The sequence below is a fragment of the Holdemanella sp. DFI.5.55 genome (genome assembly GCF_020593575.1).
Lineage (GTDB): Bacteria > Bacillota_I > Bacilli_A > Erysipelotrichales > Erysipelotrichaceae > Holdemanella > Holdemanella hominis.
Genome location: NZ_JAJDMK010000012.1, coordinates 1 through 45,905, shown reverse-complemented (window position 1 = coordinate 45,905; position 45,905 = coordinate 1). Strand labels below are relative to the sequence as shown.

Here is a 45,905-nt window from a genome sequence, read left to right as displayed (position 1 = left end):
GGGCGAAGTGTTGAAATTAGCTGGTGGAGATGGTTCAGGCCGCGTTCAAAGATAAATAGAAAGAAGAGTAAGAATATGTTTGAAATGAAAGATTTCTCATTAGAGGGAAAAGTTGCTTTAATTACTGGGGCAAGTTATGGTATTGGCTTTGCGATTGCGACAGCTTACGCAAAAGCAGGAGCTACAATTGTATTTAATGATATTAAACAAGAATTAGTAGATAAAGGTTTAGCTGCTTATCAAGAAGCAGGTATCAGAGCTCATGGATACGTTTGTGATGTTACAGATGAAGATGCAGTCAATGCGTTTGTGGCAAAAGTAGAAGGAGAAGTAGGAACAATTGATATTTTGGTTAACAACGCAGGAATTATTAAACGTATTCCTATGTTGGAAATGAGCGCAAAAGATTTCCGCCAAGTCATTGACATTGATTTAAATGGACCATTTATCGTAAGTAAGGCTGTTATTCCTGGGATGATCAAAAAAGGTCACGGAAAGATCATCAACATTTGTTCAATGATGTCTGAACTTGGTCGTGAAACAGTGAGTGCTTATGCAGCTGCTAAAGGTGGATTAAAGATGTTAACTCGTAACATTTGTAGTGAATATGGAGAATACAATATCCAATGTAACGGTATTGGTCCAGGATATATCGCAACACCTCAAACAGCTCCATTACGTGAAAAACAACCAGATGGTTCAAGACATCCATTTGATCAATTTATCGTAAGTAAAACTCCGGCTGCTCGTTGGGGAGAACCACAAGATTTAATGGGTCCAGCTGTATTCTTGGCAAGTGATGCAAGTAACTTTGTCAATGGTCACGTATTGTATGTAGATGGTGGTATCTTAGCTTATATTGGAAAACAACCAGAATAGAAAAGGAAGGGTCGAATATATGAAAATCGCATTAATTAACGAAAACTCTCAAGCTGCAAAAAATGCACAAATCTATGAAGTATTAAATGAAGAAGCTCAAAAGGCAGGACACACTGTATTCAACTACGGTATGTATTCTGCAGAAGATGATGTTCAATTAACATATGTAAAAAATGGTTTATTAGCATCTATCTTATTAACTACGAAAGCTGTTGACTTTGTTGTAACAGGATGTGGAACAGGACAAGGAGCCATGCTTGCTTGTAACTCATTCCCTAACGTATTGTGTGGACACATCACAGATGCTGTTGATGCTTACTTATTTGGACAAGTAAATGATGGAAACTGTATCGCTATGCCTTTTGCACAAGGATTTGGATGGGGTGCAGAAATTAATCTTCACTATACTTTTGAAAAATTGTTCTCAGAAACATTTGGTGGTGGATACCCTAAAGAACGTCGTGAACCAGAACAACGTAATAAAAAGATCTTAGATCAAGTTAAAACTGTGACTCACCGTCCATTAATTGAAATCTTAAAAGAAATTGATCAAGACTTCTTGAAAGAAACGATAGCAGGTGATCACTTCACAGAATATTTCTATCCAAACTGCCAAGATGATGAAATCGCAAACTATTTAAAATCACTATAATAATTAAAAGTAAATTCTCTCCTTTAAGCAAATGAGTTTGACGGGAACTCATTCGTGTCATTGATTCATAATATAGGCCTCCTAAATATAAACTGGAGGCCTTTTTTGTATAAGAAAAGCTGTGGATTAAGCGATGTTAAAATCACTTTCTGTCTCACGGTTTTTTCTTTCTTTTACTATGAATGGTAAATGGAATAGGCTAAGTCCAATCACTCCAAGCATGATGACTCTAAATAAATAGATATAGTATCCATGGCTTAGGTTAAGGAACGGAAGTCCTTCTAATGGTGGTCTTACAATAAACATAAAGTTTGTATCATATACTGCCAAAATAGAATTCATATATAAATTGAAAACTAATAACGCAAACAATACGACTAAATTGTCTTTAAATGCCTGCATACCTAGGTTTGCATGTTTGAAACGAATCAAATATAAAGAAAACCATGTTAATGCTGCATGATACATGAAGCATTGATATACATTGGCTACATTAAATTCAACGCCATACGTTGGAATCAAGATTGCCGCGATTCCTCCGCAAGTACCGACAACCGCAAAGAAGTTGATCATTTTTTGTTTTAGTGGACCATCCTTTCCAAAAGTAATGTAGGCCACAATAAACAATAAGATACTGCAGATATGGAATGGAAGGGATTGCGGATTTAAGTGCATTCCTCCATGTGTACTTGGAATCATATCTGACATCATTTTTGTGGTTTCGCTAAGTAAACATATAAACATAAAGAAGTAACAAGCATTTTGTAGCGTGAAATCTTCTTTTTTCGCATAGTGATTCATAATTAGGATAAATAGAATACATATTCCTATCCATATAAAGTGTTTTGTAGTAAACATATGCCCTTTCCTCGTAGTCCACAGATTATACCATTCGAATCATAAGTAAACAATGACAAAATCCTTAAACTTATCTAAAATATTCTTAAATTACATGATATACTTTTTTTCTAGATGATAAAAAGGATGTCGACTCCTTGTAATCGTATAAATCCATATTTAAAAGGGGGTATAATAAAATGGTACAAGATATTTATCCGCATAAGTTACATAATGAATTTGATCCAGAAGTAAAGGCAACAGAAAATGACATCTTATTGTGTATTGTGAATGGAAGAATCTTAATTCATTTAAACTGCTTTGAGAATAAGGAAGTTGTTTTTCCTAAAGTAAAAGAAATACAAATCCATTCAGAATATCGTTATTTATTTTCAATTGATAGTACGAAATATTTCTTATGTGATATGCGATTAGAAGACAATCAGATTCCATCAGGATATGGTTATGTTGAAGAGAGAAGTTTGCGTATTGAAGGGATTGGTCCAAAAGACAATTTGTTTGCGGCCATTACTGGAAAGCATTTGGCAGATTGGTATCGAGATACTAAATTCTGCGGAAGATGTGGACATAAGATGGTGCATTCAACAAAGGAAAGAGCTATGGTTTGTCCAGAATGTCATAACACAGTGTATCCAAGAATTATGCCAGCTGTCATTGTGGGTGTAATCAATGGGGATAAGTTATTGTTGACAAAATATCGTACGGGATTTAAATATAATGCGTTGATTGCGGGCTTTACTGAAATTGGTGAAACCGTAGAAGAAACAGTAAAACGTGAAGTTATGGAAGAGGCTGGAATCAAAGTCAATAATATTCGTTACTATAAGTCACAGCCTTGGGGAAGTGCCAATGATATTTTGTTAGGGTTCTTTTGTGATGTAAAGGGCAATGATGAAATATCTATGGATACCAATGAATTGAAATATGCGGATTGGGTTCAAAGAGATGAAATCATTCTTCAACCAGGTGAATTTAGTTTAACGAATGAAATGATGAAATTGTTTAAGGAAAATAAAGTGGAGTGAAAGTATCACACTCATTCTTCTAAAAATGAAGAGGATATGGTACAATAAAGAGTGTAAAAAATTTTATAGAAAATAGGAGTGAAAAATTATGGCAATTTCTGCAGGTGATTTTAAAACAGGATTAACTTTAATCGTTGATGGTGATCCTTGGGTAGTATTAGATTTCCAACATGTTAAACCTGGTAAAGGTGCAGCTATCTTAAAAACTAAGATGAAAAACTTAAAAACAGGGAATACACAAGAAAGAAACTTCAATGCTTCAACTAAATTTGAACAAGCTAACATTTCTAAAAAAGCAGCTCAATTCTCATATGAAGCAGATTCTACATATTACTTCATGGATTTAGAAACATACGATACTTATGAATTAACAGCTGACCAAGTTGATTTCAACAAATACTTTATTGTTGAAGGTGCTGAAGTATCTTTGATGTTCTTCGAAGGAGAATTATTATCCGTTTCTGTTCCAGAAAAAGTTGAATTAACAGTAGCTGAAACAGATCCAGCCATCAAAGGTGCACCATCTAACCAAACTAAAGATGCAACTACAGATACTGGATTAACATTAAGAGTTCCACAGTTCATCGAACCAGGTGAAAAAATCGTTGTATTCTCAACAGATGGAAAATATGCAGGAAGAGCTTAATCGCTCTTCTTTTTTTAACTATGAATAAAGTCGTCTTAATTACAGGTGGTGCTCGTGGTATTGGAAGTGCAATCGCATTGGAACTCGCAAAACATGGTTATGATATTGTCATTAACTATTTAACTTCTAAACAGCCTGCCAAAGAATTAAAAGAAAAAATTGAATCTCAATATCATGTTCATTGTCTTACCATTTGTGCTGATGTATCCGATGTAGATCAAGTAAATATAATGGTTAGTGAAATTGAAGAGAAGATGGGTGGCGTAGATATATTAATTAATAATGCGGCTGTAGATCTTTCCAATTTGTTTCATTTAAAAAATGCCGAAGAATTTAAAAGAACATTAGATGTAAATGTAGTAGGTGCTTTTAACTGTAGTAAAAGAGTCTATAAACATATGTTAGATCAAGAATATGGAAGAATTATCAATATATCAAGTACCAACGGAATTAACACATATTATCCAATGTGTATCGATTATGATGCTTCAAAAGCAGCCTTGATTTCAATGACACACAATCTTGCGGCTGAATTTGGACCATACATCAATGTGAATTGTGTTGCACCCGGATTTATTGGAACCGATAATGAACTAGATGGCTATGACGAAGAGTTCTTAAAGGAAGAAACAGAAAAAATCATGGTGAAACGTTATGGAAAACCAGAAGAAGTGGCATACCTTGTTCGTTTTCTAATTAGTGATGAAGCTAACTTCATCAACAATTCCATTATTCGTATCGATGGTGGACAGATGGGTAGTTGTTAAAAAAAGTGGTTAAATCCCTATGTTTAAAGGGAGTTGACCACTTTTATTCTTTATTGATCGAAGTATCGTTTGAAACGAAAAAAGATGCACTTGGCATCTTAGTTGTTTTTCATATTTGTTAGGGCAAGAAGAATAGAAAGTTTTCCATATTCTAATGTTAATCCACCCTGCATATATAAAGTATAGGGTTCAACGACTGGAGCATCTGCACTTAGTTCGATTGTACTTCCTTGTGTAAAGCTTCCAGCAGCCATAACTTCATCAAATGGATAGCCTGGCATTGGAGCGGCCATAACACGAACAAATGAATCAATTGGACTTGTGGATTGAATGCCTTGTGTAAAGCTAACAAGATTTTCTTTGGAACCCAGTTCTAAAGTTTGAATGATATCCGTTCTTTCATCATTATAAGCAGGCGATACGTTTTTATAGCCTAATTTTTCTAACATATAAGCTGTGAAAACGGCCGTCTTTAAAGCACTCTTTACAGCATTTGGTGCCATGAAAATACCTTTAAAGAAAGAGTTGTTCAAGTTAAAGTTTGCGCCCAAATCCTTACCGATTCCAGGAGCTGTTAAGCGTTCAGCTACCATATTGATTAATTCTTTATTACCAGCTACATATCCTCCGGTAGAGGCGATTCCTCCACCTAAGTTTTTCATCAAGGATCCCACCACTACATCAGCACCAATATGTCCTGGCTCTAATTTTTCAACAAGTTCACCATAACAGTTATCGACCATGATAATAACGTCTTTGTTTACTTCACGAATCTTTTTGATGATACGCTCAAGCTTTGAAATGGTTAATGATAAACGGTGGGCATATCCTCTAGATCTTTGGATTTCCACTAATTTTACATTGTTTTCTTTTAAACGAGAAATAATCTTATCATCATCAAAATCATCATTCACTAAATCAATTTGTTCATACTTTACACCATTGGCTTTTAAGGATTGTGTAGAATCCCCACATAAACCAATCATTTCCTGTAAAGAATCATATGGAGCACCAGAAATGGAAATCATTGTATCTCCATGTTTTAATAGGGCAGATAAAGTTAAATATAAAGCGTTTGTACCACTCATGATTTGAGGACGTACTAAAGCATCTTCACATCCGAGTACTGTCGCAAAAATACGTTCAATCTTATCACGACCCTCATCATAGTTACCGTATCCGTTAATATCCGCAAAGTCAGAATAAGAAACGTGGTTCTCAATAAATGTAGCTAAGATACGATCTGAATTGTATAAACATACATCATCAATTTTTTTATAAATATCTTTTAAAACGACATCCGATTCATCTGCCATTTTCAATAAGTCTTTATCAATTTGTTCTAAAATCATAAATAACCTCCAAAAGTCCACTTCTTCTATTATACACGATTTAAATATTTGTGGTATGCTCAAGTCAAGATATGAAGGGAAGTAAAAAATGGAAAAAGTATTATTTTTAGATTCGCCCATGAAAGAAAAGCTGTATGGTTCAAGGCGCATCCAAGAAAAGTTTGGCTTCGGTCCTATGGACAAAAAGATTGGAGAATACTGGGCTATTAGTGCACATGATAATGGCTTAAGTAAGATCAAAAATGGAAAATATAAAGGGGAAACATTAAAAGATGTATATTTAAATCACAGAGAATTATTTGCGAATGATCCTCACGATAAGTTTCCACTATTAGTTAAAATTAATGAGATTCAAGAACCATGTTCCGTGCAGGTACATCCAGATGATGCATATGCTAGAAAACATGAAAATGATTTTGGTAAGGCTGAATTTTGTCTGTGGCTAGATGTGGAAGAAGGTACAAAAATCATTCGTGGACATAATGCCAAGACAAAGGAAGAATTTCGAAAGGCCATAGAAGAAAAAGCTTGGGATACTTTATTCGTTCGAAAACCAGTGTGCGCAAATGAATTTGTTTATACACCTGCGGGAACTATTCATGGTATTGAAGGGAAACTAATGATGGCTGAAGTGCAACAATCCAGTGATGTTACATATCGTATATATGATTATGATCGAAAAGATGCGAATGGGAATATGCGAGAACTACATATTGAAAAGGCTATTAAAGTCACAAATATACCGCATATTGAACTAGATGTGCATCCAACAGTTACGATGTTAGAAGGAAATGAAGTCATTGAATATGTGAATGAAAAGTATTTTAGTGTGATTCGATACAAAATTCAAAATGAAATTCAGATCAACAATCCTTCATATTCCTTATGCTTACCATTAAGTGGAAATGGAATCTTACATATTGATGGAAAAGACTATGATATTCAAGTAGGCATTGGCTTTATCATCACAAGTCATACAAAAAGATACTCCATCCAAGGTAATATCGATTTACTGGTAAGTGTGCCAAAATAAAAGATCCGATTGGATCTTATTATTTGATGAAATTCAATAAAAATTCACTGGCACCAATAGTTATAAAACCTTCTTCATCCATCATGGCTTTATAAGGTCGATTTACTACCAATATTTTTTGAATTTGATCATTTAATTTAATGAAAGGACGAATTTCTCGGTTTCGAGTTTCAGAATTTGAGATATCTGTTGAAATTTGAATGTAATATTTACGTTCATTTTTTTGTGCAAAAAAATCAATTTCATTTGTTTTTCGAACGGATTTACCTTCTTTATTTTTTTCAACTGTATCGAAAGTTCCAACATTAATGTTATATCCATTATATATGAGTTCATTGTACACAATATTTTCTAACAATTGTCCCTCATCGGGATACGCAAAATTTAATCGTGCATTTCTTAAACCTGTATCCACAAAATAGTATTTTCTTAAAGCACCAATTTCTTTCTTTCCGCGAATGTCATAGCGATTCGCTTCTTGGAGAATGAAGGCATCCTTAAAATATTGAATATATTTTTCAATTGTTTGTGCATCAATGTTTTCATGTTTAACACTTTTAAATGTATTTGATAATTTCTTAGAATTCAACAATTCGCCTGTCAAATCACTAAGAATGGTACAGAGTTCATCTAAGTTTTCTGTTTTCTTTAGCTTATTATGTTCAATAATATCTTTGAAATAGGTTGTTTCAAATAATCCTTTTAAATATTGTTTCTTTGAATTTTCATCTGATAATACTGCAAGTGGCATGCCACCATACTGCATATATTCATATAAGGCATCTGTTTTAGAACCTTGTCTATAACTGTAAAACTCTTCAAAAGATAATGGATGCATATGGATTTGGCTAGCCTTGTCTCTAAATTCTGTCACAATGTCGGTTGACAACATTTTTGAATTGGATCCAGTAATATAAAGGTCTATGTTTTTTTCATGAGAAAGTCCTAATACAACATCAACAAAAGAGATGGTTTCTGTATCTTTCGCTTTGGCTAATTTGATTTTTCCACCTGTTAATGCAGGATTAACAATTGTAAAAACACGTTGAATCTCATCTAAAATGACGTAACAATCACTCTTATCTTTAGTGATAGAACGTACATACTTTCCTAGCTCAATGGGATTTCTTAAATGGGCATTCTTATCATCATCAAGTTCAATAAGAATTATATTTTCTTCAGGTACATTATTTTCTATAAGATAATCGGTGAATATTTCATGCAACAAATAGGATTTACCAGTTCTTCTTGGTCCAGTTATGACTTTTGGAAACCCGTTGTTCTTTAATGCGATAAGTTGATTTAAGTATTTAGTTCTTTTTATCATTTTGATCACCTTTTTTGTAGAATTCTACACTTTTTCTGATTACATTTTAAAATGATTTAAAGAATAATTCAATTTATAATCATTTTTTTGTAGAATTCTACATTTTTTATGGCTATAAGTTAATGATACACAGATAAAAAGTGGCCTGTATCCTTTGCTTTAGGATTTTTGACCACTTTATTTTATCTACAATCATTTTTTCTGTAGAATTCTACATATTTTAGGATTTATGAAAACTTAGAATTGATTTGAAGAGATCCCCATCTGTTTCAATCATAAATGTACCATTCTGTACTTCTGTAAAACTCTTTACGATCGCAAGACCTAGACCGCTGCCAGCTTCATGCCTTGATTTATCGCCACGCACAAAACGTTCGGTAATATCACTATCAAAATCAAGCGGTGCTTTCGAAGTGTTTTTCATTATGATCACAACCGAATTACCAATGTCTTTCACATCCAAGAATACACGTGTGTTTTCAAGTGCATACTTAGAAATATTGGTAAATAAGTTTTCAAAAATACGATATGTCTTATTTCCATCCAAACATACATGAATTTCTTTTTCTGGAAGATTTGTCACAAGCTGAAGATTTTTAGCTTGTAGAAGCTCTTCATTTTCTGCACATACCTGCTCCATGAATTCAATGATGTTAATATCAGAATATTCTAAATCAATATTACCACTATTGGCTTTGGATACTTCAAACAAATCTGTGATTAGAATGCTTAAACGATCGGTGTATTGATTCAATCGTTCTAAATAACTCTTTTTATCTTCCTCGCTAATACTAGGATCATTTAATAACTCTACATAATTTTTAATACCCGTTAATGGTGTTTTTAAATCATGTGATACATTTGAAATCAATTCTGTCTTGAGATTCTGTGATTGTACTTGTTCTTTTACAGCTTGTTCAAAACCATCCTTAATTTGATAGATATTATTGTTTAAAGATTGGAATAAACCAGAATCTGCAGGCTTAATATTCTCAAAATTACCACTCGATAGATCTTCAGTCATATGTAATATGTCTTGGTATTGACTTTGAACATTTTTGATTTTCTTATAGCCTACAATGCTGATGCCAATTAATGCTGTAACGACGATAAAGAAAGAGAAGAATGGAATGTTAAGCAATGAAATAAACGCAAGAATCAAGATCAGACATGTCGAGAAAATAATATACTTTTTAAGAATCTCATCTGATAAATCGGTTGAAATAATTCGTTCTACTTTGTTTGAAAAATAAAGAATAGATTTACCAACTAAAGTTCTATGAAAGAACCAGTCTTTAACCGATGCTGTAAATTGGCATTTTAACCAATATACAGATAATCCAATAAAGAATAGGGTGATGGACCATGCAAGAATGTTCGTAAAATATACGATAGGTTGACTAAACTCAATATGATATCGATTTAAGATGTTTAAGAAAGTTCCTTCAATGGAATAGGTAGTTAATATGCATGTACCACTAGCTAGTAGGGCATCGACAACTAGGAATAAAAAGAATGCAGGTTCAAATAACCAGTTGTTCACATGTCTAAAGATATAGGCTTCCTTTTCATATACATATCTATTAAGAAAGACATATAGAGCGATAATGGTGCTACAAATCAAGAAGGCTGTCATAAAGAAATAGGCATATTGATCACCATCTAGTTCTAACAAGTCAATAAGACTTGAATTGTCGTAATTTAAAACAGCCGGAATATAGAATGTTAGTACAACATCACTTGGCATATGAAGCGTATAGCCTGGAAATGGCTTTCCATCACAATAATATGTGCCACCATAGTATTCATAATACTTTTCACTGTTATAGTTAATAAGATTCACAATATTATCCGTTACATTTAAAGTATTCGAATCCAAAGTGTCATAATATCTTGTATCTTTTTTCTTTACATTCACATTAAATTGTTTTGAAGTGATTTTATTGTTTACATCACACGTATAAAAGAAGTTTGGATCATTCTCAAAAATGTTTTTTGCGCTAGATAAAGATGAGTCTAACCCTTTTTTTATATCCTTTTGAATATCTTCCGGTGTATCTTTCTCAAAAGTAATATATTTATACTTTGGATCTTGTTCCAATTTTTTAGCTAGAATAAAAGCTGTAAGATTCTGCTCTAAAGTTTCAGGAAGCTTCGTTGGAGTAGCGGTAGAAACATTTGGATAAAAACTTGTCACTATACAAGAACTAATGATGCATAAAGCACATAGTATTGTTAAAAAAATATTTTTCTTTTTCATTGTATATTCTCCATTTTATAGCCCTGCCCCCATACAACCTTAATATAAATAGGCTTTTTAGGGTTGGTCTCGATTTTTTCACGTAATTTACGAATATGAACCATAATCGTTTCCGTGTTGATAGCTTCTTCTTTCCATACCAATTCATAGATTTGTTGGCTAGAAAAGACTTGTCCAGGGTGTGAAATCAATAGTTTTAAAATATCAAACTCTTTTGGCGTTAATTTAATATCCCTTGAATTTAACGTCACTCTTTTTGTCGTATTATTTAACACAAGATCACCAATCATATACTCATCTTCGTTCTTTGTCTCATTTTTTAGATTTAAGATTTGTTCATATCTTCTTAAATGCGAACGTACTCTTGCGACTAGCTCCATACTTTGAAATGGCTTGGTGATATAATCATCGGCACCAATATTTAAACCTGTGATTTTATCGATATCTTCACTTTTTGCACTTAAAAATAGAATCGGAAAGTCATGATGTTTTCTTGCTTCCATGACCATAGAAATGCCATCCATAACAGGCATCATAATATCTACGATGGCTAAATGAATATCGTTTGTTTCAATCTTTTCTAAGCCTTCTTTTCCATTTGCGGCAAGAATCACATTGTATCCTTGATTCTTCATATAAATTCCGATAGCTTCACGAATTCCTTGTTCGTCTTCTACCACTAATATTGTATGTTCCATAAAGTTCTCCTTTTAATAATGTAAATAAAATCCAATGCATGCACATAATATCCCAATGTATAACATAATTATAACCACCTTTCGATAATTTGAAACAATTGCGTAAGACCATAAGAATAGGCAATCAAAGATAATGGCTTACCCAAAAGAATGATCCAGACAAATTTTTTGAGTGACATATGTGTCAGTCCTGCAAGCATACACAAGAGATCATCAGGTGCACAAGGTAAGAAAATAGCTAACATAAAGAAGGTATCAAATTTATTTTGATCATATGTATACTTCATATATTTGTCGTAATCTTTCTTTTTACATAATTTTAGAATGATTCTATGACCATATTTACGAACAAGTAAAAAGATACATATGGATCCGATACAAATACCTATATAGTTATATATAAATCCATTGACTGCTCCAAAAGCTGTAATACCCAAGGCACTTGATGCACCACCGGGAATAATGGGGATAATCACTTGAATGATTTGTAGAAGAATAAAAAGTAGGGGTGCCAAAATTCCTGCCTTAGATAGTGTAGCCTGTAGAAGCTGTGGATTTGTGAAGTATCCTTGGGAAAAGAAATAAACGCAAATAAGAATCATAAGGATCAATCCAAAGTGTGTTATGTTTTGTATGTTTTTATTTGTCATAAAGTATCACCATGATTAATATAACGAATAATTATTAAGGTTCTTTAGTGATAAATCTTAAAGTTTTCTAAATAATTGAATTAAAAAAGTTGGAAAAGTGGATAAAATAAAAAAATATGGGTTGGAAAAATAGTGCAAATTGTAATAAATGCTTTATATAAAAGAAAAACAAAAAACTTGTGTAAATTATACACAAGTCTTATTCATAAGCTTTGTATGTACGAATAAGCAATGGAAGTTCAGCCATCAACATACCCATCCATCCAGCTAGATATGAGTATGGTAAAGCCTCTATGCCTAGATGTAAGCTAAATACAAGTGGGGCAGCTACAATAACTCGAACTGTCATATTCACTAGACTTGAAATGAGCGTAATTTTTAAATCGCCAATCCCTCTAAAAAAGCCTTGGATTCCATTGGTAAAGGCAGGAAGAATATACATGATGGAAATTAAATGTAGATAAGTCACTCCATGCATAATAACTTCTTCATCTTGTACAAATAGACACATCAATGGTTTTGCGAAGATAAAACATACTAGAAAGATAAATATACCGTAGATGAATTCTAAAACCATTCCGCAACGAAATCCTTCCTGCATACGATTTTTCTTTCCGGCGCCCTTATTTTGTGCCATTAAAGCTGTCATGGAGTGAGCAATGTTTTGTTCCGGGGTATACGCAAAGTCATCAATTCGATTGACGGCCGTAAAGGCAGCTACAACCGATACACCCATTGTATTGACAATCATTTGAATACCAAGCTTTCCAAGTTGTACAGTCGCCTGCTGCATTGCACTTGCCCAGCCATACGCAATGGTTCTTTTTAATAATGAAATATCAAAGATAAGCCACTTTTTACCCAGTTGTAGAAGTGGCACTTTCTTTTGTATATATAGAATACAGAATAGGCAACATAAAGCTTCACAAATCACAGTAGAAATGGCACATCCTTTACTTCCTGCATGTAAAACGACCACAAAGAATAAGTCTCCAAAGATATTTAAAATGGAACTGATAATTAAGAAATATAGGGGTGATTTACTGTCGCCTAAAGCGCGTAGTGTACTCGCAAAAAAGTTGTATAAAAAGGTAAAGACTAAACCGGCAAAGATGATTTGGAGATAGGTAGTAGTCATATTGAAAATGGATAGATCTACCTGCATAAATTTAAGAATTTGTGGTGAAAAGAATATGCAGGTAAGTGTTAATACAAGTGAAAATACAAGTCCTGCAAGCATGGTTGTGCTCATTTGACGAGATAATGTGTCATTATCTTTAGCCCCATAATACATACCAATCAATATGCTTGCACCCATACAAAGTCCATTTAGAAATAGGATGAATAATGTCGTGATTGGATTACAAATTCCGACTGCGGCTAAAGCTTCTTTTCCAACAAAGTGCCCTACAATAATACTGTCAACGGCATTATATGTTAATTGGAATAGATTTCCCAATACTAAGGGAATGGTAAAGTGAACTAACATAGGCATGATTTTGCCTTGTGTCATATCTTGTGTCATAATCAAACTTCCTTTTTTTATCCATATTTTGCGCTTTTTCATCCAAAAATTCAATATTATGTTAGAATAGTCTCATGAAAATTTCAGTAGAACAATTAAAACAATTAAATAAAGAAGAATATATCTTAATTGATATTCGTGATGCCGAAGAAGCCTTTAAAAATCCAATCGAGAACAGTATTGTATTAAGTGGAGAAAGTGTTTTATCCAAAGAATTTGATTCAACTAAGAAGATTATTGTCGTTTGCGCTCAAGGCTATGTCAGTGATGTTGTTGCACAAAAATTGCAGGAAAAATATGAAGCGTATAGTGTAGATGGTGGGTATGTTTCAATCGTTATGGATAAGATGAACACAAATGTGTCGGATGATTTTTGTGCACAAGTCGAAAGAAGTATTATTAAAACGTATCGAAGAAAGATTTGGTCAAAATTTACGAAGGCTATCCGTGATTATGAGCTTGTCAAAAAAGGCGATTGCATTGCGGTGTGTATTTCGGGTGGAAAAGATTCGATGTTGATGGCAAAATGTTTTCAAGAACTGCATAAACATTCACCGGTTCATTTTGATGTGAAATATATCGTAATGGATCCAGGCTATTCAAAAGAGAATCGTGAGGTTATTGAAAGGAATGCCAAAAAGCTAAATATTCCAATTGAAATCTTTGAGAGTGATATTTTTGACAATGTTTTTAATATTGAAAAGAATCCATGTTATATATGTGCAAGAATGCGAAGAGGTCATTTATATAACTATGCCAAGAATTTAGGGTGTAACAAAATAGCTTTGGGACACCACTATGATGATGTGATTGAAACCATTTTAATGTCGATGCTTTATGGGGGACAAATTCAAACGATGATGCCAAAGTTACATTCAAATAACTTTAAGGGTATGGAAGTCATTAGACCACTATACTTGATTCATGAAGATGATATTAAGATTTGGGCAAAACACAACAATCTGTATTTCATTCAGTGTGCATGCAAATTCACTCAGGCTTGTGCCAATGAAACATGTTTAACACAATCCAAGTCAAAGCGTTTAGAAATGAAAAACTTAATCAAGGAATTGAAGAAAGTCAATCCGTTTGTAGAACAAAATATTTTTAAGAGTGTAGAAAATGTAAGCCTTAAAACCGTGATTGCCTATAAGGATGATCATGCAAGACATCACTTTTTAGATACGTATGATGAAGAGGGAAATGAATAGTTTCTCTCTTTTCATTTTTATTTACAAAAATGTAATAATTTACATTGACTATTTTTCACTACGTTCTATAATGGAATTATTGTGGAGGAAACGAATTATGTATAAAACAGAAAGCTTTAAACCAGATACTTTTAAACCCGCTCGTTTTGAGTCTGATGGAAAAATTACATTGTCAGGAAAAGAAATTCCATATCATACAATTTGTGAAGACAATGTCATCTATGGACCAGATGGAAATCCAGTCGCATCAATTTTCACGTATGCCTATTTTAGAAGCGATGTAGAAGATACAGCTGATCGTCCTGTTGTCTTTGCGTATAATGGAGGTCCTGGATCGAGTTGTATGTATGTTCATGCAGGTTTTTTAGGAACGCGTCGTATGCAGTATGATGAAGTGGATCGTGAAAGTGCTTTTGGACCTTATAAAGTCATTGATAATCCAGATTGTTTGATTGATATTGCGGATATCGTATTGATTGATCCTGTTGGAACCGGATATGGTGTATTGATTGATGAGAGTAAGAAGAAAGATTTCTTTGGCATTGAACAAGATGCAGAAGCCCTATTGACAGTTCTTGAAGCTTGGGTTCGTCGTTATAATCGTGGTTTGTCACCAAAATATTTATGTGGCGAAAGTTATGGATGTACTCGTAGTGCAGTCGCTGCAGGAATTGCTGCCACAATGGGAAGAGAAAGAGGCTATGGTATTGCCTTTGATGGTATTGTGTTTATTGGAAATACGGTTACTGTAGGTAAATACTTTGGTGAAGGCTTACCTGTTGAAACAAGTGTATTGGGATTTCCTACATATGCAGGTGTAAACTGGTATCACAATCATCCAACTGATCAAAGTGTAGAAGATTTTGTGAAAGAAGCAAAGGCTTTCGCAGATCATGATTATGTACTTGCACTTTATAAAGGAGAAGCCATTTCGGAAGAAGAAAAAGAACATATCTTAGAAAAAGTAAGTTATTATACAGGTGTTTCTAGAGAATACTTGATTCGTCATGGCTTAAAAATTGATGATGATGATTATCGTCAAGAAGTATTAAAGACAAAAGGAAAAGCTGTATCTCGTTATGATGGTCGTGTGACTCGTCCATTATTAGAGCCCGAACAAGATGAAATCAAAAAGGCACTGTGGGATGATGCGACAGCCGATCGTTACGATACATTCTTCTATGCTGCATTTACAGGAGATCTACTTCCAAAATTAAATGTAAAATTAGACCGCAACTTTATTCCAGGAACTGATTATTATATGCATTGGGATAAAGAAGAAAAGAAAGGTACAACCGCAGAAGAATTGCGTTATGCAATGACACGTCGTCCAGGAATGCGTGCATTCTTTGCGAATGGATGGTTTGATCTATGTACTGAATTTGGATATGCATGGCACACAATGGATCATGCTGGACTTCCAAAAGATCGTGTATTCTGGAAAGGATACCAAAGTGGACATATGATTTATCTTGGTGAAGATAATGTTCATGAATTATGTTCAGATATTCGTGATTTTATTCTTGGTAAGAATCCTAAATCTCAATTTTAATAAATGGCTCACTTCGGTGAGTCTGTTTATCTTGTGATGATAAATAATGGAAAAATAGTGAACTTTTAATGGAAGTAATTGGCTTTTTGAAAGTCACAACGGAATCACCGAAATGTTTCAATGAAACATTTCTCATTTTCGTTAAAACATACAAATAAACATTTGTGAATTTCGTTAAATATGTGTGTTGAATATTTTTAAAATTCGTGAGTGATTGTGATAAAAGACAAAACCGTTGGATTACTACCCAACGGTTTTTTTATAAGGCATTTTTGCACGCATATCTTTTAATCGATTTAATGCGGCAAGTAAGGTTTCATCTTTTTTCGCAAAGTGGAAACGAATATAGCGATTTTCCTTCTCTTTAAAGAAACTAGATCCAGGAACGGCTGCCACACCGACGTTTTTAATGAGATCCACACAGAAATCTAAATCTGAATCATAGCCAAATTCACTGATATCGACCATGACATAGTAAGCTCCTTGCGGTTCTGTATGCGGAATGTTCAATTCTTTTAAGCCATTGATGAATAAATCTTTCTTGTGTGTATATAGCTTTTGTAGTTCATCATAATAAGTATCACTAAATTCAAGCCCTACTACAGCTGCTTCTTGAAGTGGAGCAGCAGCACCAACGGTTAAAAAGTCATGTACTTTCTTGATTTGTTCGATGATATTTTCAGGGGCAATACAATAGCCTAAACGCCACCCTGTAATGGAATACGTTTTAGATAGGGAACTACAAGAAACGGTTCTTTCAAACATACCAGGTAAAGAAGCAAAATATGTATGTTTGTATGGTGCATATACAATGTGTTCATAAACTTCATCCGTAATCACATACGTATCATATTTTACGGCAAGACTAGCGATATATTCCAATTCTTCTTTTGAGAACACTTTTCCGCAAGGATTACTTGGATTGCACAAAATCAAAGCTTTAGGATTTTGTTTAAACGCATTTTCTAATTCTTCTTTATCAAAGTTGAATACAGGTGGATGTAAAGGAACATAAATTGGATTAGCACCACAAAGGATGGAATCCGCCCCATAGTTTTCATAGAATGGAGAGAAAACAATCACTTTATCGCTTGGATCACAAATACTCATCATGGCTGCCATCATAGCTTCGGTACTTCCACAAGTGACAACGATGTTCTTGTTTGAATCTAAATCTAGATTCATGTATTTCGATTGTTTCTTGGCCAAGGCATCTCTAAAGTTTTGGGCACCCCAAGTAATCGCATACTGGTTAAAGTCTTCATGGGCAACTTCGCTTAAACGATTTAGAATTTCTTGTGGGGAATCAAAATCAGGAAATCCCTGCGATAGATTGATCGCATCATATTCATTTGCGATTCTTGTCATTCGACGAATTACAGAATCCGTAAATGTCTTGGTTCTTTTTGATAATTCTTTCATAATCACACTTCCTTTTTCATTTTTTGCATTGTATCATTTTTTGTGGAAATGTAAAATAAAATTGAGGTGATATTCGATGGAAAAATCTAAAGTATACTATACGGATTTTCATACCCGTAAATTAGGTGAGGGTCTACCTACAAAACTGCAATTGTTGGCTAAGGAAGCAGGAATTGCCAATTTGGATCTAGATGGAAAGTTTGTCGCAATCAAAATGCATTTTGGAGAATTAGGAAACATTGCATATTTACGCCCAAATTATGCACGTGCCATTGTGGATGTGGTAAAAGAATTAGGGGGAAAACCATTCTTGACCGATTGTAATACAATGTATCCAGGATCAAGAAAAAATGCTTTGGAACATTTGGAGTGTGCCTGGCAAAATGGATTTACTCCACTTACTGTAGGATGTCCAATTTTGATAGGAGATGGACTAAAAGGAACAGATGATATTGAAGTGCCAGTCGTTGGTGGAGAATATTGTCAAACAGCTAAAATAGGTCGTGCAATTATGGATGCCGATGTCTTTATTTCTTTGACACACTTTAAAGGTCATGAATCAACAGGCTTTGGTGGAACCATTAAAAATATTGGTATGGGGTGTGGTTCGCGTGCAGGTAAAAAAGAACAACATTGTTCAGGTACTCCACATGTTGATGAAAAGCTATGTCGTGGTTGTAAACAATGCTTTAAAGAATGTGCGAATAATGGATTGGAATATGATGAAACAACACATAAGATGTATATCAATGAAACAAACTGTGTTGGATGTGGACGCTGTTTAGGGGCATGTAATTTTGATGCGATCTCCTTCAATAACTATAATGCGAATGAATTGTTGAATAAGCGTATGGCTGAATACACAAAGGCTGTTGTGGGTGGACGTCCTAACTTCCATATTTCTTTGATTGTGGATGTTTCACCAAACTGTGATTGTCATGCCGAAAATGATTTACCAATTTTACCAAATATTGGAATGTTGGCATCTTTTGATCCACTTGCCCTAGATCAAGCCTGTGTAGATTTATGTATGAAGGCAAAACCAATGCCAGGATCACAATTAGATAAACATCTACATGATCCAAACTTCTGTGATCATTATGACCACTTCACAAATTCTACACCTGAATCAGAATGGAAATCTTGTTTAGAACATGCTCAAAAGATTGGTTTGGGAAATCGAGAATACGAGTTGATTGAAATGAAATAAACAGTAGCCTAGGCTACTGTTTTATTTAGTATACGAACTAAAATTGGAACGATGATCAATTGAATGATGATTCCAGGAAGGCAAGTGATAAAGCTTGCCGTCATAAATACAGATAGTGTATAGCCTTGTGTACTTAGTACAAATGTGTTGATTAAGCCATTCACAATTCTTCCTGCAAGCATCGCAATAATTAAACTTATGTATAATTTGGGCATTTCGTTTTTGAAATTGATGTGTTTTTCACACAAGCCAGTAACTAAACCATATACAGCTAGTTCAATCATCATTTGGGGCAAAATCATGGCTGGAGGCATTCCTGTTGTCATACTTGAAAAAAATGGTGTAATAATTCCGCATGCCAAACCATAGGGAGCTCCACAAAATAAGCCACAAATCAATACAGGAATATGCATTGGTAAAAATACACTACCTCCATTTGGAATCACGTGAAAGGCCATTGGAAGTAATACGCCTAGGGCGATACATAAAGCGCAAGATACTAATTTTTTGGTTGTACTTTTCATAATCAGATTCCTCTTTTTTTATTAAAAAACAAATTTCTTTAAGCGAGAAAATGCTTCTTCCACTAAAATTGATGGTAAAGCTAAATTCATTCGAATTGTATTTGGATTCATAAATGGACGGCCATCTTGCCAACATACACCATAGTGGACCCCTTTCTTTAAAAGTTCATCCATCGTGATATCATGTGTATCTAAATACTTTGTGCAATCTAGATACAACATATATGTTCCTTCTGGCTTAATGACTTCAATGCCTTTGAAATTGTTGTGGATAAAATCAAGTGCATAATCTATATTATTCGAAATGACTTCATTTAATTCATTGACCCAATCCAATCCCTCTTTACAATAAGCACCCATAAGAGCATGAACACTTAATATGTTAGGTGAATTGTAGTGAGATAAAGAGGCTTGTTTATTTAATCGATCACGAAGATATTTGTCGTAAACAATATGGTATGAACCGACTAAACCTGCAAGATTGAATGTTTTACTAGGGGCATAGGCCGCAATCGTTCTTTTCTTGGCATCTTCACTTATGGATTGCGTAGGAATATGTGTGTTTTCTTTACGTACTAGATCGGACCAGATTTCATCGCTAAAGACTAAAACATCATGTTTTTTACAGATATCCATAAATGTCTGGATTTCTTCTTTTTTCCATACTCTTCCTGTTGGATTGTGTGGGGAACAGAAAATCGCAAAATGGATATTATGTTTGATAATCTTCCTTTCAATATCTTCATAATCCATAGTCCAGATATCTTCTTTTTTTAACGGACTATCAATAATTTTTCTTCCCAAATTATTCAATGTGTGAATAAACCCAATATAACATGGTGACTGCACTAAAATGGGTTCGCCACTAGCACTAAAAGCCTCAAGTGCACTGGATAAAATACCAAGAACACCATTTTCATATCCGATAGCCTCTTTTTCCACATCTATGCCATGTGTTTCTTTTTGCCAGAATTGAATGGCTTTATAGTAATCTTCTGGTATTTCAAAATATCCAAAGTGAGGCTCATTGATTCTTTCAATCATTTGTTTTTGAATGTTTTCAAAAACAGGATAGTTCATATCTGCAACCCACATAGGGATTGTAGAAAAGTTTGGGTCTACCTCTACATCTTTAATAGGTAGAACATCAAGGGCAAGGGCATCATGTCCTTTTCGATTTAAAAGAGTTGTAAAATCGTATTTCATAATAAAAAAATTCTCCTTAACACAATAATAGTATAATTTTTCGGAATTTGAAATATTGAACGATATCATGTATAATGCTCGCATGACAGATAGTACTTCAACTTTAAAAAAGATTGTCGACTTATTGATTGACATCATCTATAAGACACATACCTATTTCTTGAGTATGAATGACTCATTTGAAGCACAATTATCTGATAAGCAACTTCACTTCTTGATTATTGGCTTGTTGGGTATCGGAATGCTTCTTGTGATTTATCCACTATTTAAGTGGATGGCTAAAAAGAACTTAACTGTTTTAATTAGTTGGTTCTACGTATTTACTGTACTTGTAGTTATTACGTTTGCGATTGAAATAGGCCAATGGTATTCGCATACAGGCGAAATTGACTTCAACGATATTTTGGCAGGTTTGGTCGGCTATTTTGCGATGTCCTTTATATTCCTGCTTGTGGTTGCGATTATCGAATTAATAAAATCGATTTTTAAGAAGAAATAATCAAAAGTTATTTCTTCTTTTTGATTCCATTTGTGGGATGATTAAATCAGAAAGAAGGAATGCCTATGCGCACACGATTTTATAATGCACGTATACTGACAATGAAGGATTTTGATGTTTTTTCAGGGGAAGTCTGGATAGAAGATAATAAGATTATATATGTAGGAAAAGTGAAAACTTCTACTTTTTGTTTTGACCGAGAAATAGATGTACACCAGAATCTAATTATGCCAGGATTTATTAATGCGCATACTCATTCTGGAATGACTTTTTTAAGATCAATGGCCGATGATATGCCTTTGCAGCAATGGCTAAATGAAAGGGTATTTCCGATTGAGGAAAAACTAACACAAGAAGATATTTATTTCTTTTCAAAACTTGCGATATTAGAATATCTAACGAGTGGAATCACTACAAATTTTGACATGTATTTAAATCCTGAAGCAATTGTACATGCAAGTCTTGATATGAATTATCGAACGGTATTATGTGGTGCGGTTAATGATTTTTGTCTATCTGTAGAAGATGTAGAACGCTGCTTCAATGCATACAATCAAAAAAATAGTTTGATTTCTTATATACTAGGTTTTAGTCATGAATATACCAATTCAAAAGAAAAAATTCAACAAGTTGCAGCCTTATCTCATAAATATAAAGCGCCAGTTTATACACATTTAAGTGAAACAGAATATGAAGTTAATACATGCAAAGAAAAGACGGGACGCAGCCCTATTGAATACTTGTGTGATCTAGGTGTATATGACTATGGTGGAGGTGCATTTCATTGCGTACATATGAGCACGCATGATTTAGATTTATTCGCCAAAAAACATTTGAATGTCATCACAAATCCAGCATCCAATCTAAAACTAGCTAGTGGCATAGCTCCAATCCAATCGATGCTTCAACGAAATATCAATGTATGTTTAGGAACGGATGGTGCGGCAAGTAATAATTGTCTAGATATGTTTAGAGAGATGTTTTTAGTGACAGGACTAGCTAAATATAAAGAGAAGGATGCTTCTGCAGTCGATGCTTACGAAGTGTTGAAAATGGCGACAGTGAATGCTGCGAAAGCTTTACATTTAAATTGTGGTGTCTTAGAAGTTGGAAAGTTGGCAGATTTAATTATTTTAGATCTACATCAACCGAATATGCAGCCAATTAACAATGTCGCAAAAAATATTGTATACAGTGGATCTAAATTCAATGTAAAATGTACTATGGTCAATGGTAAAATTCTATATGAAGATGGACACTTTCATGTGGGATTTGAGATTGAGGCACTATATGATGAAGTACAAAAAAGGGTAGAGAGGTTAATGCGATGAATATACAGATTTTTGGGAAAAACAAATGCTTTGATACAAAGAAAGCACAACGCTATTTTAAAGAAAGAAATATTAAGTTTCAGTTTATTAATTTAGACGAAAAAGAAATGAGTAAGAAAGAATTTGAGAGTGTGCTTAGACAAGTTGGCATTGATTCCATGATTGATCCAAAGGCTAAGGATAAAGAATTATTGACAATGTTGAATTACTTGTCGAATAAAGAAGATAAAGTGTATCTCAATCAGCACATATTAAAAACGCCAATCGTGCGTAACTGCAAATTGGCGACAGTAGGCTACGAACCAAATGTTTGGAAAACATGGGATTAGTCTTTGTATAAGAAACAATCTTTTTCATGAGAATAAATCACACCGATGGCTTGAAGAAAGGAGTATATAATGGTACTTCCTACAAACTTCATGCCTCTTTTTTTTAAATCATTTGATATGGAATCTGAAAGAGTCGATGTAGTTTTTCCTGTTTCATAGATAATCTTTCCATGTGTAAAAGTACATAAATAATTATAAAAAGTTTGATACTCTTCTTGAATGGATTTAAAAATCTTCGCATTTGAAATACTTGCTTTGATCTTTAATTTGTTACGAATGATATTAGGATTGTTTCTTAATTGTTCTATTTTTTCTTCATCAAATTCAATCACTTTATCAATGTCAAAATCTTCATAAGCCTCTTTAAAAGCTTCTCTTTTATTTAGAACACACTGCCAACTAAGACCTGCCTGAAAAGATTCAAGGATCAACATTTCAAATAGATATTTTTCATCTGTATTCAGTTTTCCCCATTCATAATCATGATATTCAATATATTTTGGATTGTTTAGATTACACCACGTACACCGTTTCATAATTTCATTTTAAAGTAGATAAAATGTGAACTCAATGATAAAATTGAATCAGTTGGTTATTCTCACTTGAGAATAACGGGAAGGATTTTATGCAAGATTCATTTGGTCGAAATATAAATTATATGCGAATCTCATTAACTGACAGATGTAACTATGCTTGTTACTACTGCAAGCCAGACATTTCAAAACATCTTTGTCATTCAGATATATTGACGTATGAACAACTTTTAGATATTTGTAGATGTGCCATTACTTTAGGAATCACTCGATTTAAAATCACGGGTGGGGAACCCACACTTCGTAAAGGCTATATTGATTTTATTCGCAGGTTAAAAGAATTGGATGGAGTTGAACAAGTAACTCTCACAACCAATGGAAGTTTATTTTCTTTTACAGATTTAGATGAACTAAAAAAAATAGGGCTTGATTGTATTAACTTTTCAATTGACACACTCGATGAATCTGAATATTTGAAGATATGTAAAAAGAACAATTTGAAGAAGGTTCTTTCAAATCTAGAATATGCCTATCAGATTGGAATCCCTGTGAAAGTGAATTGTGTTGTGGACAATCTATTTTCGCTTTCTCGATTTGAATCTATGTTAGAACTCATCAAAGATAAAAAGATTGCGTTGCGATACATTGAATTGATGCCACTAAAATATAGTGATCGAAACTCCAAAATGAATGAACTGATTGAATATGTACAAAAGAATTATACATTAAATGCATATAATAATAAGCTTGGCAATGGACCAGCTCATTATTATACAATACCAGAGTTTCAGGGATATATTGGTTTTATTGAAGCGTTACATAATAAATTTTGTGGTCAATGCAATCGCGTGCGCTTAAGTAGTGTAGGACGATTGAAATTATGTTTATTCCATAGTGATGGAGTGGATTTAAAACCTTATCTAAATGATTTGGAAGAACTAGAAAAAGTGATGAAAGAGTGGATATTCAAGAAGCCTAAGGAACATCATTTTGAAGAAGAACATTCGTCGACGGTGATGAATGAAATTGGAGGTTAAAATGGAATTAACACATTTTGATGAACATGGAAATGCATGCATGGTGGATGTAAGTGAAAAGGATGTTACTTCAAGAAGTGCTTGTGCGGTTGGAAGTATATTGGTAAATGAAGAAATTCTAAATAAAATTGAGCAGAGCGACATGAAAAAAGGAGATGTATTAGGTGTAGCTCGTATTGCCGGAATTATGGGTGTAAAAAAGACGAGTGAGTTAATTCCTTTATGTCATCCTTTAATGATCAATAAGGTGAATATTGATTTTGATGTTGATAGAGCAAATTGTTTGATCTATGCCTACTGTACCGTGAAGTGTAATGGAAAAACGGGTGTAGAAATGGAAGCTTTGACAGGTGTAAATGTTTGTCTTCTGACAATTTATGACATGTGTAAAGTTGTAAGTAAAGATATGGAAATCAAAAATGTACATTTGGTTTCTAAATCAGGTGGAAAAAGTGGAGATTTTGTATGGAAGGAATAATTAAAGCTATTTGTATTAGTGAACATAAAGGAACAGAAAAACATCCGGTTCAAGATATTGATATTATTAAGAATCATGGATTAGAAAATGATGCGCATGCGGGTAAATGGCATCGCCAAGTTTCTTTATTATCGTATGAAATGCGTGAAGAATTTAAGGCTAAAGGAGCTGATGTAGAGGATGGTGCCTTTGGCGAGAACTTACTTGTATCAGGTATTGAATTCACAAGTTATCCAGTAGGAACACAATTTAAGATTGGGGATGTATTACTAGAACTGACGCAAATAGGCAAAAGCTGTCATTCGCACTGTGCAATCTATCATCAAGTTGGTCAATGTATTATGCCTCATCTAGGTGTATTTACGCGTGTAATACATGGTGGGCATATTTGCGTTGGAGATACCGTTGAAGTCATTGAAAATAAAGATTCTAGAATGCGTGTAGCCGTATTGACATTAAGTGATAAGGCAAGTACTGGACAAAGAAAAGATGAGAGTGGTCCATTAATTGAAAAGATCATGACAGAACATGGATACAATGTGACAAGTGTGACAGTGATTGCGGATGATGAAAATGAAATTGTTTCGCAACTCATCAATTTAAGTGATCGTTGCCAAAATGATTTAATTCTTACAACCGGAGGTACCGGACTTAGTATTCGTGATGTGACGCCAGAAGCCACAATGAAAGTTATGACAAGAAATGTTCCAGGTATTAGTGAAGCATTGCGCTATGAATCGATGAAATATACAAATAAGGCCATGTTGTCTCGTGGTGCAAGTGTATTAAGAAATCAGACTTTGATTATTAACTTGCCAGGAAGTCCTAAGGCAGTAAAGGAAAGTCTAGATATTATTTTAGGACCATTAAAACATGGCTTAGAAATTATGAAGGGTGAAGCGAGTGAGTGCGCAAGGAAGTAATTTAGATTTAACTCCAATCTGGATATCTTTAAAAACGGCAAGTATCACAATTGTGATCACATTTATTCTTGGTTTACTGGCGGCATGGTGGATTTATTCAAGAAAGAGCGAAGCTTTGAAAATGGTCTTTGATGGAATCTTTACTTTGCCTATGGTTTTACCACCTACAGTAGCTGGATTTTTCTTGTTGATGATCTTTGGCGTAAATCAACCTATAGGAAAATTTTTTATGAGTGCATTTGGCATTCGCATCGCATTTAGCTTTAGTGCGACTGTGATCGCAGCGGTGGTTATTTCATTTCCACTCATGTATCGAAATGCCAGGGGTGCCTTTGATCAAGTGGATACGGATTTAGTGTATGCCGCAAGAACTTTAGGAATGAGCGAATGGAACATCTTCTTGAAAGTGTTGATTCCCAATGCTTTACCAGGAATTATTAGTGGTGGTGTCCTTGCGTTTGCGCGTGGCTTAGGTGAGTTTGGTGCAACGGCGATGCTTGCAGGAAACATCATTGGAAAGACAAGAACACTTCCTGTAGCTGTATATAGTGAAGTGATGAGTGGAGATATGGAATCAGCTGCCTTTTATGTGTGGGTGATCATTGGCATTTGTTTTACAGCTGTGATTTTGTTGAATCTATATCAATTGTATGTTCGAAAGAAAAGGAGTTTCTAAATGTTGGAAGTACAAATATATAAGAAGCTTGCAGAATTTGATTTAGACGTTTCCTTTCAAGTGCACGACAATATTTCAGGGCTTATGGGAGCTTCAGGGTCTGGCAAAAGTATGACATTAAAATGTATAGCTGGAATTGAAACGCCAGATCAAGGACGGATTGTATTAAATGATCGTGTTTTATTTGATTCAGAAAAGAAAATAAATGTACCGATTCAAAAACGAAATGTGGGCTATATGTTTCAAAGCTATGCTCTATTTCCCAATATGGATGTATATGAAAATATTAGTGTGGGATTAAGGGCTAGAAAAGTAAATGATGTGGATATTGTGGTCAGGAAAGTGATGAAACAATTTCAAATTAGTGAACTTGCTTCAAGATATCCCAAACAATTATCCGGTGGACAAAGACAGAGGGTGGCATTGGCTCGTTTAATGGCTTATGAACCAGATGTTCTTTTATTGGATGAACCATTTAGTGCTTTAGATGAAGATTTAAAGGAAGATTTATTAAGGGAACTTAAAAGTGAGCTTCAAATTTCAAAACCGGTTGTTTTTGTATCACACAATGAAGAGGAAGTAAGTGAGTTGTGTGATTTTAAATATAAAATAAAACTAGGAGAGATCGTATGAAAAAAGGCTTAAGTGTTTTATTGGCTGGGGTCATGGCCATAAGTTTATATGGGTGTAGTTCAAATGAATCAAAGGAACAAGTAAAACTAACAATTGCGGCAGCCGCAAGTTTGGAAAACGCATTTGAAGATGAATTGATTCCTATGTTTGAAAAAGAGTATCCAAATGTAACGATTGAAGGTGTATATGATAGTAGTGGAAAATTACAGCTTCAAATTGAAAAAGGATTAGATGCCGATGTATTTTTTAGTGCAGCTACAACACAGATGAACGCTTTAAAAGATGAAGATTTAGTAGATGCAGATTCGATTTCAAATGTATTAGAGAATAAATTGGTATTGATCAAAGGAAAAGACAGCACTACAACAGTCACTGGATTTGATAATATTAAAGATGCTTCAATTATTGCGATTGGAGATCCAGAAGTGGTTCCTGCAGGAAGCTACGCAAAGGAAGCTTTGACAAATTTAGGTGTATGGGATTCAATTCAAGATCGTTTAAGCTTAGCGGGAAATGTAACGGAAGTATTGTCTCAAGTTGAAACACAAAATGCAGAAATTGGTTTAGTTTACGCGACAGATGCTGCAAGTAGTGATAAAGTAGAGGTAGTGGCAGAGTGCGATAATTCATTATTAGCTACACCAGTACTATATCCAGTTGGTCATATATCTAGTACAAAGCATAAAGATGAAGCCAATTCGTTGATTGAATTCTTAAAGAGCGATAAAGCTTTAAAAGTATTCAAAAAATACGGATTTAAAAAAGGAGAATAAGATGAGATTAATCAAGACACAGGATGCCGTAGGGCATGTACTTTGTCATGATATAACGCAGATCATTAAGGGTGTCACAAAAGATGCCCTTTTTCGTAAGGGTCATATTGTGACAGAAGAAGATATTCCTTTATTGTTGTCAGTTGGAAAAGAACATTTATATGTTTGGGAAAATGACGAGAGCATGATGCATGAAAATGATGCGGCTATGGTTTTACTAGATATGTGTAAAAATGAACACATGTCGTATGGTGAGATCAAAGAAGGAAAAATCGAATTAAAAAGTGAGATTCACGGGTTGTTGAAAGTAGATCGTAAGGCTTTGTTTACAGTAAATTCATTTGGACAGATGATGATCGCAACAAGACATGGAAACACAGTAGTAAATCCGGGTGATAAACTTGCGGGTATGCGTATTATTCCTTTGGTGATTAAAAAGGAAAAGATGGATAAAGTTAGATCACTCATCACATCTCCTATTCTTGAAATTAAGCCGTTTGTATTAAAGAAAGCGGCTGTGATCACAACAGGAAGTGAAGTGTATAAAGGAAGAATTCAAGATACATTTACACCAGTTATTCAAGATAAATTGGCTGAGTTTGGTTGTGAAATGGTGTATCATGCGATTTGTGATGATGACGATAAAATGGTGACAGAAAAAATCAATGAAGCATTGACACAAGGGGTAGATATTGTACTTTGTACAGGTGGAATGAGTGTGGATCCAGATGATCGAACGCCACTCGCAATCAAGAACACAGGTGCCAATATAATTAGCTATGGTTCTCCAGTTCTTCCTGGTGCTATGTTTTTACTTTCTTATAAAGGAGAAGTCCCAATTGTTGGTCTTCCCGGATGTGTTATGTATGCCAAAAGAACGGTATTTGATTTAGTACTTTGTCGTTTACTTGCCAAGGATGTAGTGACATATGAAGAATTGTGTGATTTAGGTGAAGGTGGATTGTGCTTAGGATGTGATATTTGCACATATCCAAATTGTGGATTTGGAAAATGAGATATAAACTAAAAATTCAAATTGGTAATAATGAACCAAATTTTGGCAAGGGCGTTGTAGAACTATTGGAATTATGCGATAAGTATGGTTCTCTATCAAAGGCTTATAAAGAAATGGGAATGTCAAATTCAAAGGCTTGGAAAATCATCAAAAGAGCTCAAGAAGATTTGGGTTATGAACTGGTTCATACGACGAGTGGTGGAAGTCTTGGTGGAGGCTCGCAATTGACTTTAGAAGGAAAAAAATTGGTACGTAAATATAAATTGTTTCAAGAAAAAATAGAAATGTATTCCGAACAAGTGTTTAAGGAAGTATTTAAAAATGAATAAAGAGGAAGTATTGATTATTACTTTTAAAAGTATTCAAGATGTTCTAGATTTGGAGTCTAAGACAAAAAACGGGCGTATGATACCTGTTCCAAGTTGTGTTAAGGCAGGATGTGGCATGTGTTTTATGTCGAAGGATCTAGATGAGGAAAAGTGGAAACTCTTTTTAGAAGAACAAAATGTTTTGTATGAGGATATAGTAAGGGTGAATTTTTGATGAATGAAAAAATATATTGTAAGAATGGTGGATGTAGTGCTAAATTGGGCGCAAAGAAATTGAGTCATATTCTAGAAAAAATTGATTCTTATAAAGACAGTAATGTTTTGGTTGGATTTGATTCAAGGGATGATGCGGCAGTTTATCAAATCGATGAGAATCATGCGTTTGTATCTACTTTGGATTTCTTTCCACCTATGGTAGAAGATCCATATTTGTATGGTCAGATTGCAGCAACAAATGCACTCAGTGATATTTATGCGATGAATGGTACGCCTAAAACAGCTTTAAATATTGTGTGTTTTCCAGACAATGAGGATTTGAATATTTTAGGTAAAATCATTGAAGGAGGAAATTCTAAGCTGGTTGAAGCTGAGTGTGCACTAGCTGGAGGGCATTCCATTCGTGATGATTCAATTAAATATGGTTTGAGTGTAACTGGTTTGGTAAATCCAAAAGACGTAAAGAAAAATAATGGCACACAATGTGGGGATGTCTTGATTTTGACGAAGCCTTTAGGTGTTGGTTTGACTTTAAATGCGTTGCGTATGAATGATTGTTCTAAAGAAATGCAGGAAAGAGTCTTTAAAAGTATGACTACATTAAACAAGTATGCTTGTGATGTTTTAAAAAAATATGATGTGCATGCTCTAACCGATGTAACGGGTTTTGGCTTGTTGGTGCATTTAAATGAGATGTTAGACGAAAAAAATAGTGCAGTGATTTATAAGGATTCGATTCCATATTTTGATGACTGTCAAAAGTATGTCGAAGAATTTTATTTAAGTGGGGCTGCCCAGACCAATCGCAATAGTGTAGAGGGTAAGATTAGTTTTGATTGTGATTTCTTTACAGAAGAAATCTTGTTTGACCCACAAACGAGTGGTGGCTTATTAGCTAGTGTATCTAAAGCGGATTTAGAAATGCTAGAGAAAGATTTTAAGGAAAATAATCTTGAATTGTATGTTGTGGGTGAAGTCATTGAGAAAAATGAATATAATGTATATGTAAGAGGTAGGAAGATATGAAAACTTTAGATTGTAGAGGCTTAGAGTGTCCACTTCCAGTTGTAAAGACAAAGGAAGCTTTAAAAGAAGAAAATGTAGTTTCAACAATTGTGGATAATGAGATTGCGGTTGAAAACTTAACGAAGTTTGCGAAAGTAAAGAATTATACGGTAAATTCTAAAAAAGAGGGTAAGGATTATATTGTTGAAATTTCAAAGGGTGATGAAGAAGCAGATTTTGAAGTGGAATACACATATGCGGACTGCAGCTTGGCTAAGCCTAAAATGGTTGTTGTGTGCGCAAGTAATGTGATGGGTTCAGATCCGGATTTAGGTGCGATTTTAATGAAATCATTTATTTTCTCTTTGACAAAACAAGATGTTTTGCCAGATGAAATGATTTTCTATAATGAGGGTGTAAAAATCACAACGACAAAGAGTGAAACTTTAGAAGATTTAAAATATTTAGCGGATAATGGAGTAGAAATTGTAAGTTGTGGAACTTGCTTGGATTTCTTCCATTTAAAAGAAGAACTTCAGGTTGGTTCAGTCACAAATATGTATGATATTGTAGAAAGAATGGAGAAGGCTGATAAAATTATCAAGCCATAAGGATTATGAATAAATGTGTTATTGTGCGTGGTGGAGGAGACATAGCGACAGGGACAATATATAAACTTGTAAAAAGTGGATTTCAAGTATTGGTGCTAGAAGTTGAAAAACCAAGCGCAATACGAAGAAATGTTGCCTTTTGTCAGGCTGTGTATGAAGGAAAATTTACGGTTGAAGATATGACGTGTGTTTTAGTTTCAACGATAGAAGAAGCTAAAGCAGTGATGGCTAAAAATCAAGTCGCAATGATGGTAGATCCAAATGGTGAAATGATTTCTAAAATAGAACATATTGCCTTGGTGGATGCGATTCTTGCCAAGAAGAATTTAGGTACGACAATAGATATGGCACCTATCACAATTGGTTTAGGCCCTGGTTTTTGTGCAGGCAAAGATGTGCATGTGGTTGTGGAAACGATGCGTGGACATAATCTAGGAAGACTGATCTACCAGGGACATGCTTTGCCAAATACGGGTGTTCCTGGAAATATTAAGGGATATTCTAAAGAAAGAGTGATTCATTCTCCTTGTGCAGGTGTTTGTCACAATGTCAAAAAGATTACAGATATCGTTGAAAAAGGAGAAATTATTGCGTATATCGATAAAACACCAGTGTATGCGAGCATGTCAGGCTTACTTAGAGGATTGATTCAGGATGGATACAATGTAACATCTGGATTTAAAATGGCAGATATTGATCCTAGAGTGGATGAATATCAGAATTGTTTTACAATTTCTGACAAGGCACGTTGTATTGGTGGAGGTGTTTTGGAGGCGATACTGCATGGTTTATCTTGATCAGGCTGCGACTAGCTTTCCAAAACTAGATGTAGTCAAACAAGCGGTAATGGATGCATTAGGTGTGGCAGGCAATGCGAATCGTAGTTCAAATATGGATTCTTCACGTTTGATTTTTGCGGCAAGAAGAAATATTGCACAGTTTTTTGGACTCTCTGATTTTCACCGTGTTATTTTAAATGGTGGAAATACCGAGAGTTTAAATACTTGCATTAAAGGAATCTTAAAAGAAAATGATCATGTGATCACTACGTATGCGGAGCACAATAGTGTGCTTCGTCCTTTATACGAGTTAGAAGAAAAGGGAATAATCACATTAACGATATGTGCTCCTTATTTAGAGGATATTAAATGCCATATTCAAAAAAATACTCGAATGGTTATCGTGACACACAGTTCAAATGTGACAGGTGAAATTTTTGATGTGAATTCCATTGGAAAGTATTGTAAAGAATGTGGCATTCTTTTTATGGTGGATGCGGCTCAAAGTGCAGGTCATATACCAGTATCTATGGAAAATATTGATGTTTTATGTTTTAGTGGCCATAAAGGTCTATTAGGGATTGGTGGTATTGGTGGTTTTTGCGTAAAGGACATTGAAGTAAAGCCATTGATTTCTGGTGGAACGGGCATAGATTCTTTTAATCCACAAATGCCAGAGGCGTATCCAGAACATTTAGAGGCGGGAACACAGAATCTTGCAGGAATTGCAGCTTTAAATGCAGGGGTTCAATATGTTTTATCACATCAAAAAGCGATTGTGGAAAAGGAACACTTTTTACTTCAAAAATTATATGAAGGTTTAACAGGGGATGTAGAGTTTTATTCATCTTTAGAAAATTCTACGCCTATTGTGGCTTTGAATATTCCAGGTAAAGATAGTGCTTATGTGAGCGACTTATTGAATTATAAGTATGGTATTGTGACACGTTGTGGAGCGCATTGTGCTCCATTAATGCATAAACATTTAAAAACAGAAGAACAGGGAATTGTACGCTTATCTGTATCTTTTCAAAATACAATAGAAGATGTGGATTTTGTGGTGCGTGCAATTCAGGAGATTTCAAATGATCATTAGTGTAATTGGTTCAGGTGGAAAAACAACGTATATCCGTGAGTTAAAAGATAAATATGTTTCTATGAATAAAACCGTTTTAATGTGTACAACGACGCATATGTTGATTGAAGAAGATACATTGGTAGATCCTGGTTATGATGAAATAATGCATAGAATTGAAACATATGGATATTGTCATGCGGGAAATCGGTGTGGTGACTTGAAAATTGAGGCGTTAGATGAAGAGTTGTTTAATCAATTAAAACAAGTGGTGGATGTGATACTGATTGAGGCAGATGGTTCTAAGCATTTACCTTTAAAATATCCAAACGTGAATGAACCAGTTCTTGATTCAGATACGGATGAGGTTGTGTTGATTTCAAATCTAAATGGATTAAATCAACCAGTAAAAGATGTGGTACATCGTTATGAACCTGCAAATTTAGATCCGAATGAACTTGTAACACCTAGAATTATGCAAAATTTAATATGTGCTTATTTAAAGAAACTAAATAAACCTGTAAAGATTCATGTGAACGGGGCCATGGATTTGTATACGCGTTGTGTAAGAGTTTTATTAGAAGAAAATGTCGATGTGAATATAATCCAAAAGGAATGGTTTAATATGCAGCCTAAGCTTGTGATTTTAGGCTGTGGACATGTCAGTCAATATTTAGCTAAAATGGCTAGTATATTAGAGTTGTATACGATTGTGGTTGACAATCGTAAAGAATTTGCGAATCGGGAATGTTTTCCAACCGCAAATGAAATTCATTGTATCGATTATGATCAAATGGATTCTGTATTGCCAGATGAAGAGAATGCTTGTTATGTGATAGTGACAAGAGGACATAAAGATGATCGTCTTTGTCTAGAAAAGACGATTCGTAAACCTCATTTATATTTGGGTATGATTGGAAGCAAGGGAAAAGTAAAAAAGACTTTTGATACTTTGATTGAAGAAGGATATTCTAAGGAAGAAGTATCGAATGTGCATGCTCCAATTGGCTTAGATATTAAGGCACAGACGCCTGCTGAGATATCAATCAGTATTTTAGCGGAGCTTATTGAAATAAAAAACGCAAAGTTTAGTTCGAGTGTTTCGAAAGAATTATTAGAATCCAATGTTCATGGAACTTTATGTATCATTATTGATAAAAAGGGGTCAGCACCAAGGGGGGTCGGCAGTATGATGTTAGTGTATAAAGATGGAGTCATTGATACGATTGGCGGAGGAAAAGTCGAATATCAGGCTATTTTAGATGCCAAAGAATGTAAAGAAGTTATGATCAAGGAATATGATTTATCCAATGCAGAAAGCGCAACATTAGGCATGATTTGTGGTGGATATAATAAAGTCTTGTTTATACCGGTATAGAGGAGGGATTGGATTTGAAGAGAAGAAGACGAGTAAGAAAGTCAGCGGTTTTTGTGATTTTTGTATTACTTTTGATTATTGCGTTGTTGATTTCGATAATCGCAAAAAAAGTTAGTGATAATCAGGTAAGTGAACCTAAACAAGAAAAGACAACAGAAACAAAAAAAGAGAATAAGAAGAAACAAACAAATTTACCAAAGGTGAAAAAAATAGATCAAAGTGGTGACCCATATGAGAATAAAGTAACAGTTTCGGATTTAGATTCAATCTATATTCTTGTGAATAAGTATTCAGGATTACCAGAAGATTATGAACCAAGTGATTTAGTTCAGGTACCTTCGAGTGGTGAAAATGAGAATGTGCGCATGCGAAAAGAAGCGGCAGAGGCATTTGAAAAGTTGATCGAGGCGGCATCAAACGAGGGATTTATTTTGAATGCTTGTTCAGCTTATCGTTCTTATGCATACCAAACAGATTTATTTAATAATGGAGCTGCAAGCTACGGCGAAGAATATGCGGATCGTTATTGGACAAGACCAGGGTTTAGTGAACATCAGTCTGGTTTAGCAGTTGATATTCGTATGGACAATGATTGTAGTGATTTAGATGCCGTTCGATATAATTCGCACTATAATTGGTTGTTAGAAAATATGCATACATATGGCTTTATTTTGCGTTATCCTGATGATAAGGAAGACAAAACAAAAATTGCACCTGAAAGCTGGCACTTGCGTTATGTGGGTGTAGATTTGGCAACGTATTTGTATGAGAATAACTTAACTTTAGATGAATATTATGGAGCTTAGGCAATCGTTGGATTGCCTTTTTTGATTTATCAAATGATGTGTTGTATACTAAAAATAACATATATAAAGGATTAAACTATGAATATAGATAAAAAGATAATAATGGGTGTAAGAAATAAGGATGCGGATGCGAAGAAAGAGCTTATTTCATTGACTCGAAATCATTTGGTACAAACAATTTATAAGCGTTATATTGGCTTAGAGGAAAAAGAAATCAATGACATCTTACAGGCAACGTATACATACGCATTTATGAATATGGATAAATTGAGTGATGATAAGAATTTTTTGAAGTGGATCACGGTTTTGTTGAATAAACAATTGCGTGAGTATATGCAGGCTAAAGAACATACAGGTGTAACTACGGCTTTACGCGGCTTGCCTAAATATCGACAATTGGATGTGGATGATTGTTTAAATGAGATGCCAGAAAATCAAAAGACAGTGACAATCATGCATTGTCTAGGAAAATTGAAAGAGAAGGATATCGCAAATCGTTTAAAGATGAGTGAAGAGGGAGTGGCTCGTTTGTTGAAGAGTGGTAAACAAAAAGTAAAGGATGTATTAGATAAGAAGTGACAATGATATTTATTATTGTCCTTTTTTTTGATTTCGCATAAAATGTAAGCATATGAAAAGAGAAACAAAAAGAGTATTGATACTATCACTTAAAATAGGCGTAGGAAGTGCCATCGCAATTATATTAGCCTACTTTTTTAAGTTGGATAATCCAACAAGTGCTGGAACGATTGCACTATTGTCTTTGTTGACGACAAAGTGGGGGACGGTGAAGCTTGTTCTTAGAAGAATTTCCACATTCTTTGTGACAATTCTATTCTGTTTTATTTTCTTTGAACTTATTCCAAGCCATTGGATAGCCTTTGGACTTGTGATTGCGTGCTTAGTTGGGTATAGTGAGAAAATGAAATGTCAGAATACTTTAAGTGTAAATGCGATGATTGCCGTGCATTACTTGAGTTATTTGGATTTTAGTCTTCACTTCATGATGAATGAGTTTTATTTGATTTTAATTGGTGCCATTATCGCATTCTTATTGAATTTGGTTCATGATTATAGTGGAGAAGAAGAGTATTTGAATTCTTGTATGATTTATATGGAGGACAAGATTCAGAGCTTGATGTATCAAATTGTTTATTATATTCAAAGTGAGGAAAGAAATACAACAATTTGGAAAGAATTAGAGGATATTAAAGAGCAAGCTGAAAAATATATTCATATTGCGATGGAATATCAGGATAATACGTTTACGAATTTGCCAGATTATTATATTCGTTATTTTGAGATGCGTGCTTTACAGTGCGATATTCTGCATATGCTGCATTATAAAATTCGAAAGATTCGTGAAATGCCAAAAGAGGCGCATGAATTGGCGAATTATATTGAATATTTAATTCCGTTTATTCATGAAAAAAATGATCCTCAGCCTCAAATTAGTTCGCTTCATAAAATGTTGAAAGACAAACAGAGTGAGGCTCTTCCTGAAAGTCGAATTGAATTTGAATCAAAGGCGATGCTTCTACATATTTATATGGATTTAGAAGAGTTTTTATACACAAAGAAGAAGTTTATTGATCAAACGACAGAGGAACAGAAAAAATTGTATTGGAGATGATTTAGATGAAATCAATTGTTATTGTTACTATTGGTTCTGTTATAGTTTCTATTGGAATCTATAAAGGAATTCGTAAAGTATTATATAAAAAGGATGTCACAAATAAGGCAAGTTTTGCCAGATTAATAAAATATGTTTTGGTTTTTATTAATGGAATGATTTTTCTTGGACAATTTGAACAGACCAAACCTATTATGTCCTATCTTGCTGCATCCAGTGGAGTGGTTGCCTTAGTTTTAGGTGTTGCTGCTAAAGATGCCTTTGGAAATCTATGTAGTGGTTTAATGATTTTAACATTTAAACCATTTGTCGAGGGCGATTTAATTAAAGTCAATCAAGGTGAATTGATTGGGTATGTTGAAAGTATTCGTTTTCGTCATACGATCATTCGTACGTATGAAAGTAATCGTATTATTGTGCCAAACTCAACATTGAATTCGGCTACGATTGAAAATGCATTTTTTCAGGATGCGCGAAAGAATAACTATTTAGAAATTGAGGTTTCTTATGGAACGAATATTGATTTGGCGATAGATATTTTAAAGAGTTTAGTTGAAAAGACAATGGGAGAATATGATATTGAAAGTGAAACTCCAATTGAAGTAAAAGTAATCAATTTTTCTACAACCGGCATTGATCTACGTGTTGTTGTTCCAAGTAAGACAAGTCTAGATGGTTTTGATATGCTTGCAAAGATTCGTTATGAACTTGTTAAAGAGTATGAAAAAGCCAATATTCATTTTGGAAATTATTCAGTAGAGGTAAGTCAATCATGATAAAAGTATATACAGAAGTATTGGGATTTAATAATTTAATGTATCGATACATGAGTTTACCTAACTCATTATCTTTAGCGGATTTAGCTTACTATACATTAGCGTCTTATTTGTCTGAAGAATATGCGGACTTTGTGATTGAAGTGAATGGTATCCCTTTTGTATGCCCAAATTGTGAGGATGAACAATTTAATAAGTTACCTTGTGCTTCATCAATCCAGCCTGATTTCAAAGAGGGAGATACATTTAAGATGGTTTATGATTTAGAAGAGCCTTTTGAGATTGAAATTCAAGTTGAAAAAGTGGATGATATAGAAGAAGGTGCGAATGTGATCAATGGTCGTGGCTTTGCGATATGGGATGGTTTTAAAGAGTTTCAGGATTATTATTATCAGTCCATGGAATTGTTTAAAGAATATGTCGAAGCCAATGAGATGAGTCTTTCGGATTTTCCAGTAGATGAAGATTTAGATATCGTTGAATTGAATAAGGTGTTGGAATATAACTTTGAAGAATTAAAAGATGTGTATGAGGGTGAGTAGATGAAAGTATATGAAATGAGTTTTCGTGACATGGATCAGAAAATGGTGGAAATCCATGGCATGAAAATGGTTAAGCTTTTAGAGAAGATGGGGTTAAAGCTAGATAATCTATATGGTGCATTAATGTATGGTTATATCGATCATAATGCGGGTTTTATTTTTGAAATCGTAGCTTTGGAAACAAAGAAACGCAATATTGAATATCGCATTGTACCGATTGGTGTATCGTGCAAGATTCCTCGTTTTGATGTGCAGGAAATGGATATTCAAATCTTGGATAATGTAAATGTGGAATTGTTCCAGGATAAGATTGATATGGTTGAAAAGGCCACAGAAGTTTCTAAGGAATTAGAAGAACTTCGTTTATATAAAGAGTTGGATCCATCAAGACATTTAGAGTATCCAGATGATATCATGGTTTATTTTCTAGATGAAGGAAAAGATGTAGAGGCATGTTGGGTTCGTCTGGAAGGAATACAAGATGGAAAGATGTATGGAACAGTATTAACGGCTTTACATCAGAATTTTGGCGTAAAAGAAAAGGATACAATTTATTTTGGTATGACAGAAATGGAAGATCACAAATTGGCGTGTGTATGGGTGAAAGAAGATGAATAAAGAGGATTCATTATATTCGATTTATGTACAAATATTAAAAGAAGAATTAGTGATGGCTATGGGTTGTACAGAGCCTATTGCGATTAGTTATGCGTGTGCTAAGGCAACGCAAGTGCTAGATCATTTACCAGATCGTATTGTTGTTAAGGCAAGTGGCAGTATTATAAAAAATGTTAAGAGTGTGATTGTACCTCATACAAATGGCTTAAAAGGGATTGAAGTTGCAGCTGCTGCAGGAGCTCTATATGGGGATGCCGACGCAAAACTAGAAGTGCTTTCTAGTGCAACACGTGAACAAATTGAAGAATTGCCTGAATATGTTCAAAATACAAATATTACCGTGCAGCACATTGAACAAGGGCATGTATTCGATTTAGAAATCCATGTGTATTATGAACAAGAACACGCCAGTGTTCGTATTGTAGATACGCATACGAATATTGTACAAATTGAAAAAAACTGGCAAGTTATTTTTGAAGATAAGACGACGAGTTTAGAACTTAAAGCCGATCACAGTGCTTTGATTATGAAACAGATTTGGGATTTTTCACAAACTGTGGATATTGAGGATGTAAAAGAAATACTAGATCGTCAAATCGCTTGTAACATGGCCATCGCAAATGAGGGGATTCATAATTCGTATGGTGCAAACATTGGTCATGTGATCTTGAATATGGATTCAGATTGTGTAAAGACAAGGGCCAAAGCTTATGCGGCGGCTGGATCCGACGCAAGAATGAATGGGTGTGAACTTCCAGTTGTGATCAATTCAGGAAGTGGAAATCAGGGGATTACTTGTTGTGTGCCTGTTGTTGTGTATGCCAAAGAATTAGATTGTACGCAAAAACAATTGTATCGTGCTTTGGTTTTATCCAACTTAACAGCTATTTACATTAAAACAGGTATTGGTACTTTATCGGCATTTTGTGGTGCTGTTAGTTCTGGAGCTGCTGCGGGTGCTGGTATTGCCTATTTACATAATGGAACCTATAAAGAAATTCAGCATACGATTGTCAACGCATTAGCCATCCTTTCGGGTACGATTTGTGATGGGGCTAAGGCTAGTTGTGCAGCTAAGATTGCTTCTAGTGTAGATGCTGGTATTATGGGGTACTATATGTATAAAAATAAGCAACAATTCTATGCAGGCGATGGAATCGTTGCTCATAGTGTGGATGAAACAATTCAAAATATTGGAACACTTGGTTCTCAAGGAATGCTTCAAACGAATGATAAAATTATTGAGATGATGATTTCTTGCGATTAAAAGTAGATAAGCGAATGATTAACTGTGGTTCATATTCCATATGGACGATACGTTTTCGTTCGCTTTTTGTTTGTTCTAAAAGAATATCAACGGCTTCTTTTCCTTTTTCACAAGCACCGTGGTCTACCGTGGTCAATTGTATTTGAGGAAAATCGGCTTCAGGAATATTGTCAAATCCGGCTACACTTGTTTTAATGTTGTGATCTTTTAAACAGGCTACGATGCCTAAGGCTGTCATGTCATTATTTCCAATATAGGCATCGTATTTATCACTTAAGATTTGTTTCGTTAAACGATACCCATTTTCGTATTCTCTTTTTTCGATGGGGTATAATTCAAATTGTTTAGACGAGTTAAAAAATACTTGTGTATTTGACAAGACACTTTTAACTCCTTCATATCTTTCGTTTCGCCCAATTTCCGTTGTATCTAATGGACTTGATATATACGCAATCTTTTTGTGTCCTAACTGTTTTAAATGGGTACCTAATAATTTACCACATTTAAAACTGTTGAGTTCGATGGAATCACAATCAAGTTTTTTTGGTTTATCCCCGATAATAATGCACGGTATTTGTTTGGAAAGTGTATTCCATTCATCAACAAATTTTGGGGGATATAGAAGAATGATTCCACATGGTTTTAATAGTTTTAAGTTGGAAAGGGCGTGCTTTTCAAGATCATCTTTTCGCAATGTAGAAATAGTAAAGATTTGTGTTTTTGTCTTACTCGCCTGTTCAATGATACTTGAAACAACCATAGAATAATACGAATTGGATAAGTTGGAACAAATCACGACAATCGTATTTTTTGCGTTTGAATACCTTTTTTTAACTTCTGGCTTTTTATATCCCATTTGTTTGGCTGTCTTTTTGACGAGATTTACTGTTTCTTCTTTGAAAGATACATTCTTATTCTCACTTAGAATCATAGATACAGTGGATTGCGATACATTTGTGGCTTGGGCAATATCGCGTGTAGTTACTTTATTTCTTTTTCCCATAATAAACCTCTTTTGATTTATTTTGATTAATAAATCGATTACTAATCAAATCATTAATCGATATCTATTTTTATCTTACACCATTTTATTTGATTGTCTAGCTATTAATCAATATTTTGATTAATAAAATGGACTTTTTTACACATTTGAAATGAAATATAAATAAGCGTATCGTAACTTTGAAAGAGGTGCGAACTATGTACGATTGTATAATAATTGGAGCGGGTATCAGTGGATGCTCTTTAGCTTTTGAATTGAGTAAATATAGTGGAAAAGTATTGTGGTTAGAAAAAAATAATGATGTGGCCGATGAAACAACTAAGGCCAATAGTGCAATTATTCATGCGGGCTATGATCCAGAGCCAAATACTTTGATGGCAAAATATAATATTTGGGGTAATAAAATTATTCCTTCTTTATGTAAAGATTTAGATGTTCCATGTAAGAATATTGGTTCTTTGGTTGTTGGATTTAGTGAAGAGGATGATAGGACCATTGAAATGTTATATAAGCGTGGTGTACAAAATGGTGTTGAAAATCAGCGTATTATTAAACAGCCTGAGCTATCTGTTATGGAACCCAATTTAAATTCAGACTGTACAAGCGCTTTATATGCGCCAAGTGCATGTATTATCAATCCTTGGCAGTTTGCGATCGCATTAAGTGAAGTGGCAATTCAAAATGGTGTAGAGCTTCGTTTGAATGAAGAGGTTACGAGTATAAAAAAAGATGGAGATATCTTTATTGTGAATGATACATACAAAGCTCCATTGGTTGTAAATTGTGCGGGTGTTATGTGTGATCATGTAACTGGACTTATTAAGAAACCAGATTATAAGATTACGCCAAACAAAGGAGAATATTATTTATTAGATAAGTCACAAGGAAACATGGTTCATCATGTTATTTTCCAATGCCCTACAAAGATTGGTAAGGGTGTATTGGTAGCTCCTACAGTAGATGGAAACTTAATTGTGGGTCCTACAAGTACAAATACGGATGCGGATGATTATTCGACAACGTCTGCAGGATTAAAAATAATTCGTGAAAATGCGGTTAAATCCGTACCGAATATGAAGCTTCAAGAAAATATTCGTACGTTTGCGGGATTGCGTGCAAGAAGTGATACAAAAGATTTTATTATTGGCGAAGATAAAGATATACATAATTTCTTCTTGATTGCCGGAATGGCAAGTCCAGGCTTAAGTAGTGCGAGTGCAATCGCATTAGACATTGTGAGAATGATGCAGGAAAAAGACTATTTCTTAAATTTAAAAAAGAATTATGTTTCTACAAGAAAAGTAGTTCGTTTTAAAGAAATGTCACATGAACAAAGAAAAGAATATATTGAAAAACATCCTGAGTATGGTCGTATTATTTGTCGTTGTGAAACCATTAGTGAGGGAGAGATCCTTGATGCGATTCGTCGAAGTCCCAAACCAGTTAGTTTAGATGGAATCAAACGTCGATGTAATGCTGGCATGGGAAGATGTCAGTCAGGATTCTGTGGACCTAGAGTCCAGGAAATTCTAGCTAATGAGTTGGGTGTTAGTCAGTTAGATATTGTTTTGGATAAGAACGGTTCTTATATTTTGTGTGGAAGAACAAAGGAGAATGGTGATGAATAATAGGTATGATGTAGTAGTCATCGGTGGTGGCCCTGCTGGTCTTGCCAGTGCAATCGCCGCAAGACAAAATGGTGCCAAGTCCGTTTTGATTATTGAGCGTGATAAGGAACTTGGTGGGATTTTAAATCAGTGTATTCATAACGGTTTTGGCTTACACCACTTTAAAGAGGAATTAACAGGTCCTGAATATGCAGGAAAGTATATTGATGAAGTTGATAAAACAGATATTGATATCTTATTGGATACAATGGTAATTGAGATTACGCCAGATAAAATGGTGTATTGTTCAAGTAGTATTCATGGATATTTAATGATACAGGCTAAATCTATTATTTTAAATATGGGTTGTCGTGAAAGAACACGTGGTGCAATTGCGATTCCAGGAACTAGAGCTTCTGGTGTGTTTACGGCAGGTGCAGCTCAGCGATATGTAAATATTGAAGGGTATATGCCAGGTAAAAGAGTTGTGATTTTGGGTAGTGGTGACATTGGTTTAATTATGGCGCGAAGAATGACTTTGGAGGGCGCAAAAGTTTTAGCTGTTGTTGAGGTTATGCCGTACTCAAATGGTTTGAATCGTAATATTGTTCAGTGTCTACATGATTATGATATTCCATTGTATTTAAGTCATACAATTACGGATATTGTGGGTAAGTCTAGAGTGGAAAAGGTTGTTGTTTCTAAGGTGGATGAAAATAGAAATCCAATCGAAGGAACAGAAATGGAATTTGATTGTGACTGCGTATTGTTGTCTGTTGGATTGATTCCAGAAAATGAGTTGTCAAATGATTTAGGGATTGAAATGGATTCTAGAACACATGGCCCTATTGTTTATGAAAATATGGAGACTTCTATGGAAGGGGTATTCGCATCAGGTAATGTTGTGCATGTGCATGATTTAGTGGATTTTGTAAGTTTGGAAAGTGAAACGGCTGGAATGGGTGCTGGTCGATATGTTTCAAATGGCGAAGTATCTAAGGATCGTTTCGTAAGGACGATAAATGGAGATAATATTTCGTATGTAGTTCCTCAATATATTCGTAAGGATAATGTAGAAAAGAGTGTTGAGCTTTCTTTCCGTGTAAGAAGACCAACGCAACAGGTAAATATTGTCGTGAAGGATGGGGATACAATCATTGCGAAATTTAAAAAGGAACATGTGATTCCAAGTGAAATGGAGAAGATATCAATTCCTAAAATATTGCTTGAAAAGGCAGATAAAGAATTGGTTGTATCTATTGAGGAGGATGCGTAATGAGAGAGTTAATTTGTATAACATGTCCTAAGGGTTGCCATTTAAAGGTTGATGAAGAAAATGATTATAAAGTAACTGGAAATGGTTGTCCTAGAGGTGCAATCTATGGAAAGAAAGAGTGTACGCATCCAACTCGTGTTGTGACAAGTACTGTGAAAATTGTGGGTGCTGAGATTGAAAGATTGAGCGTGAAAACCAACGGGGATATTCCAAAGGAAAAGATTTTTGATGTTATGAAGGAATTGAACCGTGTGGTTGTGAAGGCACCTGTGCATCGTGAAGATGTAATTGTTTCTGATATTTGTGGTACGGGTGTTGATTTAGTTGCGACGAAAGACTTATAATATTGTTGTTAAAAAAGGGGAGATTTTAGGCTAAGAGTAGGTTTGTCCTAGACCCTATAACCTGATTTGGATAATACCAACGTAGGGAATATATCTTTTTGATAGTGAGCTGCAGATTGGTTTTCTGCAGCTTTTTTTTCTTGGTGGAGAGAATATGAATTATTCAATTTTTGATGTGGATGGAACAATACTGGATTCAATGGAAGTATGGAATACTTTGGCAAGTCAATATGTTCAAAGTTTGGGAATGGTTCCCGAAAAAAATCTTGATGAAATTGTTTCAGATATGAGTTTAGAACAGAGCGCAACATACTTGAAGAATCATTATAAAATCAGTAAACAAGAAGAACGAATCATTTCTGAGGTATTGAATTTTATATCAGATTTTTATGAGTATGAAGTGAACCTTATGCCTGGGTTTAAAGAGTTTATTTCACATTATGATTCGATTAATGTGATTGGTACAAGTTGTGATGAAGAGCTTGTAAAAATTGCGTTGAATAGACTGGGTGTGTTGAATTATTTTGAAGATATTATAACTTGTTCAAAGGTGAATAAGTCAAAAGATGATCCGGATTTTTATTTGGCATGTGCACAAGTTTTAAACCAAAGACCAGAAGATATAATTGTGTTTGAGGATGCAGATTATTGTATAGATGTGGCGAAAAAAGTCGGATTTAAAGTGATTAAAATAAAAGATTGGAGAGATTTAAATGAAAAGTGCATTAACGATTGCGGGAAGTGATTCGAGTGGGGGAGCAGGCATTCAGGCAGACATTAAAACCATGTGTGCTAACCATGTGTTCGCAACAAGTGCAATCACGGCATTAACAGCGCAAAACACATTGGGAGTAACGGGTATTATGGATGTAACACCTGAATTTTTGGGTGAACAGCTAGATGCGGTATTTACAGATATTTATCCGGATGCGGTAAAGATTGGGATGGTATCAAGTTCTAGTTTGATTGAGATGATCGCAAAGAAACTAAAGGAATATAAGGCAGAAAATATTGTCGTTGATCCTGTGATGGTTGCGACAAGTGGTGCTAGATTGATTAGTGAGGATGCGATTGAAACATTGAAAAAAGAATTGTTGCCTTTAGCTACTTTGATTACTCCAAATATTCCGGAAGCAGAAGTGCTTTCTGAAATGGAAATTACGGATGAGGCTAGTATGGTTGAAGCGGCAAAAAAAATCAGTGAAAATTTTGGGTGCGCTACTTTAGTTAAGGGTGGTCATCAAATCAATGATGCGAATGATTTATTGTATAGAAACAATTCATATGCTTGGTTTAAAGGGAAACGTATCAATAATTCAAATACACATGGTACGGGCTGTACTTTGTCGAGCGCAATTGCATCAAATCTTGCGAAGGGATATGATTTAGATACTTCGGTAAAACGAGCAAAAGACTATATTTCTGGGGCATTAGGAGCAATGCTTGATTTGGGCAAAGGCTCAGGTCCGATGGATCATTCGTTTGCGATAGACAATGAATATACAACAGAATATGAAGGATAATAAGAAAACCATTCTAGTGTTGGCGTCTAGAATGGTTTCTTTTTGTTTATTATTATTTTTTTTAGGAGAGAGATATGAATATTGGTTTATTTC

At 34.4% G+C, this 45,905-nt stretch carries 50 protein-coding genes and 1 riboswitch; of the genes, 38 read left to right on the top strand and 12 right to left on the bottom strand.

Translation table 11 applies throughout. The features are described 5' to 3' along the window. Positions 1-75 precede the first annotated feature (75 nt). Together LJE08_RS04525 and LJE08_RS04520 are read left to right on the top strand one after the other, a co-directional pair. Entirely contained in the window at positions 76-879 is an 804-nt protein-coding gene (locus LJE08_RS04525; RefSeq protein WP_227402513.1) for a gluconate 5-dehydrogenase, read from the top strand. Between the two features lie 19 nt (positions 880-898). Next, entirely contained in the window at positions 899-1,531 is a 633-nt protein-coding gene (locus LJE08_RS04520; protein ID WP_117926517.1) for an RpiB/LacA/LacB family sugar-phosphate isomerase, read from the top strand. A 126-nt stretch (positions 1,532-1,657) separates the two neighbouring features. Here LJE08_RS04520 and LJE08_RS04515 read toward each other — a convergent pair whose 3' ends face one another. Continuing rightward, positions 1,658-2,332 (bottom strand): YwaF family protein, encoded by a 675-nt coding sequence (locus LJE08_RS04515; protein WP_244975814.1) that lies wholly within the window; start codon positions 2,330-2,332, stop codon positions 1,658-1,660. A 236-nt stretch (positions 2,333-2,568) separates the two neighbouring features. On the opposite strand from LJE08_RS04515, the gene nudC reads away from it, so the two are divergent. The 3 genes from nudC to LJE08_RS04500 all read left to right on the top strand — a co-directional run bounded on the left by nudC (position 2,569) and on the right by LJE08_RS04500 (position 4,827). Further along, the gene (gene nudC, locus LJE08_RS04510; protein ID WP_117926519.1) at positions 2,569-3,414 is read left to right on the top strand and encodes an NAD(+) diphosphatase; all 846 of its coding nucleotides are present in this window, start codon (positions 2,569-2,571) and stop codon (positions 3,412-3,414) included. Between the two features lie 88 nt (positions 3,415-3,502). Further along, on the top strand, positions 3,503-4,060 hold the full coding sequence (gene efp, locus LJE08_RS04505) for an elongation factor P (RefSeq protein WP_003865385.1): 558 nt from the start codon (positions 3,503-3,505) through the stop codon (positions 4,058-4,060). 20 nt (positions 4,061-4,080) lie between these two features. Beyond that, entirely contained in the window at positions 4,081-4,827 is a 747-nt protein-coding gene (locus LJE08_RS04500; protein WP_117992391.1) for an SDR family NAD(P)-dependent oxidoreductase, read from the top strand. Positions 4,828-4,925: 98 nt separating this feature from the next. Here the strand turns inward: LJE08_RS04500 and LJE08_RS04495 are convergent, their stop codons facing one another. Continuing rightward, the gene (locus LJE08_RS04495) at positions 4,926-6,179 is read right to left on the bottom strand and encodes a methionine gamma-lyase family protein (RefSeq protein ID WP_227402512.1); all 1,254 of its coding nucleotides are present in this window, start codon (positions 6,177-6,179) and stop codon (positions 4,926-4,928) included. Positions 6,180-6,267: 88 nt separating this feature from the next. On the opposite strand from LJE08_RS04495, the gene manA reads away from it, so the two are divergent. Next, the gene (gene manA / locus LJE08_RS04490; RefSeq protein WP_227402511.1) at positions 6,268-7,212 is read left to right on the top strand and encodes a mannose-6-phosphate isomerase, class I; all 945 of its coding nucleotides are present in this window, start codon (positions 6,268-6,270) and stop codon (positions 7,210-7,212) included. 19 nt (positions 7,213-7,231) lie between these two features. Here the strand turns inward: manA and LJE08_RS04485 are convergent, their stop codons facing one another. From LJE08_RS04485 to LJE08_RS04465, 5 genes are all read right to left on the bottom strand, one after another. Next, positions 7,232-8,539 (bottom strand): ATP-binding protein, encoded by a 1,308-nt coding sequence (locus LJE08_RS04485; protein WP_186998695.1) that lies wholly within the window; start codon positions 8,537-8,539, stop codon positions 7,232-7,234. Between the two features lie 220 nt (positions 8,540-8,759). Then, positions 8,760-10,799 carry an MFS domain-containing histidine kinase gene (locus tag LJE08_RS04480; protein ID WP_227402510.1) on the bottom strand — a complete coding sequence of 680 codons (2,040 nt, stop codon included), beginning with the start codon at positions 10,797-10,799 and terminating at the stop codon, positions 8,760-8,762. Further along, positions 10,796-11,497 (bottom strand): response regulator transcription factor, encoded by a 702-nt coding sequence (locus LJE08_RS04475; RefSeq protein WP_117572863.1) that lies wholly within the window; start codon positions 11,495-11,497, stop codon positions 10,796-10,798. Before LJE08_RS04475 ends, LJE08_RS04480 begins: the two co-directional genes overlap by 4 nt. A gap of 68 nt (positions 11,498-11,565) precedes the next feature. Beyond that, positions 11,566-12,147 carry a VTT domain-containing protein gene (locus LJE08_RS04470; RefSeq protein WP_227402509.1) on the bottom strand — a complete coding sequence of 194 codons (582 nt, stop codon included), beginning with the start codon at positions 12,145-12,147 and terminating at the stop codon, positions 11,566-11,568. Between the two features lie 199 nt (positions 12,148-12,346). Continuing rightward, a complete protein-coding gene (locus LJE08_RS04465) occupies positions 12,347-13,672 on the bottom strand; it encodes an MATE family efflux transporter (protein WP_227402508.1) in 1,326 nt (441 codons plus the stop codon). Positions 13,673-13,746: 74 nt separating this feature from the next. Here LJE08_RS04465 and LJE08_RS04460 point away from each other — a divergent pair, with 74 nt between their 5' ends. Together LJE08_RS04460 and LJE08_RS04455 are read left to right on the top strand one after the other, a co-directional pair. Beyond that, positions 13,747-14,883 carry an ATP-binding protein gene (locus tag LJE08_RS04460; RefSeq protein WP_117926714.1) on the top strand — a complete coding sequence of 379 codons (1,137 nt, stop codon included), beginning with the start codon at positions 13,747-13,749 and terminating at the stop codon, positions 14,881-14,883. A gap of 97 nt (positions 14,884-14,980) precedes the next feature. Next, entirely contained in the window at positions 14,981-16,435 is a 1,455-nt protein-coding gene (locus tag LJE08_RS04455; RefSeq protein ID WP_217256670.1) for a S10 family peptidase, read from the top strand. A gap of 243 nt (positions 16,436-16,678) precedes the next feature. On the opposite strand, the gene LJE08_RS04450 is transcribed toward LJE08_RS04455, so the two are convergent. Next, positions 16,679-17,857, bottom strand: a complete 1,179-nt coding sequence (locus tag LJE08_RS04450) for a pyridoxal phosphate-dependent aminotransferase (RefSeq protein WP_227402507.1) — start codon at positions 17,855-17,857, stop codon at positions 16,679-16,681. 76 nt (positions 17,858-17,933) lie between these two features. Here LJE08_RS04450 and LJE08_RS04445 point away from each other — a divergent pair, with 76 nt between their 5' ends. Further along, positions 17,934-19,067, top strand: coding sequence for a DUF362 domain-containing protein (locus LJE08_RS04445; RefSeq protein WP_227402506.1), 1,134 nt, complete (start codon positions 17,934-17,936; stop codon positions 19,065-19,067). A gap of 8 nt (positions 19,068-19,075) precedes the next feature. On the opposite strand, the gene LJE08_RS04440 is transcribed toward LJE08_RS04445, so the two are convergent. Together LJE08_RS04440 and LJE08_RS04435 are read right to left on the bottom strand one after the other, a co-directional pair. Beyond that, positions 19,076-19,591 carry an ECF transporter S component gene (locus tag LJE08_RS04440; RefSeq protein WP_186998703.1) on the bottom strand — a complete coding sequence of 172 codons (516 nt, stop codon included), beginning with the start codon at positions 19,589-19,591 and terminating at the stop codon, positions 19,076-19,078. 21 nt (positions 19,592-19,612) lie between these two features. Next, on the bottom strand, positions 19,613-20,797 hold the full coding sequence (locus LJE08_RS04435) for a MalY/PatB family protein (RefSeq protein ID WP_227402505.1): 1,185 nt from the start codon (positions 20,795-20,797) through the stop codon (positions 19,613-19,615). Between the two features lie 67 nt (positions 20,798-20,864). On the opposite strand from LJE08_RS04435, the gene LJE08_RS04430 reads away from it, so the two are divergent. The 3 genes from LJE08_RS04430 (at position 20,865) to LJE08_RS04420 (ending at position 22,956) form a co-directional block, all read left to right on the top strand. Next, complete coding sequence (locus tag LJE08_RS04430) at positions 20,865-21,296, top strand: hypothetical protein (RefSeq protein ID WP_227402504.1); 432 nt, start codon at positions 20,865-20,867, stop codon at positions 21,294-21,296. Positions 21,297-21,361: 65 nt separating this feature from the next. Beyond that, on the top strand, positions 21,362-22,627 hold the full coding sequence (locus LJE08_RS04425; protein WP_227402503.1) for an amidohydrolase: 1,266 nt from the start codon (positions 21,362-21,364) through the stop codon (positions 22,625-22,627). Further along, the gene (locus tag LJE08_RS04420) at positions 22,624-22,956 is read left to right on the top strand and encodes an arsenate reductase family protein (protein WP_227402502.1); all 333 of its coding nucleotides are present in this window, start codon (positions 22,624-22,626) and stop codon (positions 22,954-22,956) included. The genes LJE08_RS04425 and LJE08_RS04420 overlap by 4 nt, the downstream gene beginning before the upstream one ends. Here the strand turns inward: LJE08_RS04420 and LJE08_RS04415 are convergent. Beyond that, entirely contained in the window at positions 22,953-23,492 is a 540-nt protein-coding gene (locus LJE08_RS04415; protein ID WP_227402501.1) for a DNA-3-methyladenine glycosylase I, read from the bottom strand. The two genes, LJE08_RS04420 and LJE08_RS04415, sit on opposite strands and share 4 nt — an antisense overlap. Positions 23,493-23,581: 89 nt before the next feature. Between LJE08_RS04415 and moaA the strand changes: the two genes are divergently transcribed. The 21 genes from moaA to LJE08_RS04310 all read left to right on the top strand — a co-directional run bounded on the left by moaA (position 23,582) and on the right by LJE08_RS04310 (position 40,059). Continuing rightward, positions 23,582-24,526: a GTP 3',8-cyclase MoaA gene (moaA, locus tag LJE08_RS04410; protein ID WP_186998707.1), complete on the top strand. Its 945-nt coding sequence runs from the start codon at positions 23,582-23,584 to the stop codon at positions 24,524-24,526. Between the two features lies 1 nt (position 24,527). Continuing rightward, on the top strand, positions 24,528-25,004 hold the full coding sequence (gene moaC, locus LJE08_RS04405) for a cyclic pyranopterin monophosphate synthase MoaC (protein WP_238635969.1): 477 nt from the start codon (positions 24,528-24,530) through the stop codon (positions 25,002-25,004). Continuing rightward, positions 24,992-25,927 carry an MOSC domain-containing protein gene (locus tag LJE08_RS04400; RefSeq protein ID WP_227402499.1) on the top strand — a complete coding sequence of 312 codons (936 nt, stop codon included), beginning with the start codon at positions 24,992-24,994 and terminating at the stop codon, positions 25,925-25,927. Before moaC ends, LJE08_RS04400 begins: the two co-directional genes overlap by 13 nt. Beyond that, a complete protein-coding gene (gene modB / locus LJE08_RS04395; RefSeq protein WP_117926143.1) occupies positions 25,908-26,603 on the top strand; it encodes a molybdate ABC transporter permease subunit in 696 nt (231 codons plus the stop codon). Before LJE08_RS04400 ends, modB begins: the two co-directional genes overlap by 20 nt. After that, on the top strand, positions 26,604-27,236 hold the full coding sequence (locus tag LJE08_RS04390) for a sulfate/molybdate ABC transporter ATP-binding protein (protein WP_117926145.1): 633 nt from the start codon (positions 26,604-26,606) through the stop codon (positions 27,234-27,236). Further along, the gene (modA, locus tag LJE08_RS04385; RefSeq protein ID WP_217256390.1) at positions 27,233-28,009 is read left to right on the top strand and encodes a molybdate ABC transporter substrate-binding protein; all 777 of its coding nucleotides are present in this window, start codon (positions 27,233-27,235) and stop codon (positions 28,007-28,009) included. Before LJE08_RS04390 ends, modA begins: the two co-directional genes overlap by 4 nt. Position 28,010: 1 nt before the next feature. After that, positions 28,011-29,024 carry a molybdopterin-binding protein gene (locus tag LJE08_RS04380; RefSeq protein ID WP_186998712.1) on the top strand — a complete coding sequence of 338 codons (1,014 nt, stop codon included), beginning with the start codon at positions 28,011-28,013 and terminating at the stop codon, positions 29,022-29,024. Beyond that, a complete protein-coding gene (locus LJE08_RS04375; protein WP_227402498.1) occupies positions 29,021-29,353 on the top strand; it encodes a winged helix-turn-helix domain-containing protein in 333 nt (110 codons plus the stop codon). The genes LJE08_RS04380 and LJE08_RS04375 overlap by 4 nt, the downstream gene beginning before the upstream one ends. Beyond that, entirely contained in the window at positions 29,346-29,567 is a 222-nt protein-coding gene (locus LJE08_RS04370) for a DUF3343 domain-containing protein (protein ID WP_117926155.1), read from the top strand. The genes LJE08_RS04375 and LJE08_RS04370 overlap by 8 nt, the downstream gene beginning before the upstream one ends. After that, positions 29,567-30,595 (top strand): selenide, water dikinase SelD, encoded by a 1,029-nt coding sequence (gene selD, locus LJE08_RS04365; RefSeq protein ID WP_227402497.1) that lies wholly within the window; start codon positions 29,567-29,569, stop codon positions 30,593-30,595. The genes LJE08_RS04370 and selD overlap by 1 nt, the downstream gene beginning before the upstream one ends. Then, positions 30,592-31,185 (top strand): sulfurtransferase-like selenium metabolism protein YedF, encoded by a 594-nt coding sequence (gene yedF / locus LJE08_RS04360; RefSeq protein WP_117926159.1) that lies wholly within the window; start codon positions 30,592-30,594, stop codon positions 31,183-31,185. Before selD ends, yedF begins: the two co-directional genes overlap by 4 nt. A gap of 5 nt (positions 31,186-31,190) precedes the next feature. After that, complete coding sequence (yqeB, locus tag LJE08_RS04355; RefSeq protein WP_186998714.1) at positions 31,191-31,982, top strand: selenium-dependent molybdenum cofactor biosynthesis protein YqeB; 792 nt, start codon at positions 31,191-31,193, stop codon at positions 31,980-31,982. Further along, positions 31,969-33,060, top strand: a complete 1,092-nt coding sequence (locus LJE08_RS04350; protein ID WP_186998715.1) for an aminotransferase class V-fold PLP-dependent enzyme — start codon at positions 31,969-31,971, stop codon at positions 33,058-33,060. Before yqeB ends, LJE08_RS04350 begins: the two co-directional genes overlap by 14 nt. Then, positions 33,050-34,417, top strand: coding sequence for a selenium cofactor biosynthesis protein YqeC (gene yqeC, locus LJE08_RS04345; RefSeq protein WP_227402496.1), 1,368 nt, complete (start codon positions 33,050-33,052; stop codon positions 34,415-34,417). Before LJE08_RS04350 ends, yqeC begins: the two co-directional genes overlap by 11 nt. A 14-nt stretch (positions 34,418-34,431) precedes the next feature. Further along, positions 34,432-35,223 carry a D-alanyl-D-alanine carboxypeptidase family protein gene (locus LJE08_RS04340; protein ID WP_117926163.1) on the top strand — a complete coding sequence of 264 codons (792 nt, stop codon included), beginning with the start codon at positions 34,432-34,434 and terminating at the stop codon, positions 35,221-35,223. 78 nt (positions 35,224-35,301) lie between these two features. Continuing rightward, positions 35,302-35,802, top strand: a complete 501-nt coding sequence (locus tag LJE08_RS04335) for an RNA polymerase sigma factor (protein WP_186998717.1) — start codon at positions 35,302-35,304, stop codon at positions 35,800-35,802. 52 nt (positions 35,803-35,854) lie between these two features. Continuing rightward, positions 35,855-36,856: an aromatic acid exporter family protein gene (locus LJE08_RS04330; RefSeq protein WP_227402495.1), complete on the top strand. Its 1,002-nt coding sequence runs from the start codon at positions 35,855-35,857 to the stop codon at positions 36,854-36,856. Between the two features lie 5 nt (positions 36,857-36,861). Next, positions 36,862-37,632 (top strand): mechanosensitive ion channel family protein, encoded by a 771-nt coding sequence (locus tag LJE08_RS04325; protein ID WP_186998719.1) that lies wholly within the window; start codon positions 36,862-36,864, stop codon positions 37,630-37,632. Beyond that, positions 37,629-38,174 (top strand): hypothetical protein, encoded by a 546-nt coding sequence (locus LJE08_RS04320; RefSeq protein WP_186998720.1) that lies wholly within the window; start codon positions 37,629-37,631, stop codon positions 38,172-38,174. The genes LJE08_RS04325 and LJE08_RS04320 overlap by 4 nt, the downstream gene beginning before the upstream one ends. After that, positions 38,175-38,792: a hypothetical protein gene (locus LJE08_RS04315; RefSeq protein WP_117571771.1), complete on the top strand. Its 618-nt coding sequence runs from the start codon at positions 38,175-38,177 to the stop codon at positions 38,790-38,792. Then, positions 38,785-40,059 (top strand): serine dehydratase subunit alpha family protein, encoded by a 1,275-nt coding sequence (locus LJE08_RS04310; protein WP_227402494.1) that lies wholly within the window; start codon positions 38,785-38,787, stop codon positions 40,057-40,059. The genes LJE08_RS04315 and LJE08_RS04310 overlap by 8 nt, the downstream gene beginning before the upstream one ends. Here the strand turns inward: LJE08_RS04310 and LJE08_RS04305 are convergent. Continuing rightward, positions 40,031-41,062, bottom strand: coding sequence for a LacI family DNA-binding transcriptional regulator (locus tag LJE08_RS04305; protein ID WP_186998723.1), 1,032 nt, complete (start codon positions 41,060-41,062; stop codon positions 40,031-40,033). The genes LJE08_RS04310 and LJE08_RS04305 overlap by 29 nt on opposite strands. Positions 41,063-41,259: 197 nt before the next feature. On the opposite strand from LJE08_RS04305, the gene LJE08_RS04300 reads away from it, so the two are divergent. The 5 genes from LJE08_RS04300 (at position 41,260) to thiD (ending at position 45,812) form a co-directional block, all read left to right on the top strand. Then, a complete protein-coding gene (locus LJE08_RS04300; RefSeq protein WP_117926770.1) occupies positions 41,260-42,690 on the top strand; it encodes an NAD(P)/FAD-dependent oxidoreductase in 1,431 nt (476 codons plus the stop codon). Then, the gene (locus LJE08_RS04295) at positions 42,683-43,945 is read left to right on the top strand and encodes an NAD(P)/FAD-dependent oxidoreductase (protein WP_186998724.1); all 1,263 of its coding nucleotides are present in this window, start codon (positions 42,683-42,685) and stop codon (positions 43,943-43,945) included. Before LJE08_RS04300 ends, LJE08_RS04295 begins: the two co-directional genes overlap by 8 nt. After that, positions 43,945-44,289 carry a DUF1667 domain-containing protein gene (locus LJE08_RS04290; RefSeq protein WP_117926768.1) on the top strand — a complete coding sequence of 115 codons (345 nt, stop codon included), beginning with the start codon at positions 43,945-43,947 and terminating at the stop codon, positions 44,287-44,289. Before LJE08_RS04295 ends, LJE08_RS04290 begins: the two co-directional genes overlap by 1 nt. A 5-nt stretch (positions 44,290-44,294) precedes the next feature. Then, a riboswitch (TPP riboswitch) is annotated at positions 44,295-44,394 on the top strand. Positions 44,395-44,443: 49 nt separating this feature from the next. Next, positions 44,444-45,034 (top strand): HAD family phosphatase, encoded by a 591-nt coding sequence (locus LJE08_RS04285; RefSeq protein ID WP_117926767.1) that lies wholly within the window; start codon positions 44,444-44,446, stop codon positions 45,032-45,034. Beyond that, the gene (gene thiD / locus LJE08_RS04280) at positions 45,003-45,812 is read left to right on the top strand and encodes a bifunctional hydroxymethylpyrimidine kinase/phosphomethylpyrimidine kinase (protein ID WP_186998725.1); all 810 of its coding nucleotides are present in this window, start codon (positions 45,003-45,005) and stop codon (positions 45,810-45,812) included. Before LJE08_RS04285 ends, thiD begins: the two co-directional genes overlap by 32 nt. Positions 45,813-45,905 lie beyond the last annotated feature (93 nt).

What these genes read in the sequence shown, in the direction of transcription:
- LJE08_RS04525 (WP_227402513.1), top strand. Translation starts at nt 76, where the DNA reads ATGTTTGAAATGAAAGATTTCTCATTAGAGGGAAAAGTTGCTTTAATT.
- LJE08_RS04520 (WP_117926517.1), top strand. Translation starts at nt 899, where the DNA reads ATGAAAATCGCATTAATTAACGAAAACTCTCAAGCTGCAAAAAATGCA.
- LJE08_RS04515 (WP_244975814.1), bottom strand. Translation starts at nt 2,332, where the DNA reads ATGAATCACTATGCGAAAAAAGAAGATTTCACGCTACAAAATGCTTGT.
- nudC (WP_117926519.1), top strand. Translation starts at nt 2,569, where the DNA reads ATGGTACAAGATATTTATCCGCATAAGTTACATAATGAATTTGATCCA.
- efp (WP_003865385.1), top strand. Translation starts at nt 3,503, where the DNA reads ATGGCAATTTCTGCAGGTGATTTTAAAACAGGATTAACTTTAATCGTT.
- LJE08_RS04500 (WP_117992391.1), top strand. Translation starts at nt 4,081, where the DNA reads ATGAATAAAGTCGTCTTAATTACAGGTGGTGCTCGTGGTATTGGAAGT.
- LJE08_RS04495 (WP_227402512.1), bottom strand. Translation starts at nt 6,179, where the DNA reads ATGATTTTAGAACAAATTGATAAAGACTTATTGAAAATGGCAGATGAA.
- manA (WP_227402511.1), top strand. Translation starts at nt 6,268, where the DNA reads ATGGAAAAAGTATTATTTTTAGATTCGCCCATGAAAGAAAAGCTGTAT.
- LJE08_RS04485 (WP_186998695.1), bottom strand. Translation starts at nt 8,539, where the DNA reads ATGATAAAAAGAACTAAATACTTAAATCAACTTATCGCATTAAAGAAC.
- LJE08_RS04480 (WP_227402510.1), bottom strand. Translation starts at nt 10,799, where the DNA reads ATGAAAAAGAAAAATATTTTTTTAACAATACTATGTGCTTTATGCATC.
- LJE08_RS04475 (WP_117572863.1), bottom strand. Translation starts at nt 11,497, where the DNA reads ATGGAACATACAATATTAGTGGTAGAAGACGAACAAGGAATTCGTGAA.
- LJE08_RS04470 (WP_227402509.1), bottom strand. Translation starts at nt 12,147, where the DNA reads ATGACAAATAAAAACATACAAAACATAACACACTTTGGATTGATCCTT.
- LJE08_RS04465 (WP_227402508.1), bottom strand. Translation starts at nt 13,672, where the DNA reads ATGACACAAGATATGACACAAGGCAAAATCATGCCTATGTTAGTTCAC.
- LJE08_RS04460 (WP_117926714.1), top strand. Translation starts at nt 13,747, where the DNA reads ATGAAAATTTCAGTAGAACAATTAAAACAATTAAATAAAGAAGAATAT.
- LJE08_RS04455 (WP_217256670.1), top strand. Translation starts at nt 14,981, where the DNA reads ATGTATAAAACAGAAAGCTTTAAACCAGATACTTTTAAACCCGCTCGT.
- LJE08_RS04450 (WP_227402507.1), bottom strand. Translation starts at nt 17,857, where the DNA reads ATGAAAGAATTATCAAAAAGAACCAAGACATTTACGGATTCTGTAATT.
- LJE08_RS04445 (WP_227402506.1), top strand. Translation starts at nt 17,934, where the DNA reads ATGGAAAAATCTAAAGTATACTATACGGATTTTCATACCCGTAAATTA.
- LJE08_RS04440 (WP_186998703.1), bottom strand. Translation starts at nt 19,591, where the DNA reads ATGAAAAGTACAACCAAAAAATTAGTATCTTGCGCTTTATGTATCGCC.
- LJE08_RS04435 (WP_227402505.1), bottom strand. Translation starts at nt 20,797, where the DNA reads ATGAAATACGATTTTACAACTCTTTTAAATCGAAAAGGACATGATGCC.
- LJE08_RS04430 (WP_227402504.1), top strand. Translation starts at nt 20,865, where the DNA reads ATGTATAATGCTCGCATGACAGATAGTACTTCAACTTTAAAAAAGATT.
- LJE08_RS04425 (WP_227402503.1), top strand. Translation starts at nt 21,362, where the DNA reads ATGCGCACACGATTTTATAATGCACGTATACTGACAATGAAGGATTTT.
- LJE08_RS04420 (WP_227402502.1), top strand. Translation starts at nt 22,624, where the DNA reads ATGAATATACAGATTTTTGGGAAAAACAAATGCTTTGATACAAAGAAA.
- LJE08_RS04415 (WP_227402501.1), bottom strand. Translation starts at nt 23,492, where the DNA reads ATGAAACGGTGTACGTGGTGTAATCTAAACAATCCAAAATATATTGAA.
- moaA (WP_186998707.1), top strand. Translation starts at nt 23,582, where the DNA reads ATGCAAGATTCATTTGGTCGAAATATAAATTATATGCGAATCTCATTA.
- moaC (WP_238635969.1), top strand. Translation starts at nt 24,528, where the DNA reads ATGGAATTAACACATTTTGATGAACATGGAAATGCATGCATGGTGGAT.
- LJE08_RS04400 (WP_227402499.1), top strand. Translation starts at nt 24,992, where the DNA reads ATGGAAGGAATAATTAAAGCTATTTGTATTAGTGAACATAAAGGAACA.
- LJE08_RS04390 (WP_117926145.1), top strand. Translation starts at nt 26,604, where the DNA reads ATGTTGGAAGTACAAATATATAAGAAGCTTGCAGAATTTGATTTAGAC.
- modA (WP_217256390.1), top strand. Translation starts at nt 27,233, where the DNA reads ATGAAAAAAGGCTTAAGTGTTTTATTGGCTGGGGTCATGGCCATAAGT.
- LJE08_RS04380 (WP_186998712.1), top strand. Translation starts at nt 28,011, where the DNA reads ATGAGATTAATCAAGACACAGGATGCCGTAGGGCATGTACTTTGTCAT.
- LJE08_RS04375 (WP_227402498.1), top strand. Translation starts at nt 29,021, where the DNA reads ATGAGATATAAACTAAAAATTCAAATTGGTAATAATGAACCAAATTTT.
- LJE08_RS04370 (WP_117926155.1), top strand. Translation starts at nt 29,346, where the DNA reads ATGAATAAAGAGGAAGTATTGATTATTACTTTTAAAAGTATTCAAGAT.
- selD (WP_227402497.1), top strand. Translation starts at nt 29,567, where the DNA reads ATGAATGAAAAAATATATTGTAAGAATGGTGGATGTAGTGCTAAATTG.
- yedF (WP_117926159.1), top strand. Translation starts at nt 30,592, where the DNA reads ATGAAAACTTTAGATTGTAGAGGCTTAGAGTGTCCACTTCCAGTTGTA.
- yqeB (WP_186998714.1), top strand. Translation starts at nt 31,191, where the DNA reads ATGAATAAATGTGTTATTGTGCGTGGTGGAGGAGACATAGCGACAGGG.
- LJE08_RS04350 (WP_186998715.1), top strand. Translation starts at nt 31,969, where the DNA reads ATGGTTTATCTTGATCAGGCTGCGACTAGCTTTCCAAAACTAGATGTA.
- yqeC (WP_227402496.1), top strand. Translation starts at nt 33,050, where the DNA reads ATGATCATTAGTGTAATTGGTTCAGGTGGAAAAACAACGTATATCCGT.
- LJE08_RS04335 (WP_186998717.1), top strand. Translation starts at nt 35,302, where the DNA reads ATGAATATAGATAAAAAGATAATAATGGGTGTAAGAAATAAGGATGCG.
- LJE08_RS04330 (WP_227402495.1), top strand. Translation starts at nt 35,855, where the DNA reads ATGAAAAGAGAAACAAAAAGAGTATTGATACTATCACTTAAAATAGGC.
- LJE08_RS04325 (WP_186998719.1), top strand. Translation starts at nt 36,862, where the DNA reads ATGAAATCAATTGTTATTGTTACTATTGGTTCTGTTATAGTTTCTATT.
- LJE08_RS04320 (WP_186998720.1), top strand. Translation starts at nt 37,629, where the DNA reads ATGATAAAAGTATATACAGAAGTATTGGGATTTAATAATTTAATGTAT.
- LJE08_RS04315 (WP_117571771.1), top strand. Translation starts at nt 38,175, where the DNA reads ATGAAAGTATATGAAATGAGTTTTCGTGACATGGATCAGAAAATGGTG.
- LJE08_RS04310 (WP_227402494.1), top strand. Translation starts at nt 38,785, where the DNA reads ATGAATAAAGAGGATTCATTATATTCGATTTATGTACAAATATTAAAA.
- LJE08_RS04305 (WP_186998723.1), bottom strand. Translation starts at nt 41,062, where the DNA reads ATGGGAAAAAGAAATAAAGTAACTACACGCGATATTGCCCAAGCCACA.
- LJE08_RS04300 (WP_117926770.1), top strand. Translation starts at nt 41,260, where the DNA reads ATGTACGATTGTATAATAATTGGAGCGGGTATCAGTGGATGCTCTTTA.
- LJE08_RS04295 (WP_186998724.1), top strand. Translation starts at nt 42,683, where the DNA reads ATGAATAATAGGTATGATGTAGTAGTCATCGGTGGTGGCCCTGCTGGT.
- LJE08_RS04290 (WP_117926768.1), top strand. Translation starts at nt 43,945, where the DNA reads ATGAGAGAGTTAATTTGTATAACATGTCCTAAGGGTTGCCATTTAAAG.
- LJE08_RS04285 (WP_117926767.1), top strand. Translation starts at nt 44,444, where the DNA reads ATGAATTATTCAATTTTTGATGTGGATGGAACAATACTGGATTCAATG.
- thiD (WP_186998725.1), top strand. Translation starts at nt 45,003, where the DNA reads ATGAAAAGTGCATTAACGATTGCGGGAAGTGATTCGAGTGGGGGAGCA.